This is a genomic window from Teichococcus globiformis (genome assembly GCF_042646265.1).
Taxonomy (GTDB): domain Bacteria; phylum Pseudomonadota; class Alphaproteobacteria; order Acetobacterales; family Acetobacteraceae; genus Pseudoroseomonas; species Pseudoroseomonas globiformis.
The window spans coordinates 57,672-114,092 of sequence record NZ_JBHRTN010000009.1; the positions used below are offsets into that span (position 1 = coordinate 57,672).

General features: G+C 64.6%; 50 protein-coding genes (2 of these 50 running past the window's edge). 21 read left to right on the top strand and 29 right to left on the bottom strand.

The annotated features are described in order from the left end of the window. Positions 1 to 341 carry the 3' portion of an alkylhydroperoxidase domain protein gene (locus ACFOD4_RS10300; RefSeq protein WP_379596161.1) on the top strand. The gene continues 253 nt to the left of window position 1, outside the view, so only the last 341 of its 594 coding nucleotides appear in the window; its start codon lies beyond the left edge, outside the window; the stop codon is at positions 339 to 341. A 646-nt stretch (positions 342 to 987) separates the two neighbouring features. Beyond that, entirely contained in the window at positions 988 to 2,142 is a 1,155-nt protein-coding gene (locus ACFOD4_RS10305) for a serine hydrolase domain-containing protein (RefSeq protein WP_379596163.1), read from the top strand. 7 nt (positions 2,143 to 2,149) lie between these two features. On the opposite strand, the gene ACFOD4_RS10310 is transcribed toward ACFOD4_RS10305, so the two are convergent. The 6 genes from ACFOD4_RS10310 to ACFOD4_RS10335 form a co-directional block, all read right to left on the bottom strand. Beyond that, complete coding sequence (locus tag ACFOD4_RS10310; RefSeq protein ID WP_379596164.1) at positions 2,150 to 2,755, bottom strand: MSMEG_1061 family FMN-dependent PPOX-type flavoprotein; 606 nt, start codon at positions 2,753 to 2,755, stop codon at positions 2,150 to 2,152. 38 nt (positions 2,756 to 2,793) lie between these two features. Next, on the bottom strand, positions 2,794 to 4,386 hold the full coding sequence (locus ACFOD4_RS10315) for an ABC transporter substrate-binding protein (protein ID WP_379596166.1): 1,593 nt from the start codon (positions 4,384 to 4,386) through the stop codon (positions 2,794 to 2,796). A gap of 26 nt (positions 4,387 to 4,412) precedes the next feature. Further along, entirely contained in the window at positions 4,413 to 6,125 is a 1,713-nt protein-coding gene (gene ggt / locus ACFOD4_RS10320; protein WP_379596167.1) for a gamma-glutamyltransferase, read from the bottom strand. Between the two features lie 171 nt (positions 6,126 to 6,296). Continuing rightward, complete coding sequence (locus tag ACFOD4_RS10325; RefSeq protein WP_379596169.1) at positions 6,297 to 8,486, bottom strand: N,N-dimethylformamidase beta subunit family domain-containing protein; 2,190 nt, start codon at positions 8,484 to 8,486, stop codon at positions 6,297 to 6,299. An 11-nt stretch (positions 8,487 to 8,497) separates the two neighbouring features. Then, positions 8,498 to 10,096 carry an ABC transporter substrate-binding protein gene (locus ACFOD4_RS10330; protein WP_379596171.1) on the bottom strand — a complete coding sequence of 533 codons (1,599 nt, stop codon included), beginning with the start codon at positions 10,094 to 10,096 and terminating at the stop codon, positions 8,498 to 8,500. A 109-nt stretch (positions 10,097 to 10,205) separates the two neighbouring features. Further along, entirely contained in the window at positions 10,206 to 11,600 is a 1,395-nt protein-coding gene (locus ACFOD4_RS10335; RefSeq protein WP_379596173.1) for an aminotransferase, read from the bottom strand. 129 nt (positions 11,601 to 11,729) lie between these two features. Between ACFOD4_RS10335 and ACFOD4_RS10340 the strand changes: the two genes are divergently transcribed. The 3 genes from ACFOD4_RS10340 to ACFOD4_RS10350 all read left to right on the top strand — a co-directional run bounded on the left by ACFOD4_RS10340 (position 11,730) and on the right by ACFOD4_RS10350 (position 14,264). Beyond that, positions 11,730 to 12,464, top strand: a complete 735-nt coding sequence (locus tag ACFOD4_RS10340; protein WP_379596175.1) for a FadR/GntR family transcriptional regulator — start codon at positions 11,730 to 11,732, stop codon at positions 12,462 to 12,464. A gap of 1,407 nt (positions 12,465 to 13,871) precedes the next feature. Then, positions 13,872 to 14,051: a hypothetical protein gene (locus ACFOD4_RS10345; protein ID WP_379596177.1), complete on the top strand. Its 180-nt coding sequence runs from the start codon at positions 13,872 to 13,874 to the stop codon at positions 14,049 to 14,051. Between the two features lie 6 nt (positions 14,052 to 14,057). Continuing rightward, on the top strand, positions 14,058 to 14,264 hold the full coding sequence (locus ACFOD4_RS10350; protein ID WP_379596179.1) for a hypothetical protein: 207 nt from the start codon (positions 14,058 to 14,060) through the stop codon (positions 14,262 to 14,264). A gap of 117 nt (positions 14,265 to 14,381) precedes the next feature. On the opposite strand, the gene ACFOD4_RS10355 is transcribed toward ACFOD4_RS10350, so the two are convergent. Genes ACFOD4_RS10355 through ACFOD4_RS10390 form a run of 8 tightly spaced genes read right to left on the bottom strand, consistent with a single transcriptional unit; the run spans position 14,382 to position 23,367 of the window. Next, positions 14,382 to 15,362, bottom strand: coding sequence for an NAD(P)-dependent oxidoreductase (locus tag ACFOD4_RS10355; RefSeq protein ID WP_379596180.1), 981 nt, complete (start codon positions 15,360 to 15,362; stop codon positions 14,382 to 14,384). A 29-nt stretch (positions 15,363 to 15,391) separates the two neighbouring features. Beyond that, complete coding sequence (locus ACFOD4_RS10360) at positions 15,392 to 16,273, bottom strand: ABC transporter permease (protein ID WP_379596182.1); 882 nt, start codon at positions 16,271 to 16,273, stop codon at positions 15,392 to 15,394. Next, entirely contained in the window at positions 16,273 to 17,226 is a 954-nt protein-coding gene (locus ACFOD4_RS10365) for an ABC transporter permease (RefSeq protein WP_379596183.1), read from the bottom strand. Before ACFOD4_RS10365 ends, ACFOD4_RS10360 begins: the two co-directional genes overlap by 1 nt. Then, positions 17,223 to 18,233 (bottom strand): ABC transporter ATP-binding protein, encoded by a 1,011-nt coding sequence (locus ACFOD4_RS10370; RefSeq protein WP_379596184.1) that lies wholly within the window; start codon positions 18,231 to 18,233, stop codon positions 17,223 to 17,225. The genes ACFOD4_RS10365 and ACFOD4_RS10370 overlap by 4 nt, the downstream gene beginning before the upstream one ends. After that, the gene (locus tag ACFOD4_RS10375) at positions 18,230 to 19,246 is read right to left on the bottom strand and encodes an ABC transporter ATP-binding protein (protein ID WP_379596185.1); all 1,017 of its coding nucleotides are present in this window, start codon (positions 19,244 to 19,246) and stop codon (positions 18,230 to 18,232) included. Before ACFOD4_RS10375 ends, ACFOD4_RS10370 begins: the two co-directional genes overlap by 4 nt. A gap of 15 nt (positions 19,247 to 19,261) precedes the next feature. After that, entirely contained in the window at positions 19,262 to 20,437 is a 1,176-nt protein-coding gene (locus ACFOD4_RS10380; protein ID WP_379596187.1) for a mandelate racemase/muconate lactonizing enzyme family protein, read from the bottom strand. Between the two features lie 5 nt (positions 20,438 to 20,442). Further along, positions 20,443 to 21,978 carry an ABC transporter substrate-binding protein gene (locus ACFOD4_RS10385; protein ID WP_379596189.1) on the bottom strand — a complete coding sequence of 512 codons (1,536 nt, stop codon included), beginning with the start codon at positions 21,976 to 21,978 and terminating at the stop codon, positions 20,443 to 20,445. A 27-nt stretch (positions 21,979 to 22,005) separates the two neighbouring features. Beyond that, positions 22,006 to 23,367 (bottom strand): ABC transporter substrate-binding protein, encoded by a 1,362-nt coding sequence (locus ACFOD4_RS10390; RefSeq protein ID WP_379596191.1) that lies wholly within the window; start codon positions 23,365 to 23,367, stop codon positions 22,006 to 22,008. Positions 23,368 to 23,743: 376 nt separating this feature from the next. Here ACFOD4_RS10390 and ACFOD4_RS10395 point away from each other — a divergent pair, with 376 nt between their 5' ends. Next, positions 23,744 to 24,442 carry a GntR family transcriptional regulator gene (locus ACFOD4_RS10395; RefSeq protein WP_379596192.1) on the top strand — a complete coding sequence of 233 codons (699 nt, stop codon included), beginning with the start codon at positions 23,744 to 23,746 and terminating at the stop codon, positions 24,440 to 24,442. A 484-nt stretch (positions 24,443 to 24,926) separates the two neighbouring features. Here ACFOD4_RS10395 and ACFOD4_RS10400 read toward each other — a convergent pair whose 3' ends face one another. Beyond that, on the bottom strand, positions 24,927 to 25,649 hold the full coding sequence (locus ACFOD4_RS10400; RefSeq protein ID WP_379596194.1) for a pyridoxamine 5'-phosphate oxidase family protein: 723 nt from the start codon (positions 25,647 to 25,649) through the stop codon (positions 24,927 to 24,929). 53 nt (positions 25,650 to 25,702) lie between these two features. Continuing rightward, the gene (locus ACFOD4_RS10405; protein WP_379596195.1) at positions 25,703 to 26,653 is read right to left on the bottom strand and encodes an MBL fold metallo-hydrolase; all 951 of its coding nucleotides are present in this window, start codon (positions 26,651 to 26,653) and stop codon (positions 25,703 to 25,705) included. Positions 26,654 to 26,794: 141 nt separating this feature from the next. Between ACFOD4_RS10405 and ACFOD4_RS10410 the strand changes: the two genes are divergently transcribed. Then, positions 26,795 to 27,694, top strand: a complete 900-nt coding sequence (locus ACFOD4_RS10410; protein ID WP_379596196.1) for a LysR family transcriptional regulator — start codon at positions 26,795 to 26,797, stop codon at positions 27,692 to 27,694. Between the two features lie 396 nt (positions 27,695 to 28,090). On the opposite strand, the gene ACFOD4_RS10415 is transcribed toward ACFOD4_RS10410, so the two are convergent. Continuing rightward, positions 28,091 to 28,495, bottom strand: a complete 405-nt coding sequence (locus ACFOD4_RS10415; protein ID WP_379596198.1) for a winged helix-turn-helix transcriptional regulator — start codon at positions 28,493 to 28,495, stop codon at positions 28,091 to 28,093. A gap of 99 nt (positions 28,496 to 28,594) precedes the next feature. On the opposite strand from ACFOD4_RS10415, the gene ACFOD4_RS10420 reads away from it, so the two are divergent. After that, positions 28,595 to 29,659, top strand: coding sequence for an SDR family oxidoreductase (locus ACFOD4_RS10420; RefSeq protein WP_379596199.1), 1,065 nt, complete (start codon positions 28,595 to 28,597; stop codon positions 29,657 to 29,659). A gap of 189 nt (positions 29,660 to 29,848) precedes the next feature. On the opposite strand, the gene ACFOD4_RS10425 is transcribed toward ACFOD4_RS10420, so the two are convergent. Then, positions 29,849 to 30,601: a GntR family transcriptional regulator gene (locus ACFOD4_RS10425; protein WP_379596201.1), complete on the bottom strand. Its 753-nt coding sequence runs from the start codon at positions 30,599 to 30,601 to the stop codon at positions 29,849 to 29,851. Between the two features lie 200 nt (positions 30,602 to 30,801). On the opposite strand from ACFOD4_RS10425, the gene ACFOD4_RS10430 reads away from it, so the two are divergent. The 5 genes from ACFOD4_RS10430 (at position 30,802) to ACFOD4_RS10450 (ending at position 35,376) form a co-directional block, all read left to right on the top strand. After that, a complete protein-coding gene (locus ACFOD4_RS10430) occupies positions 30,802 to 31,236 on the top strand; it encodes a type II 3-dehydroquinate dehydratase (protein WP_379596202.1) in 435 nt (144 codons plus the stop codon). Positions 31,237 to 31,310: 74 nt separating this feature from the next. Continuing rightward, positions 31,311 to 32,327, top strand: a complete 1,017-nt coding sequence (locus ACFOD4_RS10435) for a Bug family tripartite tricarboxylate transporter substrate binding protein (protein ID WP_379596203.1) — start codon at positions 31,311 to 31,313, stop codon at positions 32,325 to 32,327. Positions 32,328 to 32,352: 25 nt separating this feature from the next. After that, positions 32,353 to 33,051: a hypothetical protein gene (locus ACFOD4_RS10440; protein ID WP_379596204.1), complete on the top strand. Its 699-nt coding sequence runs from the start codon at positions 32,353 to 32,355 to the stop codon at positions 33,049 to 33,051. Between the two features lie 445 nt (positions 33,052 to 33,496). Further along, positions 33,497 to 34,372: an alpha/beta fold hydrolase gene (locus ACFOD4_RS10445; RefSeq protein ID WP_379596206.1), complete on the top strand. Its 876-nt coding sequence runs from the start codon at positions 33,497 to 33,499 to the stop codon at positions 34,370 to 34,372. Further along, entirely contained in the window at positions 34,372 to 35,376 is a 1,005-nt protein-coding gene (locus ACFOD4_RS10450) for a Bug family tripartite tricarboxylate transporter substrate binding protein (RefSeq protein ID WP_379596208.1), read from the top strand. Before ACFOD4_RS10445 ends, ACFOD4_RS10450 begins: the two co-directional genes overlap by 1 nt. 474 nt (positions 35,377 to 35,850) lie before the next feature. Here the strand turns inward: ACFOD4_RS10450 and ACFOD4_RS10455 are convergent, their stop codons facing one another. Continuing rightward, a complete protein-coding gene (locus ACFOD4_RS10455) occupies positions 35,851 to 36,867 on the bottom strand; it encodes a hydroxyacid dehydrogenase (RefSeq protein ID WP_379596209.1) in 1,017 nt (338 codons plus the stop codon). 257 nt (positions 36,868 to 37,124) lie between these two features. Continuing rightward, positions 37,125 to 37,808: an RraA family protein gene (locus ACFOD4_RS10460; protein ID WP_379596210.1), complete on the bottom strand. Its 684-nt coding sequence runs from the start codon at positions 37,806 to 37,808 to the stop codon at positions 37,125 to 37,127. Between the two features lie 275 nt (positions 37,809 to 38,083). Here ACFOD4_RS10460 and ACFOD4_RS10465 point away from each other — a divergent pair, with 275 nt between their 5' ends. Genes ACFOD4_RS10465 through ACFOD4_RS10475 form a run of 3 tightly spaced genes read left to right on the top strand, consistent with a single transcriptional unit; the run spans position 38,084 to position 40,634 of the window. Beyond that, on the top strand, positions 38,084 to 38,926 hold the full coding sequence (locus ACFOD4_RS10465; protein ID WP_379596212.1) for a Bug family tripartite tricarboxylate transporter substrate binding protein: 843 nt from the start codon (positions 38,084 to 38,086) through the stop codon (positions 38,924 to 38,926). Between the two features lie 10 nt (positions 38,927 to 38,936). Continuing rightward, positions 38,937 to 39,905 (top strand): SMP-30/gluconolactonase/LRE family protein, encoded by a 969-nt coding sequence (locus tag ACFOD4_RS10470; RefSeq protein WP_379596214.1) that lies wholly within the window; start codon positions 38,937 to 38,939, stop codon positions 39,903 to 39,905. A 9-nt stretch (positions 39,906 to 39,914) separates the two neighbouring features. Further along, positions 39,915 to 40,634, top strand: coding sequence for an IclR family transcriptional regulator (locus ACFOD4_RS10475; RefSeq protein WP_379596216.1), 720 nt, complete (start codon positions 39,915 to 39,917; stop codon positions 40,632 to 40,634). Between the two features lie 526 nt (positions 40,635 to 41,160). Here ACFOD4_RS10475 and ACFOD4_RS10480 read toward each other — a convergent pair. Further along, positions 41,161 to 44,301, bottom strand: coding sequence for an efflux RND transporter permease subunit (locus ACFOD4_RS10480; RefSeq protein ID WP_379596218.1), 3,141 nt, complete (start codon positions 44,299 to 44,301; stop codon positions 41,161 to 41,163). After that, positions 44,298 to 45,395 (bottom strand): efflux RND transporter periplasmic adaptor subunit, encoded by a 1,098-nt coding sequence (locus ACFOD4_RS10485; protein WP_379596220.1) that lies wholly within the window; start codon positions 45,393 to 45,395, stop codon positions 44,298 to 44,300. Before ACFOD4_RS10485 ends, ACFOD4_RS10480 begins: the two co-directional genes overlap by 4 nt. A gap of 110 nt (positions 45,396 to 45,505) precedes the next feature. On the opposite strand from ACFOD4_RS10485, the gene ACFOD4_RS10490 reads away from it, so the two are divergent. Both ACFOD4_RS10490 and ACFOD4_RS10495 read left to right on the top strand, forming a co-directional pair. Further along, entirely contained in the window at positions 45,506 to 46,051 is a 546-nt protein-coding gene (locus ACFOD4_RS10490) for a TetR/AcrR family transcriptional regulator (RefSeq protein ID WP_379596222.1), read from the top strand. Between the two features lie 129 nt (positions 46,052 to 46,180). After that, positions 46,181 to 46,381, top strand: a complete 201-nt coding sequence (locus ACFOD4_RS10495; RefSeq protein WP_379596224.1) for a DMT family transporter — start codon at positions 46,181 to 46,183, stop codon at positions 46,379 to 46,381. Between the two features lie 618 nt (positions 46,382 to 46,999). On the opposite strand, the gene ACFOD4_RS10500 is transcribed toward ACFOD4_RS10495, so the two are convergent. The 5 genes from ACFOD4_RS10500 to ACFOD4_RS10520 form a co-directional block, all read right to left on the bottom strand. Next, complete coding sequence (locus tag ACFOD4_RS10500) at positions 47,000 to 47,647, bottom strand: SDR family NAD(P)-dependent oxidoreductase (RefSeq protein WP_456316884.1); 648 nt, start codon at positions 47,645 to 47,647, stop codon at positions 47,000 to 47,002. An 83-nt stretch (positions 47,648 to 47,730) separates the two neighbouring features. Next, positions 47,731 to 48,723: an NADP-dependent oxidoreductase gene (locus ACFOD4_RS10505; RefSeq protein ID WP_379596227.1), complete on the bottom strand. Its 993-nt coding sequence runs from the start codon at positions 48,721 to 48,723 to the stop codon at positions 47,731 to 47,733. A 128-nt stretch (positions 48,724 to 48,851) separates the two neighbouring features. After that, on the bottom strand, positions 48,852 to 49,757 hold the full coding sequence (locus ACFOD4_RS10510) for a LysR family transcriptional regulator (RefSeq protein WP_379596229.1): 906 nt from the start codon (positions 49,755 to 49,757) through the stop codon (positions 48,852 to 48,854). 31 nt (positions 49,758 to 49,788) lie between these two features. Next, positions 49,789 to 49,932: a hypothetical protein gene (locus ACFOD4_RS10515; protein WP_379596231.1), complete on the bottom strand. Its 144-nt coding sequence runs from the start codon at positions 49,930 to 49,932 to the stop codon at positions 49,789 to 49,791. Between the two features lie 831 nt (positions 49,933 to 50,763). After that, entirely contained in the window at positions 50,764 to 51,033 is a 270-nt protein-coding gene (locus tag ACFOD4_RS10520; protein ID WP_456316885.1) for a DksA/TraR family C4-type zinc finger protein, read from the bottom strand. A 348-nt stretch (positions 51,034 to 51,381) separates the two neighbouring features. On the opposite strand from ACFOD4_RS10520, the gene ACFOD4_RS10525 reads away from it, so the two are divergent. Continuing rightward, positions 51,382 to 52,362, top strand: a complete 981-nt coding sequence (locus ACFOD4_RS10525) for an amino acid ABC transporter substrate-binding protein (RefSeq protein WP_379596233.1) — start codon at positions 51,382 to 51,384, stop codon at positions 52,360 to 52,362. Between the two features lie 515 nt (positions 52,363 to 52,877). On the opposite strand, the gene ACFOD4_RS10530 is transcribed toward ACFOD4_RS10525, so the two are convergent. Both ACFOD4_RS10530 and ACFOD4_RS10535 read right to left on the bottom strand, forming a co-directional pair. Beyond that, positions 52,878 to 53,042, bottom strand: a complete 165-nt coding sequence (locus ACFOD4_RS10530; RefSeq protein WP_379596235.1) for an alpha/beta hydrolase fold domain-containing protein — start codon at positions 53,040 to 53,042, stop codon at positions 52,878 to 52,880. A gap of 2 nt (positions 53,043 to 53,044) precedes the next feature. Further along, the gene (locus ACFOD4_RS10535; RefSeq protein WP_379596359.1) at positions 53,045 to 54,082 is read right to left on the bottom strand and encodes a LacI family DNA-binding transcriptional regulator; all 1,038 of its coding nucleotides are present in this window, start codon (positions 54,080 to 54,082) and stop codon (positions 53,045 to 53,047) included. A gap of 276 nt (positions 54,083 to 54,358) precedes the next feature. Here ACFOD4_RS10535 and ACFOD4_RS10540 point away from each other — a divergent pair, with 276 nt between their 5' ends. Next, positions 54,359 to 55,441, top strand: a complete 1,083-nt coding sequence (locus tag ACFOD4_RS10540) for a TauD/TfdA family dioxygenase (protein WP_379596237.1) — start codon at positions 54,359 to 54,361, stop codon at positions 55,439 to 55,441. An 82-nt stretch (positions 55,442 to 55,523) separates the two neighbouring features. Next, positions 55,524 to 56,421 carry the 5' portion of a Bug family tripartite tricarboxylate transporter substrate binding protein gene (locus tag ACFOD4_RS10545; RefSeq protein WP_379596238.1) on the top strand. Its footprint extends 92 nt past the window's final position, so the window shows 898 of its 990 coding nt (coding positions 1–898); its start codon is at positions 55,524 to 55,526; its stop codon lies off the right edge, out of view.

Consider the following 56,421-nt stretch of genomic DNA (forward strand, 5'->3'; position numbering starts at 1 on the left):
AGCTGGCGGCGGCCTCCGCCTCCCGCTTCAATGGCTGCATCTACTGCGCCTCAGTGCATGCCCGCTTCGCCGCCACCTATGCGAAGCGCGAGGCGGATGTGGACCGGCTGCTGGAAGAGGGCATCGGCGCCGATCTCGGAGAGCGCTGGAACGCCATTGTTGCAGCGAGCGTGGCACTGACGGAAACACCGCTGCGGTTCGGCCCTGAGCATGTGCTGCGATTGCGCGCAGCCGGGCTGGAGGATCGCGCCATCGCTGACATCATCCAGGCCGCGGCTTTCTTCAACTGGGCCAACCGCCTGATGCTGGCGCTTGGAAGCGCTGTTTCTGCCAGAGCCTGACGATCCATGCCACGCTGATCTCTGCAGCCGCCAGAAGCTCACCATCGAAGGCCGTCATCCGGGAAGATAGCACGCCTCAGGGGTGGTCCCGTGCCAAGCGAACGCAAAGGACCAAAGGCACGGTGGGCCCTCAGGCGCGGGGGCGGATTAAGCTTGAACAAGGCAAACTGCGCGAAGCTACCCAGATTGCAGTGCCAATCTTCGGCTGCAAGAGCCACATTGCGATCGAGCATGTCTTCGCTGCGCAGAAGCATAGCATGGCGCTGGTTGCGCGCACCTTCGCCATCGCGTGAACAGGAATGGAGATCGTCCTGTCCAAGCTGCTCGACAACTTCACCAGCCTTGCCTGATTCGGCGCTCAAACTTCGCTTACAGCGGCGCAAATTGCTCTGAGAGCAGCACCGGTTCCTCCGAGCAGATCATGCGGCCCGTCCACGATGCACACCGGAGACATTTTGGCCGGCCATCAACAGGCGGTGCATCGGCAACGCTTGCAGGACACCAAACCCGTGGCACGATGATCTGGCCAATGACAGGTGACTCAGCGCCTGGTCCGCAGCATCTGCAGCTAGGCTGCCAGTCATCAAGCGTGTCGGCCCACCAGGTGATTCCTGATCATATTGCACCTTCTAGCGGGAGATGAATTTTGAGCCTGACCCTCTCCAGTCTTGAAGCCCACTTTCCTGATGGCGGCGAGTTCCTGCTGTTGCCACCGACCGCGCAGGCAACTGCCTATGCGAACGTAGATCGAATGTTTGCCACGCGGATCATCCGGCGCGGCACGGCGGCATCGCCCTTGCCGCGTGGCCCGGCTATCGCCCCGCGTTATGTCTCAGATGGGCGGGAACGCGGAGTGTCGGACTATTTCGACCGCGCTTGCGTGGCCGGACTGCTGGTGATCAAGTCCGGTCAGGTAGTGCTAGAGCGATACGGACTTGGCCTGACCGAGGCGACGCGCTGGTCCTCCATGTCGATGGTGAAGTCGCTGACATCCACACTGGTGGGCGCCGCACTGCGTGATGGCGCGATCCACTGCCTGGATGACGCAGTGTCCAAGTACCTACCTGTTATGCGAGGCTCGGCCTATGACCGCGTTTCGGTGCGGCACCTGATCACCATGTCCTCCGGTGTTGCCTGGAGCGAGGATTACGTCGACCGCGCTTCACATGTGAACCGCTACAGCCGGTCGCTCGGCGCCAAGGTGCCCGGTGGCGTGCTTGCGCTGCTGCGCGAACTGTCGCCAGAACATGAGCCAGGCACAGTGTTCCGATACAACACCGGTGACACCTACCTGCTCGGTTGCCTGCTCTCGGCGGCCACCGGCGAAACCCTGGCGGATTACATGAGCCGCAAGATCTGGGTGCCCTGTGGCATGGAGCAGGACGCCTTCTACACGCTGGAGTCCGATGGCGGGCAGGAGATCGGCGGCAGCCGCGCCGGCATGGTGCTGCGCGATTTCGGGCGTTTCGGCCTGTTCATCCTGGAGGGTGGTGTTTGCCCGGCCGACGCGGTTCTTCCGGATGGCTGGGTGGAGGAAGCCGGGCGCCCGGCCTTCCGGTTCGCGCCCAACAGCAACTCCTACGGTGCGACCGGCTATGGCTACAGCTGGTGGCTCGATCCCGATGGCGCGATGGTGGCGGTCGGGTTCGCGGGCCAGTCGCTCTACATCAATCGGGCGGAGGACCTTGTGGTCGTCACCCTTTCCTGCCAGCCGCAGCCGCCCTACGCCGCCGCCTACGGCATTGACTTCCGGGCCGAGCGGCAGGCCTTCACGCGTTCGGTTCTGGCCGCAGCCCGCTGAGGCGGGCCTAGTACAGATTGTCCCGCATGGCCTGGTCGTAGCGCGCGTCGATACCCGCCGCCTTCTCCGGTTCCAGCCCGCTCATCCAGGCCACGGCCTGCCCGATGCTGGGCAGGGCGCGCTTGTCGAGGTGTGATTCCGGTTCCCAGAGCCGGGCGCGGTTCACCGCCTTGCCGCAGTGGAACAGCACCTCATCGATGTCGACCAGAATGGCGGATTTCGGATGGTGGCCGTTCTCCTCCATGGCCTGCAACAGTTCGGGCGCCGTGGATATCCGCCCGTGCCCGTTGATGCGGAGGAACACCTCGAGGCCCGGAAAAATGAACAGCATGCCCAGGCGGTCATCCTCCGCCAGGTTGCGCATGGATTCGATGCGGTTGTTGCCGCGCCAGTCCGCGAAGGCCACGGTCCGGTTGTCCAGGATCCGCACAAAGCCGGGCGGGCCGCCGCGCGGCGACGCGTCCAGCCCGCTCTGCCGTCCCGTGGCCAGCACAAAGAAAGTGGCGGCCTCCACATAGGCCGCGTGGAATGGTGTCAATTCCGGACGCACACCCTTGAGGATCCGTTCCTCCGGAGGCGCGTAGAGTTGGTCGAGATCCGCCTGCCGCGTCATGGTCGTCTCCCCTTGGATCCGGCGCGCCGGATGGGTGGCTAGGCCGTCCGCATGCCCCAGAAGACGAGGATGAGATCGGAAACAACATCCTTCAACGCCTCGGTATGGGCCATCATGACCGTGTAGGAGCCGAGCGGGATGGCAAACACCTCCTCATAGGCCAGGCGCTGCATCTGCTCGACCAGCTGCATCTGCCGGGCCTTGTCCGTTTCGGTCGCAAAGGCGTCACGCAGCCGCTCCATCTCCGCGCTCTCCGCCCAGCCGACATAGCCGCGCCGCCCGCGCCCATCGGCGTTGAGGTTGACAACGGGGCTGCCGAGATCGAGGTCGCTCCAGATGCCCCAGGCAATGCTCCAGCCGCCTTCGGCAATGGGGACAGGCCGGCTGCGCCGCGCCAGAAGGCTGTTCCAGTCCATGCTGTCCACCCGCACCTTCATGCCGATGCTTTTCAGCACCTGCTCGGTGACGGGCGCCAGGGCGCTGCCGCTCGGCAGGTCTGCCGGGTGCAGGATCACCACTTCCTCGCCGGCATAATTGCCCTCCTTCAGCAGGGCGCGGGCGCGGTCGAGATCCGGGCCCGCCGGCGCCCCGACTTCGGTGGCATAGGGCGAGGTGCAGGTGAAGAAGGCCTTGCACACCGTCTCGAGGCTGTCGTCACCCACCTGAGCGGCCAGGTAGTCAGGCTGGCTCACGGCATGCAGCACCGCCTGGCGGATGGGCTTGCGGTCGAAGGGCGGGTTGAGCCAGTTCAGGCGCATCAGCTGCGTGTTGCCGACGCCGCGCGGGGCGAGGCGGATGCCGCGCTGGCGACGCAGCAGCTGCACCATCTCCGGCGAGACGCCCTCCATGATCTGGATCTCACCCGTCTGCAACGCGCTGGTGGCGGTCTGCATGTCGGTGATCTCGAGCCATTCGATGCGGTCGAAATGCGCGACCTTGCCACCGGCCAGGCCGCTGGGCGGTTCCTGACGGGGCACGTAGTCGGCGAAGCGCTCATAGACCACCCGTGCGCCGGAGCGATGTTCGGCGGCGACGAACCGGAAGGGGCCGGAACCGATCACCTCGTTGATGCGCTCGGTGTCCGGGATCTGCACGAGGCGCGCCGGCAGGATGAAGGGCACCGGTCCGCCGGGCTTGGCCAGCGTCTCCAGCACCAGACCATAGGGTTGCTTGAGCGCGAGGCGGAAGCTGCGGGCGTCCACTTCCTCCAGCGAGGCCGTGGCGTTCATCAGCCGCGTGCCCATCAGGTCGCGCTTCCACCACCGCTGGAGCGAGGCGACACAATCCGCGGCGGTGACAGGGGCGCCGTCGTGGAAACGCAAGCCGTCGCGCAGGCGGAAGGTGTAGGTCAGCTTGTCATCGGAGATCTGCCAGTCCTGCACCATCTGCGGCCGCGGCTGCATCCGGGCATCCATGGCGAACAGCGTGTCGTACACCATGTAGCCATGGTTGCGGGTGATGTAGGCCGTGGTGGCGAAGGGATCGAGCACGCCGAGAGTGGCGTGCATCACCGCCTTCAGGGTTCGGCCGCCCGCCCCCTGCGCCGAAGCGGAAATGGCGGGAAGCGAGGCGCCGGCCATCCCGGCCAGGGCGGCATGCATGAGGCCGCGGCGGGTGCTGGGCAAGGTCATGGTGCGGGTCTCCGGAATGGGGGGGATCAGGTGGCACGCTGCCGGCGCGGGTCGGGCCAGAAGGAGGTTCCTTCCCGCGCCAGGCCGCCGCCCATGCCCATGGGAACACCATCGGCCCGCCAGCAGGCCGCGCCGGTCATCCGCCCATCAGCGAAGCCGATGGCGCCCATGCCGCCGGCCACATGGTCCACCGGCGTGACGACGTGGCCGCGTGCGGCGAGGGCGGCGCGCACCGCCTCGGGGAAGCCGCGCTCCACCTCGGCATCCTGGCCCTGGGTGAAGACGCGTGGCGCCTCCACCGCTTCCTGCAGGCTCATGCCGTGATCCACGATGTTCATGATGAACTGGAACACGGCGGAGGGGATGCGGTGCGCGCCCGGCAGCCCGACGGCGAAGAGCGGCTGGCCGTCACGGAAGCCGATGGTGGCCGAAATGCCGCTGGTGATGCGCTTGCCGGGTTGCAGCGACAGCGCGTGCCCCGGATGCGGATCGAACAGGTACATGTAGTTATTGGGGATGATGCCCGTGCCAGGAATCATGACCCGCGCGCCGAACAGGCTGTTGATGGTCTGGGTCGAGGTGACGATGTTGCCAGCCGCATCGGCGACCGTGACATGGGTGGTGTTGGCGGATTCGACGCCGCGAACCCCGGGGGCGAAACGCCCCGTCCGCGCCGGGTCAATCTCCAGGCGGCGCTCCTCCGCATAGGCCTTGGAGATCAACCGCTTCACCGGAACCTGTACAAAGGCCGGGTCGGCCGTGGCCGCGCGGCGGTCGGCGGCAGCAATCTTCAGCGCCTCTAGCACCAGGTGCAGGGTTTCCGGCGTGCCGAAGCCGCTGGCGCGGATGTCGAAGCCTTCCATGAGGTTGAGCATCTGCAGCACATGCACGCCGCCCGAGCATGGCGGCGGCGGGCCAAGCAGCTCCACGCCGCGATAGCTGCCGCGCACGGGTGCGCGCTCCACGGTGCGATAGGCCGCGAGGTCGCTGAGGCGCATCGTCGATCCCTGCTCGGCAAGCCAGCCCGCGATCTGATCGCCGAGCGCGCCGCCGTAGAGCCAGTCCGGGCCGTGAGCGGCCAGGCCCTGCAGCGTTGCGGCGTAGTCAGCCATGCGCAGCAGGGCTCCGGCGCGCACCGGCTCCCCGCCCGGCAGGAACAGCGCCGCCATGCCCTCGTCCATCGCCAGATCGATGGCGGCCTCGGCGGTGCAGGCAGCAAGGTAGGGGGTGGCGCGGAAGCCGCGCCCGGCATGGCGGATGGCCGGCTCCAGCACCGCCTCCAGCGGCATTGTGCCGAAGCGATCCAGCGCCTCGCACCAGCCCTTCAGCGTGCCGGGCACGGCGATGGCACCGACGCCACGTCGGTTCGCCCGGCCCTCGGTCTCCATGTAGTCGGGCCACTCGTCCGAGACGGGGGTGTACATGTCCGCGCGTGCAGCAGCCGGGGCCGTGGCCAGGCTGTCGATCACCACCTCCGGCCCGTCGGCCAGGCGAAGCACCGCGACGCCGCCGCCGAAGAGACCCACCATCATCGGCTCCACCACCGTCAGAGTGAAAAGCGCCGACACGGTGGCATCGACGGCGTTGCCGCCCATGGCCATGATCTCCATAGCCGCCGCGGAGGCGAGGGGATGATTGGTGACCGCCATGCCGCGCTCCGACGCAACTGTCGTCTTCTCCGTCGCGAACGGTGCAGCACTGCGGCAGCGCCAGTTCCACGCGGCGGCGGGTTCGGTCATGGCTATTTCCTCTTCTCCGTGCATCGACACTATTCAACTGTTCGACGCGGACCGTCCACCATGCGCATGAATAGTCCTGAAAAGCGCCACCCTCCATGGCCGCCATAATGAAGGATGAGAGCGGCGGGCCTGATTTCCAACGCGCCAGCTGGGCGCTCCCCTGGATTCATCTCAATCCTGTGGCGGCGGTGATGGAAACGGTGCTGGATCGGCAAAGCGCCGGACGATGTTGACGATCAACCGTGCCGCGACATTCGCGTACCCATCAATTGGTAAAGCGCCGATAAAGTTCATCGAGCCTACGGAAAACACAGCTCCACCTCGTGGGGTCTCGAAGAACGTCAGGTCTGATCGGATGATGTCTTCGCGCTTGCCTGGCCAGGTGTGATCGCGGCGTTCCTCGTTCACCGGCTGATAGGTTGGGTCTTCCAGCACCGCGCGGCCGATGATGATGGCGTGGTACGGGGTACCCAGCCGGATATCAGCACGGTCCAGTTCGTGTCCTGCTGCACCACCCCCCATCAAGCCGCGCTCGCCCAGCACACCTCCGGGAATCGCTTTCTCCGTGATGCCCTCCCGCATAAAGGCGGTTCGTGGATCCAGGATGCCGTCAAGGAACCGGTAAGGATACCCGATGTACTCGCCCTGAGTGCTGAACCCGATGCCGACAAGCTGCTGCGGTGGACGCCCAAGCCTGCGCCAAAGCCCCCCATAGCTGCCATCATGCGCATGGTAGCTCTCGCCTGGCATTGTTTCCCAGAGCCGGATCCCGCCTTCGGCACGACGAAGTTCGAAACTCCAAGGGCCGGTGCCGTGCGGCACAACCTTCCAGTAGAACCCGTTCCCGCCAAGATACATGAAGCGTCCACCCTGATCGAGGTAGGCCGCCAGCGCGTCCAGCGTTTCGGTGGTGTGGTACTCTGGGTGCTGCCCGGTGAGGACGACGTGATAGTTCCGAAGGAGGTCCACGCCCTCCGCATGAACATCATGGTCGGTGATGACCTCGAACTCGATGTCATGACGCGTCAGCAGGTCTGTGATGTAGCTATCGGCCGCGATCCAATACAGGCCGGAGCCGCCTTCGCTCGGATCCACCAGATGAATCTGGTTGACGCGCTTGTCGATGAGGGGCCGCCGCATGCTGGACATCACCACGCCGCTGCCATCGGAGTGGAAGTTGTACGGCGAGACGCCGTATTCCGGGTGGCCATCCGGCGCCTGAGGCAACGCGCCCCATTCCAGCGAACGCGGCGTGATCAGCGCCTGGCGACCTGCCTTCTGATACTGGCCGTACACGGTATAGCTGAAGGTGGGGGCCAGGAAAGCCACCCTGGCCTGGCTGCCAGGGACCTTTGCCCGCAGATGGAAAACAACATTGTCGCGATGCCGTGTGCCATCGCGATCCATCTCCAGGTGCAGCGCATACACGCCGCTCTTCCACTCGTCCGGTACCACGAAGCTGAGGGAGGGCTGCCAGCCCGCATCCCCCATGTCATCATCGTGGAAGTGGATGGCGCCGTACTGCGCTGGATCCTCCGTCCAGCGATGAACATCACCGCGCCAGTTTGACCCGGTCATGGCGCGCGTCGGAAGGTTGTGCAGAACGCCGTGTGCCGCAGTCGGTCCGGTATCCTCCACCCGATCTGTCTGCATAGCGCGGGCCAGATCCCAGGCGGCGACGATCCGGCCATCACCAGCAAGAATCCGAGGCGCCTCGACCTTGCCGTTGAAGTGCCACTGGGGCACCGAGCCTGATCCGTCAGCGGCGATGGAAACGCCTCCGGGCCCAGATGGCGCCCGGCCTTGGGTCGGCGTAGTTCGCTCAGCAGCCTCCGCTCGATCCAGCCGTGCCTTGTGGGGTTTCTGCCAAAGATGCAGGGTTCCATCGGAGGCGATACGGCAGCCGATATCGTGCCAAGCCCTCTCAGTCACCGGCATGTCGGTTCGCAGCACCGTGGTGCCGCCGCTATTCACTAGACGACACCAGGCCCCATGCGGGCCCACGCCGAGCATGATGGCGCCCATATCGCCGCTCCAGCACAGCACCGCCTGATCACCGGTGGCCAAGCGGGTCGGCCAGATCGTCGCTTCGAGCGTCACTTCGCCATCTGGCAAGCTCAGTGCCGGAACTTGCGCCCAGGAGCCGAGATGAATGCTTTGCTGCTGTCCCTCGTGCTCGCCCTCCAAAGCCCAGGAAACCGGGACTTCGCGGTAACCTGGACCTTCGGGATTCGGATCGCCGCACAGGATCTGCGCTATGCGGGCACGGTAGGAACCGCCACCCTGTACCGAGATCATGAAGCGGAGCGTTTCGCCAGGGCGAACGCTCCAGCGATCGACGTAGCCAGTGATGGGAAGCATGGTTCAAGGCCTCAGGCGCGGTGCAGGTTCCAGAACAGCGGCAGGCCTTTCAGCATGCCTTGCAAGCTCTTCCTGTAAGCAGTCGGCTGGTAGAACAGGCCGAGTGGAACGTAGGGTGCATCAATGAAGGCCTGGCGCTGAGCCTTGACGCCGATCTCACGCTGCGTCTCGACATCCGGCGCGGCGAACCAGGCACCGCGCAGCGCCTCCAACTCCTCACTGCGGGCCCAGCCAAAGGTCGCCTTGTCGCCGCTGCCCCGCAGGAAGTTGTGCGCCGAGGGGTTGAGCTGCGTGACACCGGCGGAATAGGTGCAGAAGCAGCTATAGCCTCCTTTGTCGATGGTGTTGCGATTGGCCATGCGCGTCAGCATGGTGCCCCAATCCATCACCTGGTAATCGACCCGTAGGCCGAGGCGCTGGAAGAGATCGGCGGTGACGTCGCTCATCGCCTTGATGGCGGGGAAGTCAGAAGGCGCCATCAGCAGCACCGGCTCACCCTTGTAGCCTGCTTCCTTCAAGGCTTGTTGCGATTGGGCAATGCTGCGGCTGCCATCCAGGGCAGCCATGCCTTCGTTGTTCGCCATCACCCCACCGGGCGCAAAGAAGCCGATGCCGTCCTTCCAGAGCGCGCGGTCCTCGCCGGCTACGGCCACCATATAGTCGCTCTGGCGAATAGCACCGAGGACAGCCCGCCGAATGGCCGGAGTGTTGAAGGGCGGATGAAGCTGATTGAAGCGCAGCACGCCGATGGCACCGTAAGGGTCGATGACCTCGACGATGAGGTTGCGGTCGCGCTTCAACACAGGCAGCAGATCGTAGATCGGCTGATCCCACCAGTCGATCTCGCCCTGCTGCAACGCGCCCGCCGCCGTGCTGGCATCCGGCATGACCTGCCATTCCACCCGATCGAAGCGCGCAATCTTGGGCCCGGCCAGCAGGCTGGTGTTGCCGGCCGGCCTTGGCACATAGCCGTCGAAGCGCTCATACACCAGACGCGAGCCGGAGACATGCTGGTCGGCGCGAAACCTGAATGGCCCGCTGCCCACGAGCTCCTTGACCGGCGGCACCGGATCGTTGGCTGAAGCTAGGCGCTCCGGCATGATGAAGGCAACGATGGCGCCGACCTTACCGAGCGCTTCCGGCAACATTGGGAAAGGCGCCTTCAGCCGCCAGAGCACGGTCCGGTCATCCGGCGCCGACAACTCGTCTACCGCCGCCATCAACGAACTACCAAAGGCGTCGCGATAGGCCCAGCGGCGCAGGCTGGCCACCACGTCGCGCCCACGCACCGGCTCGCCATCGTGGAAGCGCAGGCCCTCCCGCAAGCGCATGGTCACGCGCTTGCCGTCGTCCTCGACGCTGTGGTCTTCGACCATCTGCGGCTGGGTAACGCCCTGTTCGTCAATGCCGTAGAGCGTGTCGAAGACCAGGAAGCCGTGATTGCGGTTGACCAAGCCGGTTGTAATGGTCGGATCCAGGATGGCCGCGTCTGCTTGCGGAACAAAGCGGAGGGTTCCTCCCGCCGGCTGCGCCAGCGACAGGTGCGGTGCACCGAGCGCGGCACCGGCGCCAAGCGCCAGGCTGGTGCGAAGCAGATCACGGCGAAGCATGGCAGAACCTCCTGTTGCGGATGATCAGTGCTGGCTGTTCCACGAGTGGAGGCCCTGGCTGTGCATCTCGGTGCCGGCGGCCCCCTGGATGATTGCCTTCCCGGCGGCCCTATTCAGCGGCGAGCAAGTTTGCCTCGACTTCCTGCTCCACCGTACTCAAGGTTCTGCGGAACAGCTCGATGATCTCATCCACACCCGCTTCATCGATGATCAGCGGCGGGCAGATCGCGATCGTGTCGCCCATGGGACGGATGATCAGTCCATTGCGAAGAGCTTCTGCGTCGAAGCGCGCGCCAATCTTGAGGCCAATGTCGAAGGCGGCCCTGGTGGCAGGATTTGCGACCAACTCCACGCCAAACATCAGCCCTGCCCCACGCACCTGCCCCACGATCCTGGACTTCCCGGCGACCGCGTCGAGCCCGGACCGCAGCCGCGCGCCCATGGCGCGCACATGAGGCACCACATCCATTTCCTCGTAGATACGGATGGCTTCCAGCGCGACGGCGACACCAACCGGATGGCCAGAGTTGGTGAAGCCGTGGCCGAAGATCTCGCCGCCCTTGTTCATCTCGGCCAGAGCATCCTGGACGGGCTTACCCAGAACAACGGCGGAGATAGGGAAGTAGGAGGAGGAAATTCCCTTGGCCAGTGCCATCATGTCGGGTGTCATGCCCACGGTTTGGCTGCCCCACATGTTGCCAGTGCGCCCAAAGCCGCACACCACCTCATCGGCGAGCACCAGGATATTGTGCCGGCGCAGGACGGCCTCCACGGCTGCAAAATAGCCTTCCGGAGGCACGATGACGCCGCCGCCGGCGTTGATGGGCTCAGCGATGAAGGCGGCGATGGTGTCGGCGCCTTCCTGCCGGATCATGTCCTCCAGCGAGCCGGCGAGTCGGGCCACAAAGTCGTCCATCCCCTCGCGCGGCAAGGTGCCGCGGTAGGGGTCGGGACAGAGCGTGTGCAGAAAGCCGGGCAACGGCAGGCCGAACTCGCGGTGCATGCGCGGCATGCCACACATCGAGGCGGCCACAATGGTGGAGCCATGGAAGCCGCGGTCGCGCGAGATGATCTTTCGCTTGCCAGGCTTGCCGTGCACGGCGTGATAGATCCAGGCCAGCTTCACCATGGTTTCCGTCGCCTCGGACCCGGATGTGGCGAAATAGGCCTGAGCATTGGGGATCGGGGCGAGGCTGCAGAGTTTCTCTGCAAGGTCGATCGTCGCGGCCGGAGTCTTGTGGTTGAAGGTGTGGTAGAAGCCGAACCTGTCATAGGCTTCCGCTGCTGCCCGCTTTAGCCGTGCCTCCGAGAAGCCGAGCGAAGTACACCAGAGCCCGGCCATGGCCTCCACGTAGCGCTTACCCTGATTGTCGAAGACGTGGATGCCTTCGCCGCGGTCCATGATCAGCGGGCCACGCTCGGCATGGGCCTGAGAATTGGTCTGCGAATGCAGATGAAACAGGACGTCGCGAGCCTCGGCGGAGTTGGGAGCAGGCTGTGACATGGGGGCTCCGATGCTGCTGAAGCAGAATTGGCCTGACCAGTTTGGTCAAGCCACTGTCTCGCTGGCGCCGCGCATTGTCAAACCCTCAACGCGCTTGCCAAATGCCGAGGCGCGTTGTTGAAGCGGGGCATGTCGACCGCCAAGCCTACCTTCGAGTCGGCCACGCCTGCGCTGCGAAGCTTTGAGACCGTCGCTCGGCGGATTTCTGCCTTGATCCGGCAGGATCACCCCGTCGGACAGCGCCTGCCGGCCGAACGCGAACTGGCAAAGCGTTTTGGCGTCTCCCGTCCCACCATCCGCGAAGCCATCCTTTCACTACAGATGGCCGGCCTGGTGGAGGTGAGGAAGAACAGTGGGGCCTATGTCATCAGCCGGCAGGAAGTGCCGGAGATGAAGGCCCTTTCCGGCTATGGTCCTTTCGAGAATCTGCACGCACGACGCATGATCGAGCCGCAGATCGCCGCAATGGCGGCCCAAAATGCCACGGCGCAGCAACTCGCGGCCATGGCCCGCACATTGGCCGATATGCGCAGCCACCACGCTCGCGGAATGGAAGCCGACGCGGCCGATCTTCACTTCCATATCTTGCTGGCCGAAGCCACAGGAAATGGTGTGCTGGTGTCAATCGCCGACCAGCTCTGGCGAGGCCAGATCGAGAGCGGGATCTGGCAGGACATTCATCGCTACATGCCGATGGAATGTTATCGACCCACCTGGTTACGCGATCATGAAGCGATTTTCCGCGCGGTGGAGGAGCACAAGCCTCGTACCGCCTCGCTGGCGATGACCCGGCATCTCGGCAATATTCAGGCCGCCCTGATGAAGACCACCGGTGGAGCCGGAAAGCAGGACAAGAAGAGTTAGAGGCGCGGGGTGACAGTTGTCTGCCCGGCGGCATCAAAGACCAGTGACGGCTTTCAGATCGAAGGGTGAGCGCCTGAGAGACGTCCTGTCGCTCACCTGAGGCCTCGATCCGCATATGACCGTCTGGCAACGGCGTTGCAGTTCCTGCCCCCCCCAACGGGCCTTCATCCAGACCTCCCCTCCTCCGGCGTGGTCAGCAGCACTGGCATGGCCTTGGGGTGGATTGGCCTCACCACGCTACTCGCCGCGGTGTAAGGAAGCTGAAAAGCTGATGCTTGCCCTCTACCAGGCTTGCCTTCGTCCGCGCGGGCCGCTTCCGCGGGACCGGCTCCTTGCAAAGGGCGGCAGCGGCCGCTGCTCATGTAGCCTTTGTCCCCTTCGAAGACGAGCACGAGCAGCTGTATTTGGAGACCTTCGCCAACATCCTCGATCGCGACCGGACGGCGCAGAGCGACGCGGGGCTGTTCCGGTGCACGGCATGGTCGAATGGAAAGAAAATGAACGGCTGCGGGGGTTGAGTGCCGCGAACCGGCAGAGTGGGGTGCGGCGGCTCCGTCCGGCCAATGGATGGACCGGTATCTTCCCGTCCGGTAGAGCACCTGATGTGGACCGTTGGTGCGCCCCCCGCGAACAACGACCGAAACCTCCAGGAGCGTCATGCCAGCCGATGGCGAGTTGATCGCGCTGAACCGGAGAGTGCTGCTCCCCTCACAGCGCCAAAGGGAGCATCCGGAAAAAGGATCGGCACCGAGTGCGCCAGGCAGACCGGGCGAACGCGAGCATCCTCCTCCGTAACGCTGGCGAAGGCGCGTCGTATCGTGCTGCCGATACAGGCTCTATCTCCTGCATCGAGCCAAATCGGCATATAGAACCCCGACTGATGTTCGATGCTGCCTGAGATGACGAAGGTATAGTCCTTCCTTTATGGCCGGCCCAGCTTTCGCGCGGCAACACTTCATGGGTCCGACTGGCCGTGATTGGGGCACCATGGCCTTCCGGGTCGGCTCGTTGCGAGGCACCACGTCGTCGTAGCTGTTGAATCCGACCGGACGCCCTCCTCCCCGCGCAAGATGATGCGCTGCCCGATCGCAAAGCGCTGGCTGACCGGGCTCAGAAGTTCGTCGATCCTCAGTCCCAGCGCACGTACCACCCTCGCCAGCGTACCGAAGGAGGCACCACTTCCCGTTCCGGACCTTGGAGAGTGTGGCCACGGCGACACCGCCCTCCGCCGATAGCCAAGCAAGGGTCCATTGCTCGGCTTGGCGCCCGTCCGCCAGCTTGCGTCCGACCTCCGATTAGCCAGTTAGGACAGGTGCACTAGGTCGCCCCACTTCCTCAAGGGCCTGACGCAAGGTGCCTGGGCGGGATTCGCTGCCGGCTGAGGACATCGACAAGGAAAGCATTGTTGTGCTCATTGAAGCCTGTCGCGCCAAATGCAAAACGGGAGAAACATCATCAGTGATCAGCGCGAGAGGCAAGGTCGCCGCCGCCGCCATTTTTGAGTTCAAGGGCAACACCCTTCCGAGCCTCCTCCACCGGCAGGAGAATCTCGCGCGGATGGTGCTGGTTGCAGGCACCAGCGTCTGACTGCCGGTGGAAGGCCACGCTCTTGCCCTGACCACGGGCCTCCAAGTGCTGAAAGCTGCAGGTAGCGTTACCCATCTGATCCTGGTCGTGCATGGCGGGTGCGGCGATCAGGTCGATGTCGGCTTCTGCGGCGACACACGGGATCCTATTCTGTCCGACATTGCCAGGCTGATGCCGCTCAATGCGTCTTCCTCACCCGGCATGGTGCGGTGATCGCCAAGGGTGACAACGGGTGCCCGTGGAACGATCCACGCGCCAAGCATTCGCCGGCTAAGGTCACCGCATTGCGTGCTCAACTCGGATCTGCTTGCCAATCCAATCTACGCTAGCCTAACGCGTCCGTTGCTGGGCCAGTCCCTCATGACGACGCAAGTAGCTGTCCCAGATCTCCGGGTTCACCAAAGTCAGCGGTCTTTCACCGCGTAAGATGCGAAGAGTTTCTTCCACTGCCTCCACGCTCATTCGACGCCCACTCTCCTCGCTCCCGCCAGCAATGTGTGGCGTAAGGAACAATGCGGGATGTTGATGAAGCGGATGGTCCGCAGGTAACGGTTCCGGCTCGAAGACATCCAACGCAGCGGCACGCAGTCTGCCGTTATCGAGGGCGTCCAGCAGTGCGGCATCATCGATCAAGTCACCGCGTGCCGCATTAATGAGTATCGCACCTGGCTTGATCCCAGCCAGTCGACGCGCATCCACAATACGACGGGTTTGCGCGGTAGAAGGAGCGTGCAGGGTGATGACATCCGCTTCTGCAAAGAGGCGATCAAGTGCGACGGGCTGGATAATGCCAGAGGGGTCGAAAAAATCGGGGTCATGCCCAAGGACGCGCATGCCGAAGGCGGCTTGCATTGCAGCCGCCACGGCCCGCCCGATGCCGCCGCACCCCACCACGCCCAAGGTACGGCCGCGGAGTTCGAAGCCGGGAAACCTCGTACGGGACGACCAGCCTTCAGTGCGGAACGCCTGCGCTACCCTATGCAGGTCGCGCGCCAGGAGTCCGGCCACAGCTACGATATACTCAACCACCGCCTGCCTATTAGCTGCCGGCAGGTTCGCGACAGGGATGCCGGCCCGTGTTGCAGCCTCGACAGGAATGAAATCCAGTCCTACCCCATGCCGCACGCAGGCGCGCAGCTTCGGCGCGTGATCAAAGATGTCGTCCGGCAGCTTGGCTCGGACGATCAACGCGTCTGCGTCTCCCACCGACCGGCGCAGGTTCTCCGCGCTGGAATCTGCGGGAAGCACCAGCTCGCAGGATGTCTTGAGAAGCGCTTCGGCATCCGGGTGCAGAGCGCTGGTGGCCAGCACGCGAGGTCGCGAGGGGGAGGGTTGAGGCATCAGTCGCTCCGTCGGCGTGTAGGGTCAAGCGCGGCACGCAGGGATTCACCCAGGGCGTTGAAAGCCAGGGCGGTGAAAAGAATGGCGAGGCCGGGCGCATACATTTGCTCGGGCGAAATCTCCATGTAGCCGTAGGAGCGCGCCAGCATTTGCCCCCAGCTCGGCTGCGGCGGCTGCACGCCAAGGCCCAGGAAGCTGAGACTCGCCTCTGCTAGCAAAGCTGTCGCCAGCAACAAGGTCACCTGAACGATGAAGGGCTGGATGGCATTGGGCAGGATGTGCCGGAGTACGATACGGACTGGCGACATACCGAAGGTGCGCGCCGCGTCCACGTACAGATCATTCTTCACCACGATCGTCTGAACGCGGATTAATCGTGCCAAACCTGGCGAGAAAACAATGCCGACTGCGATCATGCTGTTAGTTAGCCCGATGCCGAGTGCACCGGTCACGGCAATTGCGAGAACGATCGAGGGGAAGGACAGCAAGGCGTCGATGATGCGACCAGTCAGCCCATCCACCCAGCCGCCAAGATAACCCGCCATGACCCCAACCGGCAGCCCGATCAGCGTGCCCACTCCCACGGCCAGGAAGCTTGCATAGAGCGTCATTGGTGCGCCGTGGATCAAGCGGCTGAAGACGTCACGCCCCAGATCGTCGGTTCCAAGCCAGTGAATCGCACTCGGCGGGGCAAGCATGTCCATGCTCTGCGTAACCGGCGAATGCGATGCCACCACATTCGCAAAAAGCGAGAGGGAGAACAGCACCAGCAGATAGGTCAGGCTGACCGCTGCACGAAGGTCGGAGCGCAGCCAGGAAAATAGGCGCCGGAGTGCGGATGGAGAGCCGCCGGAGCGCAGGCTTTGCACGGTGACGCCCATCACCGGTTCACCCTGGGGTCGAGCAGCGAATAGAGGAGATCGATCAGCAAGTTCAGTCCTATGACAATCAGCACCAGTACGAAGACCACGCCCTGAACCACGGGAAAGTCCTTGTTAGTGGCGGCGGCCACAACTAGCGATCCAGTGCCCGGGATGGCGAAGACAGCCTCGATCGCCACCGTGGCGCCAAGCGCCCGGTTGAACACCAATCCAACGACGGTCAGCAGCGTCAGCGCCACGTTCTTCAAGCCGTGCTGCCACAGGATACGACCTTGGGAGAGGCCCTTGGCATGCAGCGTGCGCACATACTGCGACGAAAGCACTTCGATCAGCGCGCTGCGTAGCTGTCGGGTGATCTCGGCTATGCCACCAGTAGCCAAGGCTAGAGCCGGCAAGGCCGCGTGCGAAAGCGCACGCATCGGATCCTCCGTCAGCGGCGCTGCACCAGTGGTCGGGAACCATCCCAGTCCGAGAGCGAAGAAGCCTACCAGGATCATGCCCAGCCAGAAGTTCGGCACAGCCACACCCAGCGACGCGACGGTGGTAACAATGCGGTCCGTTATTCCATCCACCCGGGTGGCGGCGAGAATGCCGAGTGGAACACCGATAAGCACTGCCAGCACCAGTGCAAGCACGGCAATGAGCAAGGTATTAGGAAGCCGCCGCAACACTTCGTCCAGCACTGGCTGAGCAGTAATCAAGGAAGTGGAAAGGTCACCCTGGACCGCATGACTAAGCCAGATCAGGTATTGTTCCCAGACTGGCCGGTCCAGGCCGAGCATCCGGCGGATATCGGCTATTCGCTCCGCGGTCGCGTATTCTCCGGCAATCACCGCTGCGGGATCACCCGGAACAAGTTGCAGAAGGCCGAAGATCGCGACCGTGGCGAGGACGACAACCGGAACCACCTGCAGCAGACGGGAGCCGATGGTAAGCGCCTGACGCCTGGTCATGAAAGCGCCTCGGCCATGCGGTGCTTCACCGGAGCCGCCGGCAACGTGCCGGCGAAGTGGCAGGCGGCCCATTGCCCCGGCCGCACCTCCTGCCAATCCGGCTCTTCTTCCGCGCAACGTTCCTGAGCAAATCGGCAGCGCGTTCGGAAGCGGCAGCCAGAGGGGGGCGAGATAGGGCTGGGCAGTTCCCCGGTTAGCACCACCCGCCGTTCCGTCCGCATGTGAGAGGGCAGCGCCACCGGCTCGGCGGAAAGGAGCGCCTCGGTATAGGGATGCAGCGGCTTCCCGAGCACGGCTTCTGTTTCGCCCATCTCCACCAGACGGCCCAGATACATCACCGCGACACGGTCACTGATGTGGCCGACGACGCCAAGATTGTGGGTGATGAAGATGTAGGTCAGGCCAAACTCACGCTGTAGATCAGCGAGAAGGTTCAGGATATCGGCCTGGATCGAAACGTCGAGTGCCGCGACGGCCTCGTCGCAGACAATGACAGCGGGGCGTAGTGTCAAGACACGTGCGATGCACACCCGCTGCTTCTGCCCACCCGACAGTTCATGCGGGTAGCGCGCGGCGAACTCCCCTCCGAGTCCGACCCTTTCCATAGCTTGTAGCGCAATCCTTTCGCGTTCAGCCCGCGGTAGGGTGCCGGCGACGTCCAGAGGCTCCCGGATTGAGCGCAGAATGGTCATGCGGGGATCGAGTGCCGCGTTTGGGTCCTGAAATACCACCTGATAGTCACGGCGATGCCTTCGCAGCTGGCGGGACGACAAGGTCTGCGGATCCAGGCCGCGATGCAAAACTTGGCCCGCGGACGGCGTCTCCAGGCAAACCAGGCTGCGTCCAAGCGTCGTCTTGCCGGAGCCTGACTCGCCGATGATGCCAAACGTTTCGCCGGGCCAGACTTCGAGGCTCACGCCATCCACCGCTTTCAGCACAGTCTTGCGGGACAGGCGAAAATGGATGCCCAGGTCCCGCGCGGCCACCAGAGGTTCGGGTTCTGTCATGCCGCGTCCTCCGTCGCCAACACGCCGGGCAGGACGATGTCCTCCGCACGGCAGCAGCGCACCTCTGCCTGCACGGCTACAGGCCGTAAAGGCTGCGGCGCCGAGCATCCAGCCCGCGCATGCGTGCAGCGCGGTTCAAACCGACAACCTGACGGCATCTGCCCGCGCACCGGCACACGGCCCGGTATGGCGGGCAAGCGCCCCTTGCGCTGCGCAAGGGCTGGCAGTGAACGTAGCAGCCCGGAGCTGTAAGGGTGGCGCGGACGCAGCAGGATGTCATCCACCCGACCCTGCTCGACCACCTCGCCAGCATACATCGTCACCAGTCGTGAGCAGGTCTGCGATACCAAGCCCAGATCGTGAGTGATGAACAGCATCGCCATGCCCATGCGAGCGCAAAGCTCGCCAAGCACATCGACGATCTGCGCCTGCACGGTGACATCGAGCGCGGTGGTTGGCTCGTCGGCGATCAGCAACTGCGGCTCGCAGATCAGGGCAATGGCGATCATTGCACGTTGCCGCATGCCGCCGGAGAGCTGGTGAGGATAAGCATCGTAGCGCAGCGTCGGCTCTGGGATGCCGACGCGGCCCAACGCCTCGATGGCGCGGTTGCGGGCCTCAGCCCAGCTGACATCCTGGTGCGCTCGCAAGGTTTCGCTGATCTGGTGGCCGATGGTGAAGACCGGGTCCAGTGCGCTCATTGGCTCCTGGAAGATCATGCTGATGCGGCGCCCACGCAGGCGGCGCTTGGCGGCTGACGGCATGGTTACGAGATCCTGCCCCTGCAGCATGATCTGACCATCCAGCCGGCTGCTGCCGGGCGGCAGAAGGCCCATCAGCGCCAGCCCGGTGACGGTCTTGCCGCAGCCGCTCTCGCCCACCAGCCCGACCATCTCGCCCGGCGCCATGGCGAACGACACGTCACGAGTGACCTGCACCTCTCCGCGCCCGGTGCGGAAGAAGGCGCTCAACCCACGCACCTCCAGCAGAGGCTGTGCGATACCCTGATCCACTTCGCGCTCCTGGCCTTATTGGTTGGGAGGCCTGCGGCGGACCGCGGCCTCATCGACGTCGGTGCCCCAGCCGGGACGGTCCGGCACCACAAACTCGCCATTCTCAATGACCGGCTGGTGAGTGACGAACTCGCCCTTCCAGGGCACATCATCGATGTCCATTTCCATGATGCGGAGATTAGGCGTCGCAGCGGCGAAATGGGCGCTGATGTGATCCGCCAAGTGACCGTAGAAATTGTGTGGCGCGACGTTCACCTCGTAGGCTTCCGCCATCGAGGCCACCTTCATGGATTCCAGAAAGCCGTTCCAGATGATATCGATGATGGCAACATCCATCGCATAAGCATCCAGGAAGGGCCGGTAGCTACGGCGGCTATAGAGTGACTCGCCGCTGGCAATGGGAAAGCCTGCTTCTCTTCTCAGGAGAGCCAAGGCGGCAGGATCATAGGTATCCAGCTCCAGCCAGGCGAGGCGGTGCGGTTCCACCGTCCGCACCAACTGCAGATAGCCCTCCGTGCGAAAGTGGAAGTTGGCGTCGAGCATGATCTCGACATCGGGCCCCGTGCCGGCGCGCAGCGCCTCCAATTGGCGGTCGAGATCGCGCATCACCTGTGGTTGGGGATTCAGCGCGGGGAAGCCTGGCATTGTGCCGAAGCCGGGGCGGAAATTGGCGAGTTTGCCATCCTCCATCATCATGATGTTGGTCTTGAGTGCGCGGAAGCCGCGGCGTCGCACCTCCTCGCCTAGCCGGTGCATGTCCTCATAGTCTCGGAGCGGCGCCACGCCGATCATGTCCGGAAAGCGAACACGATAGCTGCCACAATGCGACCAGTAGACCGGCAGCCGGCTTCGCACCGCACCACCAAACAATGCATGCACCGGGACGCCCAGCGCCTTGCCCTTGATGTCGAGCAGGGCGTTGCAGATGGCTCCCATGGCATGCTGATTGATGCCGGACCAGGCCGGAACAGCGTGGGTGTAGAGCACCGCCATGATCCATTCGATGCGGAGCGGATCCATGCCGATCAGCCGCTCCGAGAGGCCGCGGATGGTTGCCGTCAGACCAAGATTACCGACATCCTCGCTATATTCTGACCATCCGATGATGCCGTCGCTGGTGGTGATCTTCAGGAAGGATGTGGTGCGCCAGCCAGCAGCGGCGTGCAGGTCTTCGATCTTCGCGATTTTCATGCTGCTCAGTCCGCCAGATGGATTTCGTTGAACTTGGGCTTGCCCAGCAAGTTGGGAACGTAGCCCCGCACATTGGGCGTGAAGACCTCGATTCCCGGCACAAAGGCCAGCTCGGCTGAGAGCGCGTGTTCGAGCGCGGCGCGTTCCAGCTTGGCAAAAGCGCGTTTGCGCCCCTCCTGGCTGCTCTCTGACTGCGACTCCACCTGGGCCTGCATCATCTCGGGCGGCGGAGGCACCTTGCCTGCGTTGTTGAAGCCATTCTCACCGTAGACGAGCAGGAAAGGCTGGCTGGGATCCGGTCGTCCGGTCCAGAGCGCCAGCAGCATGTCGCCTTCCCCCTGCACCATAAAGCGCTGATACATGTCGGCGCTTGAGCCCACCGTCATGTGGGCGCGGATGCCGGATTGCCGCAGTTGCTCGATGATGATCTCGTGCCGCTGCTGCGAGGCTTGGTCGGAATACCCGAAGAACCGAAGGTCCACGCCGTCGGGAAACCCAGCTTCCGACAGCAATATCCGTGCACGCGCAGGGTCGTGCTTATAGAATTCGTTGAGCGATTCGTCATGCGCCCAGTAGCCGGGTGGCAGCATGGTCTGCGCCGGCACACCGAGGCCCAGCAATGCGGCCTTGTTGAAGCCGTCACGATCCAGCGCATAATTAATCGCCTGTCGCACCCGCACATCGTTGAGCGGTGCGCGACGATAATTGAACAGCAGGTGGTAGTCGGCGATCGTCGGTGTGCTGCTGACGCGCACACGGCTAGCCATCCTGTCCGCCACGACCTTCTGCTGGGGGTTGAGGCGGTAGGCGAAGTTGGTTTCGCCGGCAAGCACGGCACGCAATCCCGTGTTCAGGTCGGTGATGATGCGGAAGTGGATGCCGTCGAGATGGGGCAGGCCTTCATTCCAGTATGCCTCATTGCGGGTCAGCACGACAGCGTCGTTGTCGTTCCAGCGCTCGAAGCGGAACGGGCCAGTGCCGACTGGGTTACGGTCATGCTGCCGCCCTTTTTCGACGATCGCCTTGGGCGAGCACATCATGCCGGCCCGATCGGCCAGGATCAGGGGAAGAGCCGTATCTGGCCGGTTCAGCCGCAGCGCCACCCGCGACGGGTCCAGCACCTCGACCGATTGGAGAGATTGCAGGTCCCCCTTCACCGCGGAGCGCTCATCCGTTCGCGCCCGGTCAAGGTTCACCTTCACGGCGGCGGCATCCATCCGGGTGCCGTCATGGAACAGCACTCCGGACCGCAGGGTAAGCACCAGGGTCGTGGGATTGCTGAATTCCCATGATGTGGCCAGGCCGGGGCGGGGTGCCAGCGTTCTCGGCTCAAAATCTACGAGCGTGTCGAATATGGGGTAGAGGACCATGTGGTCCGAGCCCAGCCCGCCGGTAACGGGATCGAGGGTGGAAGGATTGAACGGAGCCGACACCTTCAGCACTCCCCCTCTCCGTGGCTGGGCCTGGACTACGCGGGGTGCCGCCAGGAACGGGGCGGCAGTCAGGGCGCCGATGGTGGCGAGGGCTTGGCGTCGCTGCATGCGATCCTCCGGGTCCGGGGGTGTGCGTCAGGCGGCAAGGAAGACGTCGTTGAACTTCGGCTTGCCCAGCAGGTTCGGCGTGTAGTTGCGGACATCGGGCGAGAAGACTTCGATGCCGGGAACAAAGGCGAGTTCGCAGGACAAAGCATGTTCGAGCGCCGCCCGCTCCAGCTTCGCAAAGGCACGTTTGCGGCCTTCCTGGCTGCTCTCCGACTGAGCCTCTGCCTGCGCAGCCACCATCTCGGCCGGCGGCGGCACCTTGCCTGCGTTGTTGAAACCATTTTCGCCGTAGACGAGCAGGAAGGGCAGCGCCGGGTCGGGGCGCCCGGTCCACAGCGTCATGATCATGTCGCCTTCCTGTTGGATCATGAAGCGCTGATACATGTCGGCGTTCGAGCCCGCGGTCAGGCGCGCTCTGATCCCAACAGGACGCAGCTGCTCAATGATGATCTCGTGCCGCTGCTGCGAAGCCTGATCGGAATTACCGAAGAACTGGACATCTACGCCATTCGGCAGCCCCGCTTCCCGCAGCAGCGCCCGCGCACGGTCCGGATCATGGGTGTAGAAGTCGTTCAGCGATTCATCATGGGCCCAGTATCCGGGCGGCAGCATGGTCTGCGCCGGAACGCCCAAGCCGAGCAGCGCCGCGCGGTTGAAGGCTGCGCGGTCCACCGCATAATTGATGGCCCGTCGGACCCGCACGTCGTTGAGGGGCGCGCGGCGGTAGTTGAACACCAGGTGGTAGTCCGCAATGGTGGGCGTACTGGTAACCACGACCTTCGCACCCATGCGATCCGCCACGACCTTCTGCTGAGGGTTTAGCCGGTAGGCGCCGTGATTCTCGCCCGCGATGACCGATCGCAATCCGGTGTTGAGGTCGGTGATGACACGAAAGACAATGCCGTCGAGGTGCGGCAGGTCAGGGTTCCAGTAATCCTCATTCCTGCTGAGTTCCACGACATCGTTGTCCGCCCAGCGCCTGAACTTGAATGGGCCGGTGCCAACCGGCTCGCGATCATAGGGCCTGCCACGGGCGAAAGCCTGCGGAGAGGACATCATGCCGGCGCGATCAGCCAGGATCAGTGGTAGCGCGGTGTCTGGCCGGTGGAGATGCAAGGCCACACGGTCAGGCGCCAACACCTCCACCGAAGCAAGGGATTGAACATCGCCCCTCACGGAGGACCGCTCATCGCTGCGGGCGCGGTCAAGATTAGCCTTCACGGCGGCGGCGTCCATGGGCGTGCCGTCATGGAACCGGACGCCGGCACGCAGCGTCATGACCAGCGTCTTGGCGTCCGGATACTCCCAGGCGGTCGCGAGGCCTGGCTTCGGCGCCAGGGTCCCCGGCTCGAAATCGATCAGCGTGTCGAAGATGGGATAAAGGATCATGTGATCCGACCCTGCGCCGCCCGTGATCGGATCGAGGCTGGACGGATTAAAGGGGGCAGCCAGCCGGAGCGTACCGCCTTTACGGGGCTGCGGCTGTGCCGCGGCGTCTTGCTGATTCCCCGCCAGCAGCAAGCCTCCCGCGCCTGCAAGCAGTTGCCGACGACTTGGAAAGATGGCCGGCATGGTCAGTAGACCGCACCTTCCTGGATCGCTGTCCATCTTCGTTTCCCCCGGCCGTTCAATGAGGCCTAGCGCACTGCCAGGTTCATCCCGGTCTGGCGCCCAATCTTGATATTTGATATCATATATGATAGCAAATCATCTGGCGCAATACGATGCGACTATGGCCTCCTCGTGCGGCTAAGGTCACGCCTCGATGGCCGATGAAGGGTTTTTGCTTATGGAGTCCGCGGTGTCCGGCGATGTTGCAAGCACGATGTCGGCGCGCATCGAGCGCGCGATCCGCAAAGACATCCTGAGTGGCGCAATCGCGCCAGGAGACCGCCTCCGGGTGGCCGAGCTGAGCACCCGCTACGGTGTCAGCCATATGCCAGTCCGTGATGCCCTCAGGCAGTTGGAGGGCGACCGCCTCGTCATCATCGAGTCCCATAAGGGTGCCGTGCTGCGTGGTGTGAACCGCAAATTCGTTGAGGACATGCACGATACGCGGCAGGCGATCGAGACGCTGCTGGTTCGCAATGCGACCGTCAAAGCTGCACTCAGCGACCTCGTCCGGCTGGAGCACTTGGCACGAGAATATGAACTGGCGGCGAAGCTGGAAGATCAGCCTGCGATGGTCGAGGCGAATCTGCGGTTACACCGCTTTATCGCTGTGCTGGGTGATAATCCCGAAGCAGCCAACATCCTGGATAGGGGTTGGGAACTGGTTATTGCGATCCGCAATCGCTTCGGCTTCGGTGAAAATCGTATCGCTGATATTGTTAGCCAACATCGGGCGCTTGTGTCTGCCATGAAGGCTCGGGACGTGCCCGGAGCTTTGGAGGCTGCCCGACTTCATTGTGAATCTGCGAAGAACGATCTTCTTTCTCGTATGGCAGAAGACAGCGCGGCGTAAGTCACCGCTCGCGATCGGTTGCGCTGGCCGATCAGGCTTTTCGTAAGTATATCGAGGAGGGTATCGCTTAGACAAGGTCGCGGCGCGGGCGATCCGCGCGTCGCGACACGTTGGACCATCCTCCGGGCGCGGCCGGCTTTCACCTGTGCGGGCATCGACTCGTTCCAGCATGGTGCCACGATCCCTGCACCGGGCCATCCTGACGATGGTGTCATTCGGAAGTAGCCTCCCCTCTGAGACCATTGTTCAAGATGGAGGATCCGCGTTGACCACCGATGCCGCACCGGGCTCGCCGAGCCCGATGACCCGGTGCATGGTGGCCATCATTCCCTGAGCAGGCGCGCCGGACACCATGGGATCGAGCCCTCCAACCTTCGGGCTCTCTCCGTTATCCCTATCGCGCCGAGGCCGTTCTGATCAGCGTCTGATCAGCGAAGCACGAGGCGATGGCCAATCTGCGCTCTGAATGGTCAAGTCCGCTCCCCTACGGAACAGAAGCGGCTCCCTCGGGTGATCGCTGACTGCAGGTCAACCCTGAAGGCCGATCTCCGAGAAGTCGGTCCTGTGACAAGTCACTCTCGCGGAGTTTATTCCTTAAGCGCTCGTTGTCCGCCCGCAGGGCAGCCAGCTCGTGGCGTACGGGCGAGAGTATCTCCTCCAGTTCAGCCTGGGTGAAGCGCGGCGTGATGTGCTGCGGGCAGTTCCAGTCGAAAGCTTCCACCGTGATCAGCACGGCCCGCTCCACCCGAGCTGGATAGCCTGACACCGCGAGGCGCTCCGCAAGGGCCGGATCGTCTTGGGCGCTGACGACATGCATCCTGCCGAAGAGCTTCAGGCGCCGCCGATGCGCGTAGTCCATCAGGAACAGCGAGACCCGCTCGTTGGCCTGGACGTTGCCGACCGTGAGGTACTGCCGGTTGCCCCGGAGATCGGCATAACCCAGTGTCCGGTCGTCAACGACCTTCAGGAACCCTGCCGGCCCGCCGCGAAACTGGACGTAGGGCCAGCCGGTCTCGGACACGCTGGCCAGATAGAAGCCGTCACGCTCAGCGATGAACTGCCGTTCCGCGCGACCAAGGCGCTCGTTAAGAGCCGTTTCATCGGGAAAGCCATCGCCCACGCCTGACCACTGGGCCGCGCCGCCGTACTGGCTGCGCGCCGCCCTGACCGATGGCGTCGAGGCGATCTCAAGGTACTTGTGGCGCATCTCGTCCTCCTTCGATGGTCCGGGCGCCGCGATGACAGGCACCCGGCACCATGTCACACCTGGAAGGCCCAGTCGGCCGGCTGCCAGCGGAGACTTCCCCGGTCGGACACGATGCGGCCCAGTCCCGGAAAGGGCATGTGGGTCGCGGCGATCAGGGCACCTTGCTCCGCGGCGCGCGGGAAGAACCTGGCCCGCATCGCCTGCGCCGCCGCGTGGTCCTGCTCGAGCAGGAAGTTCGCGTCGATCGCAGACGGATGCACCACCGGGAACAGCATGTCGGACACCATGATAAGGCTTTGCCCGGCATCCTCGATCCGCACCCCGATATGCCCGGGTGTGTGGCCGGTGAGGTCCACGACCGACACGCCGCGGCTGATCTGGCGCTGGCCGTCGATCGCCTGCAACCGCGGATAAAGGCGCACCACCTCCCGGGAAAGCCGGAAGCTGGGCTGGAGATAGTCCGGGGCGGCGCCCTGTTTGGCCGCGTCGGTCCAGTGGCCGACGTCGCGCCGGTCGATATAGAGTTCGGCGTTCGGGAAGTTGTTCCGGCCATCCGTCACCAGCCCGCCGATATGGTCCTGGTGCATGTGGGTGACGATGACCGCATCGATCTGGTCACGGCGGAGGCCGAGGGCGGCGAGTGCCTGCGGCAGCATCCCCGATTGGCCGAGCGTTCCGGCAGGGCCGGCATCGACCAGGATGCGGCGGTCGCCATCCTCGATCAGGTACTGGTTGAACAAGAAGCGGACCCCGCTGGGCCGCGCCATGAACTGGGCCTGCGCGGCTTGTTCGACCTGCTCGACGCTGCGGCCCGGGAAGAAGCTGTAGGGCATGTCCGCATAGCCATCCGGAAGGGCGGTAACCGTGAAGCGGCCAATCTTGACCTGTGCCAATGGCGGAGCAGAGCTGGCCACTGACGCCGCACTCGTGTTTGAAGTGAGGAACGACAAGGCGCCGGCGCCGAGGGCGCCGAGCGCGAGGGCGCGGCGGGACAGATCAATCATGGTGTCCTCCTTTCGAGCATGCCTGGGGCCGAAGCGGCTCTGCGGCAGGGGCCCTCTGTCTGATCGAAGAAGTATTCCTCTCGCTATTGAACTGGTATCCCGTGATTTCGGAAGCATACCTCCCGATTTCTGAGAGGCTGGATGGACCGGTTCGAAGCGATGCAGGTGCTCTTGGCGGTGGTTGAAGAGGGCACCCTCTCGGCTGCCTCGCGGCGCCTGCGAACGCCGCTCGCGACGGTCAGCCGAAAGGTGGCCGATCTGGAACGGCACCTCGGAACCCAGCTGCTGGTCCGCACCAGCCGCCGGGCAGAGCTAACGGATGCCGGGCGGGCTTACGCCGCCTCGGCCAGGCGCATCCTGGATCAGCTGCAGGAAGCGGAGCGAGATGCTGCTGGCGAGTACAAGACACCCCGCGGCGAATTGCACATGACAGCGCCGACCATGTTCGGCCAGCGGCACCTCCTGCCCGTCGCGCTGGGCTTCCTCGCAGAGCAGCCGGAGATCACGTTGCGGCTGGGGCTGATGGACCGACAGATCAGCCTGGTGGACGAGCATGTCGACCTTGCCCTGCGCATCGGACACCTCGAGGACAGCAGCCTCGTTGCCACGCGTGTGGGAACCGTGCAGCGGGTCATCTGCGCCTCGCCGGGCTATCTCGCGCGACGAGGCGTACCACGAATGCCCAAGGATCTGGCGCAGCATGACGGCATCAGCTTCCAGGGCTTCTCCGCATCTCCGGAATGGCGTTACCGCCGCGACAATGCCGCCCTGGCGGTCGAGCCATCCCCCAGGCTTGCGGTGAACACGACAGAGGCGGCGATCAGGGCGGCCGCGGCCGATTTCGGGATCATCCGCGTGCTGTCCTACCAGGTCGCAGACGAGCTCCGGAGCGGACAGCTTCAGGCGCTCCTGGTGGAGTTCACACCCGAACCGATGCCGGTAAACCTCGTTTATCCGGCCGCTGAACTCCTGCCGCTGAAGGTCCGCAGCTTCCTGGACTGGAGTGTGCCGCGCCTGCGGACTCGGATGGCCGAACTCTAGCAAACACATCGTTGATGGTCTGGACCACAAGGTTTGGGAGGTGGTGCGGTAACGAAACTAACGGTTTCAATGCCCCTCTTATCCAGCCGGTCGGGGTCTTCGGATGCCTCCTTTTGTCCGCAATCTGCAACACTCAGGGCCGCTGCTTTCCTCGGCAAGCATGAAGCATTTCCTTGCCTGACCTCCTGCCTTCAGCCTTTCTGATTCAGTAATCCGGGCGCCTCGGGCAACTTCGAGGAGATGTCGCGATGCTCCTCCAATCGATCCACTACACTGCGGTTTTGCCGACCAGGAGGCTTGATGAGAGCCTAAATGCCCGCAGCGGCCGGCACCGTGCATCAGCCGTCTGCCCGGCGCGGGATATTGCCACCGGACGGATCCTGAGCCATCGCCGTCCTATTGATGGCCTGCAGTCGCGGAAGACCGCCGCCGTCTCGATCGGGGCCGCTGCCCCAGTCGGTCCAGCGCATCGGCATGGGTTCGCCCCCAATTGTAGAGCATCTCGATCGGCTCGATGAACTCGCGGCCGAGCGCCGTTAGGCTGTACTCCACTCGCGGCGGCACGACGTCGAACACGCGCCGTGACAGCAGCCCGTCCCGCTCCATCTCGCGAAGCGTCTGGGTCAGCATCTTCTTGCTGATGCCGGGAATGCTGCGTTGCAGTTCCCCGGTGCGGCAGCAACCGGCATGCAAGGCGTGCAGCGCGTGCAACACCATGCTCGTCCACTTGCTGCTGAATAGCTCCAGCACCCGCCGTGGGGCGCAGTCTTCCTCGTGGATGGCAAGGTCCGGCTCTCGCATCTATGGGCACCTCAAGGTGACTATGTCCCTCAAAGGTGCCTTCTAGCCCCACCCGCCCGGGCTGCCTAACTCTCTCCTGAGACGGACAGGAGGCTCGGAATGGTGGGTTCAGCACTGATCGCAGGGGTAAGCGGCATCGTAGGTAACAACCTGGCCCGACACCTGATCGGCCATGGCTGGGAGGTAAGCGGCCTCGCCCGGCGCCCGCCGGGCGATATCGAGGGGCTGCGCCCCGTCGCGGCGGACCTGCTCGACCCTGCGGGGCTCCAGGCCGCGCTTGCCGAGCACCGCCCATCCCATGTCTTCATCACCACCTGGATGCGGCAGGCAACGGAGGCGGAGAACATTCGGGTGAATGCCGCCATGGTCCGCAACTTGTTGGGTGCGCTGCGGCCCGGCCGTAGCGTCCGGCATGTCGCGCTTGTTACCGGGCTGAAGCACTATCTCGGACCATTCGAGAGCTACGGAAAAGGCAGCCTGCCCGCGACGCCCTTCCGGGAGGAGCAGCCGCGTCTCGACATTGAGAACTTCTACTACGCCCAGGAGGATGAGGTCTTCGCGGCCGCCGCACAGGACGGCTTCGGCTGGAGCGTGCACCGGCCGCACACCATCATCGGCTATGCACTTGGCAATGCCATGAACATGGGGGTCACCCTGGCCACCTATGCCACGCTTTGCCGTGAGACTGGCCGCCCCTTCCTCTTCCCAGGCTCTGCCGCGCAGTGGAACGGGCTGACGGATATGACCGATGCACGGCTGCTGGCGCGCCACCTGGAATGGGCCGCGACCACCGAAGCCGCGCGGGACCAGGCCTTCAATGTGGTGAACGGTGATGTCTTCCGATGGAACTGGATGTGGAGCCGTATTGCTGACTGGTTCGGCCTGCCGTCCGCTCCCTTTCCTGGCGAGGGCATCCCCCTTGAGCAGCAATTGGCGGACGCGGTTCCGGTTTGGCGCCAAATCGCCGAACGGCACCGTCTCGCCGAGCCTGATCTGGGCTGCTTGGCTTCGGCCTGGCACACAGATGCCGACCTGGGCCGCCCGATCGAGGTTGTCACCGATATGAGCAAGAGCCGCAGGTTGGGGTTCCTTGACTATCAAGCGACGGATGCCGCTTTCTTCGACCTGTTCGACAGGCTGCGGCAGGCCCGGATCATTCCCTGATCCGTGTTGGCGCATCGGCGTGATCCCGGCTACCGCCAGCGGAAGCTAAACTCGATTGGCGATTGCCGCGAAGCGTCAGTCGGGCAAGCTGTCCTATAGGTGTCCCTGACCTTCACGATGAGCCAGAAGGCAGCGGAACTAATGCCGGGCGTCCTGTATCCAGCGGGCAGCCAGATCGCCGCAGTTCCTTCAGGCTGAACTTGCCGGCCGGCGGCGGCCCGCCCCATTGGCCGCAGGACGTGGCCCGGCGCTGGCCCTGATGGGGGAAGACGATCCCGCTGTGAAGGCATCCAGACCCCCTGTCTCCAGCACCTGGGCCACACAGCCGTCGATGTGGCGGCGCAGGAGCTCGCAAGCCGTAGGAGCGTCACGAGCCAGTGCGGCATCAAGCAGATTACGGTGCTCGTCGGCGGCCACCTCCCCTCGGAACACCACGGCAACCATCTGGTACCGTAGGTAGCGGTCATAGGCCGCGGTGTGCGCTTTCAGCAGGGTACTGGACCCGCAGGCGTCGATCAGGGCGTGATGGAACTCCCAATCGTAGCGCTTCCAGAGGGCAGCGTCGGCGGGCTTGCCTGCCAGCAGGTTTCGCTCCAGCGCGGCGAGCTTATGGTGCGCCGACACGACGCCGCCTTCCCAATCCAGACCGCCAGCCGCGAAGGATTGTTCCAGCGCGTGCGTTTCCAGTAACAAGCGCAGCGCGGCGACCTCCTGCAGTTCCGCAGCCGAGACGGCGGCCACCTCGAAGCCGCGCTGACCTTCCGCCATCACCAGATCCTCCGAAGCCAAGCGACTCAGCAATTCCCGCAAGGTGCTGATGCTGGCGCCATAAGTTTCGCGCATCCGGTCCAGGCCGAGCCGCTGCCCTGGTGCCAGACGGCCAAAGATGATGTCCGAACGGATACGGCGATAGGCGGCTTCGCCGACCGAACTGTCGTCCATGGTGTCTCCGGAGCAGGGGTCGCTTGCAGGTGCATAGCGTTCCATGTGCGAGAACCGCGGTCAAACATCATGTGAATGCGCGATCGTCAGATGATTTTGCGTATAGCCGTTGACTCGGCTTCGTTCCTAGGTCGAGATGAGGCCGGACAGAGGGGAACCGACATCGTGCATCCTTCGAGCCGAGCCGGGGCCAAGCCCCGGTGAGCCGCATTATCCACGTCCTGAACGGCCCTAATCTGAACCGCCTCGGGAAGCGCGAGCCGGAGATCTATGGACACACCACGCTGGCGGAGGTGGAGGCGCTTTGCCACGAGGTCGCGGGCGCTGACACCGTCTTCTTCCGACAAACCAACTGGGAAGGTCAGCTGGTGGACTGGATCCACGAGGCAACGGATGGCGATGCCGCGGGGATCGTCATCAACCCCGCCGGGCTGACCTTCACGTCCATCCCGGTACTCGACGCGCTGAAGATGTTCGGCCGCCCCATCATCGAGCTGCACATCTCGAACATTCACCGGCGGGAAGCGATCTACCATCGCTCGCTTGTGTCGACCGTGGCTACGGCCGTCATCGCCGGGCTGGGGTCCCGTGGCTACGCGACCGCCATCCGCTCCATGCAAGACCTTCTCGGCTGAGAATCTCTCCAAGACGGGTCCGCACTGCACTCCAGCCACATCAAGAACAACAAGCATCAATCGGGGAGAACGCGATGCAAGAGGATGCAAATGAGGCGGTGCTTCTGCACCGACGCACACTGCTGACAGGTCTGGCCGGGATCGGCACCCTGCCAATCATCGGCAGCGACGTCGCCCAAGCCCAGGGTCAGAGCTATCCGGACCGGGTAGTCACGGTCATCGTGCCGTTCGCGCCGGGTGGCTCGACCGACTTCGTGGCGCGCCTGCTCGCGCAGCATCTTTCAAACAGGCTGAGCGGCAATTTCGTTGTGGAGAATCGCGCAGGCGGCAGTGGGACGCTTGGCCATGGTGCGGTGGCTCGCGCACGCCCGGACGGCTACACCCTTGGCGTCTCGCCAACCGGTACCTTCGCCTTGGCACCATTCCTGTTCGACAAGCTGCCCTATGACAGCGACAAGGGCTTTGCTCCGATCAGTTTGCTGGCAGGCAACGCAATGTTCGTCTGCGTGCACTCATCCAGTGCCATCAAGACGTATGCCGACTTGATTGCGGCCGCCAAAGCGCAGCCGGGCAAGCTCACCTACGCGTCGGCCGGTGCGGGTACGATCGCGCATCTTGCGCCCGAGCTGATGCTGGACATGTCCGGCGCGGAGATGCTGCATGTTGCGTATCGCTCCGGAGGGCTCCAGGTGCAGGCGGTGATCGGGCAGGAGGCAAGCCTAGGATTCATCGATACCGTGACGGCCATTCCCCACATCCAGTCCGGCGTGTTGCGCGCGCTTGCCGTAACCAGTGTCGGACGCAGTCCGCAAATCCCGCAAGTGCCGACGCTCGCCGAATGTGGACTGGCGGGCTACCGCGCCACCAATGATTTCGGCTTCTTCGCACCCGCCGGCACACCGCCGGAGATTGTACGGCAGCTCTCCACCGCAGCCCGTGAGATCCTGATGATGCCCGAGGTGAAGGCACGCCTCGACGTTGCCTCCATCGACATCTACGCGGGTACGTCGGAGGCTTTCCCGCCCTACCAGGCGGAAGAGGCGCGGCGTTGGGGCGACTTGATCCGTCGCCGCAACATCAAGATGGAATAGGTGATCGGGACAGGAGGAACGCATCATGAGCGCGGCGATGCTTGCCATCTGGAGTGACGTGACACATGCGCAGGAAACAGATTATCTGCACTGGCTGACACGCGAGCACACGGCAGAGCGGGTAGGCATCCCCGGCTTCGAGGCGGTGCGCGTGTTCCGCGCGAACCTGCCAGAAGTCTGCCGCTATCTGATCCTCTACGACCTAGCGGCACCTTCGGTGCTCACCAGCCCAGACTACCTGGCCCGGTTAAACGCTCCAACGCCCTGGTCGCAACGTATCATGCCGATGCTGCGGAACTTTGCCCGTGGCGGAGGATTGGTGCGAACCGTCCGCGGCTCTGGCTGCGGCGCTCACCTGCTGCCACTCCGCCTCGGGAAAGCATTTGGCGACGCCGAACCTTTGCTGGAGAAGCTGGGGGCCGAGGACCGGGTCTGCGCCATCCGCCTGCTAGAAGTTGACCAGGAGGGCTCCGGGGTGCCGACCAACGAGAAGGCCCTGCGTGGCGGCGATGCGAGCTTCCCCGCTCTCCTTCTGATCGAGGCAACGGATGATGCCGCACTTCGTCACGTCATGTCACGACATCGGCGGTCTCTCGCCCGCCTCGGCGCCGACAATGAGAACCCTGCCCTCTACGCTTCGGCATTCTCGCTTCGGCAGGTGGAACTGCGGGCGGAAGAACCGCATGCTTCAATGTCGGACACCTGTCTCCCTCGCCTATCATGATGTGCTCAGGACGCAGCCCCAACTGCTTCGGCACCCCCTCTCCGCAGTTCGGGACGCAAGCGCCACGAGGCCATTCCTGACGCCATCGGCGAGTGTCATCCGCCGCATTTGACACGGCTTGGTTCAGGCGCTTCCTGCGTCGGCTCGGGCCTGGCCGCCTTCTAGAAGCGGTCTGGCGCCTACGGCCGAGCCTTGCCGGGTTCCATGGCCAGCGCCTCTCGGCAAGGGATCTGACTTGCGGTGTCGCGGCTTCACGGTCGACCTCTGGGCAGATGCCGCGCTGACATCCCCAGCCCGCACGAGGCTTGCCTATAACCTCATCCGCCTGAATCAGATCCGCAGGTTCTGCCAAGTGCCTTGAGCAGGCCCTTTGCGGGCAGACCCACTTCTGGCAGCTTCATGAGTACAGCGGCAGGATCCTTCCAAGGCCGGCGAGAGGAGCTTGATGTTGGTGGATCGCTTCCAGACGATGTCGCACCATCCGGACGGCAGCACGGCACCGGCGTTGCCGGAGACAGGGTTTGTCGAGCTGAACGCAGCCACGCTTGGCCTGGAGCATGGCCGGATTTCCTTCATGGAAGCAGGTGAAGGGCCTGAGACCGTGGTGCTTCTGCATGGGATCGGTGCCAATAGTACAGGATGGCGCTTTGTCCTGCCCGCACTGGCCAGCCGGGCGCGCGTGATCGCCTGGAACGCGCCAGGCTACTGGCTTTCCGCCGACTTCGCGGCCGACGCCCCCGTCGCGACGGACTACGCGCGGGTGCTCGTGGCGATGCTGGATAGGCTGGGCATCGCACGCACGCACCTTGTCGGTTCCTCCTTTGGATCGCTGGTGGCCATGGTGGCGGCGGCGGAGCATTCCGAGCGTGTGGGGCGACTGGCGCTGATCGGCACGTCCCGGGGACAGCGCTGGAAACCGCAGGCGGAGCGCGCCCGGATGCTGGCGATGCGACAGGCCAGCATGGCGGCGGGCGGCATGGCTCTGGCACGCGAGCGATGGCAGAACCTCGTCGCCTCCGGTACATCGGAGATCGTGGCGGAATGGGTGCGGAAAACATTGGCCGCGACCCACGCCAAGGGAATGCTGCACGCAGCCCGCGCGAGCGACACGGCGGACACGATCGACTTCGCCCCTCGGATCACATCGCCGAGCCTGATCCTGGTGGGCAGCGAGGACCGGGTCAATCCCCCCGAGGTCAGCCGCATTCTGGCCGGCGCTATCCCCGGCGCCACCATGGTCGTGCAAGAGGGCGTGGGACACTTGCCGGAACTGGAAGCGCCGGCGGCCACGCTGGCAGTGCTGGAAAGGCATCTGTTCTGATGCGGCGCGACCCCGAAACTGCAAAGGGCCCTGCCCTGGCGCTTACGCGACGCGCCACCCTGGCATTGCCGTTCCTGGCATCGCCCGCCCGCGCACAGACGGCTTGGCCTTTGAAGCCGGTAAGGATTGTGGTGCCCTATCCGCCAGGTGGTGGCCTGGACACCCTGGCAAGGGTGTTGGCGGAGAGGCTGACACCGCGTTGGGGGCAGACGGTCACTGTGGAGAACCGGCCGGGCGGAGCGACCATCCCCGGCACGGATGCTGTGGCGAAGGCGGTACCGGACGGGTCCGTGCTGCTGATGACCTCGGATGCCTCGATCACGGCCAATCCGCACCTTCACGCGCAGCTGCCCTTCGACCCCATGAAGGATTTGGTGGCGGTGTCCTACCTGCTGGATGTGCACCAGATGGTGCTGATCCATCCTTCGGTACCGGCACACGACATGGCAGGGCTGGCTGTGGCAGCGCGGGCGCGGCCAGGGGCGCTGAACTACGGCTCCTACGGCCCCGGCAGCCAGCCCCACCTCCTCTTCGAGGCGCTGAAGGCACGCGAGGGATTGGAGATCGCGCAGGTGGTGTATCGCGGCCTGACGCCGGCCGTGCTGGCGACGGTGACAGGCGAGGTGCAGGGCACCTTGGCCGGCGTGGCCTCGGCGCGCGAGTTCCTGACGACGGGCGCGCTGCGGGCACTCGCCGTCGGCCGTCATACGCGCCTGCCGCAACTTCCGGAGGTGCCAACCCTGGCCGAGGCAGGATACCCTGAGATCGACCCTCGCACATGGTTCGGGCTTTTCGCCCCGAAGGGCACACCCGAGGCGCTGCTGTCACGCATCCAGGGGGATGTGGCCGCGGCGTTGGAGGAACCGATGATCCGGGACCGGCACCTGATTCCGAATGGCTACACCGTTCAGGCAGCCACCCCAGAGCAGTCGGCACGGATGGTGGCGGCGGACTTCGCAGCGAAGGCGGAGCTTGTCCGCATCTCGGGTGCAAGGTTGGATTAAACGGTGCCTCCGGCACGGCCGGTCGTCCGGCAACCGCCAGTACCGGCGGTTCAGCGGAACCTGCCTCTACTCATCATGCAGGACTACCGCACCTCGTGAACTTCCGATCCTGCCTGGGCCTGACCTCTCTCCAAGACATTCACTCGAATGCTGCACCTATCCGGGTCACAAGCCTGAGCATGGTTGCGAGATCCAGTCTCACCGGTTCCTCGCATCCGGGAGGCAGGGCGTGCTCGGCACGCTTTGCTGATGCCTTGGCCTGATCCAGCCTGGAGCCTGCTCGGTCCTGGCGCCATGTTCGTCTCGGCTGAGTGTCGCCGCACCGTCAGCGCGTGAGGCCAGGACGTGTCGCATCGCCGGCCAGGCCTGTCCGTGAACCCGGCAGCCTGCAGGGCCGCCAAGAGGGCGGGCCCGGAGGCTTCCGGTGCTGATGCCTTGGGCATCCCCAGGATCATGGCCTGCTCCTTCTCCGTGTCAGGGAGTGGGCAGCCGGTGCGCCGACAGCCCGCCGGGCACCACGACCGCGCCTTCCAGCCTCGGCAGGCGGCCCGCCAGTACCGCGATGATGCTTTCCGCCGCTCCGCAGGCCATGCCGGTCGCGCCGCGCGGTGTGTTGGCGGCCAGATGCGGCGTCGGCACCACGCGGGGGTGAGTGCGGAAGCGGCTGTCCGCCTCCAACGGTTCCTTGGCGAAGACATCCACCCCCGCCCAGCTGACTTGGCCGGAATCCAGCGCGGTCAGCAGTGCCTCCTGGTCCACGATGCCGCCACGGGCCGTGTGCACCAGGATGGCGCCCCTGGGCAGCATGGCCAGCTCGGCCGCGCCGATGAGGCCGCGGGTTTCAGCCTCCAGAGGGCAGTGCAGCGACAGCACCTCGGCGCGTCGCAGCAGGTCTGGCAGCAACGCGAAGCGCTCGCCAGGACCGGGCAGGGTGTCGCCGCGCAGGTAGGGGTCATAGGCCAGGACGCGCATGCCGAAGGCGTCGGCGTAACGCGCCACCTTGGAACCGATGGCGCCATAGCCGACGAGGCCCAGCGTCATGCCGTGAATGTCGCGCGTCATGCGGGAGGTCTTCTCCCACAGGCCTTCCCGCATGCCGCTGACCACGGACGGCATATCCTTCAGCATGAACAGCATGAGCGCCATGGCGTGCTCAGCCACGGAGCGGGCATTCGCCCCGGCGGCCCGCGTTACGGTCAAGCCGCGCGTCTTGGCCGCGGGGATGTCGATGCCGTCAATGCCGGCCCCATGCCGTGCGACGAGGCGCAGTTCCGGGGCCGCGGCGTCCATGACGGTGCCGTTGATGATGCCCTGGCGGTGCAGAATCGCCACGGGGTGCAACATGCCGATGGCAGCGAGGAGTTCCTCTTCGCTCGGGTAGCCGGTCGTGCAATGCACGGCGTAACCAGCTTCCTCCAGCATAGCGACGGCTTCCGGAGCCAGTCTGGCTGCGGAAACAAGGACGTTGGGCCGTGTTGTGGCAATGGGCATGGGACGATCTTCCAGGGCAGTTGGAATGAGTGTTGCTGGTAAGCGGTTCAGTCATTCCGTGGGTGACGCCCCCAGAGCGTCTTCAGCGAGGTCTCCACCCCCAGCATCATGGGACGGAACCCCCCCCCCAGCGAGCGAGTGAAGAGGCAGCGCCTGGCGTTCCGCGGCAGGTGAAGCCGTCGCGGCATCAGTCCATTCCTTTGTTGTCTGGCCGGGCTTTGTCTTCCTGGACGCAGGCGTGACTTCGTGGCGGCTAGCTAATCGAGGCCTTCGCAGCCTAGACGCCGCAAAGAGGCGTCCACCCAGGAGGCGTCATGCGTCCCGGCCTCAATGTTAGCGGCTTGTTTCTCCTCCGCCGCATGCTTCGCGCTGGCCGCAGCATGAATCACTTCCACCTCATCGAAGGGTACGCAAAGCAGGCCATCGTCATCGCCGAGAACGAGGTCGCCCGGCGCGATCACCATGCCGTCGATGGCGACAGGAACGTTGATCTCGCCGGGGCCGTCCTTGTAGGGGCCGCGGTGCGTCACGCCCGCCGCGAAGACGGGGAAGTTCTGCGCACGAATGGCGGCACTGTCGCGGATCGCGCCATTGATGACGATGCCGCCGAGCTTGCGCTTCGACATCTGCGCAAGCATCAACTCTCCGATCAGCGCGTTTGTAAGGTCCCCGCCTGCATCGACCACGATCACGTCGCCGGGCTCGGCCAACGCGATGGCCTTGTGGATCATCAGGTTGTCGCCGGGACGGGTCTTCACGGTCAGCGCCGCGCCGCTCATCACGGTGCCGCCGGGCGCCTGCATCGGGCGCAAACGGGCGCCGCCCGCCGTCATGCGCGCCATGACATCGCTCACGTTTGCAACAGGCAGGGTGCGGAACTGCTCGACCACCCTGGGCTCCACCTGTCGGCTGCGCCGGAAAACACGAAAACCATTGGCCAAGGCCGTCTTCCTTCCGGAACGGGCGCTGTTGGTGCGCCGCTTTGATTGACAGCGCCGCATTCCCGATGTCAGAACACATCGAAAAATGCAACGCCGTTTCGAAATACATGGTTCAGGAGAGGAAAAGCAAGTGTCAGGCACTTACACCTATTCGCTTTCCCGCCGCGCCCTGCTGGGTACTGGCCGGGCTGACGCTGGCGCGCCCGGCCTTCGCGCAGGACAGCTACCCTTCGCGCGCAGTGCGAGTGGTTGTGCCCTAGGCGCCCGGCGTAGCGGTGGACACACTGGCGCGGCGTCTGTCACAGAAGTTGTCGGAGCAGATGGACCAGGCCTTTGTGGTCGAGAACAAATCGGGCGCCACCGGCACCATTGGCGCCGCCGAGGCGGCCCGCGCGACGGGGGACGGCTACACGCTGCTCGCCATGGACAACACCTACGCCATGCTGCCCTACCTTTTCAGCCGCCTGCCCTTCGACTACGGGGCTGCCTTCCGTCCCGTGACGGTCACGGCCTTCTCCCCAATCCTGCTGGCGGTGAGCGAGAGGTCGCCCTACCCCGACCTCGCTTCTCTGATCGCGGCGGCGAAGAAGGAGCCGGAGAAGCTGACCTACGGAACCGGCGGAACAGGCAGCACGCCGCATCTCGCGATGCTCGCATTCGAGCGTGCGGCGGGCGTAAAGCTCTACCATGTCCCCTTCTGGGGCGCGGGCGAGGCGGTAATCGGTGTCCTCTCAGGCAACGTGGACCTGGTGATGATCTCGCCCGGGTCGGCGCTGGGCAACATCCGCGGCGGCCAGTTGCGGCCACTGGCTATCAGCGGAGCGCACCGCGTCGCGGCGCTGCCTGACCTGCCGACCTTCGCCGAGGCAGGATTGCCGGACTACAGCGTCATCAACTGGTCCGGCCTGGCTGCGCCGAAAGTTACGCCAGACGCCGTCGTCCAGCGCCTGCACCAGGAAGCCACCCGCGCCCTGGCTGCGCCGGACATGAAAGCCTTCATCGCCGAGTTGGGCTCGGAACCGGGGGGGATCGCCCCCGCCGAGTTCAGCCGGCTGATCCAGGAGGAAACGGCGCGCTGGCGCAAGGTCGCCGCCGCGGGCGGCGTCGAGAAGCAGTGAGGAACGGCCCATGAGCTTCTTTGCCCCGCCCCCTCGTCTGGAGACCGAGGTCTTCACCCGCTTGCCCGATCGCTTCCGGCAGGCCCGGCGCACGGCCTGGAGCGATGCCAACCGCGCTGGACGTCCCGTTGACAGTTTCCTGGAAGGTCCGTCCTTCGACCGGCAGGGCAGGCTCTACGTCACCGACATCCCCTTCGGCCGGATCTTCCGCATCTCGCCGGAAGGAGAATGGGAGCAGGTCGCCCAATACGACGGCTGGCCGAACGGGCTGAAGATCCACCGGGACGGGCGGATCTTCATCACAGACTACAAGCACGGGATCATGCTGCTGGATCCAAGCAGCGGCAGAGTCACGCCGTTCCTCGACACCGTACGGTCCGAGAGCTTCAAGGGCGTCAACGATCTGGTTTTCGGCCCAAGGGGCGAGCTCTACTTCACGGACCAAGGCCAGACGGGCCTGCAGGACCCGTCCGGCCGCGTGTACCGCCTCGGCACGGACGACCGGCTGGACTGCCTGATTGACACGGTGCCAAGCCCCAACGGCATCGTGGTGGCGCCGGATGGATCCTTCCTGCTTGTCGCGGTGACGCGGGCCAACCAGATCTGGCGCCTGCCGCTGCACAGCGATGGCAGCGTGACCAAGGCCAGCATCTTCTGTCACCTTCATGGCGGACCGAGCGGCCCCGATGGCTTGGCATTGGACGCCGAAGGCTGCCTGCTGGTCGCCCATACGGGCTTTAGCACGGTCTGGCGCCTGTCGCCTCGGGCGGAACCCCTAGCGCGCATCGCATCCTGCGCCGGATGGTCCACCACCAACCTGGCCTTTGGTGGCGCAGGGGGGCTTACCCTCTTCGTCACGGAGTCCGAAACCGGGTCGATCCTGCGGATCGTCCTGCCGCACCAGGACAGCCTCTCTACTCCCATGCCGGGTAAGGGGCACCTCATCGGCCGACTTGCTGGCGGCCCGCCTGGGCCGTAACGGTGCTGCATGACCACCCTGACCCGTCCCAAGGCATCCCTGGAGGGCGTCGCCTCTGCGGGCCGTGCCCTGACCCTGCTTTCCGCCTTCCGCAAGGGCGACGACGCCGTGTCCCTTGCTGAGCTCACAGCCCGAACGGGTCTTGTGAAGACCACGATCATGCGTCTGGCCATCTCGATGGAGGAGCACGGCTACCTCATCCGCCTGCCCGACGGCTCGTACCGGCTTGGCGCCGAGCTGTTCAGGCTCGGCTCAGTGTATCAGCAATCCTTCCGGGTCGAGGCGCATGTCATGCCGGCGCTCGAGAAGCTGGTAGCGGCAACGGGTGAGAGCGCCTCTTTCTACGTCCGCAGCGGGCAGCAGCGCCTCTGCCTCTACCGCGTCGACTCTCCGCATCCGCTGCGCCTGCATGTCCGGCAGGGTGACATGCGGCCCATGGATGACTCTGCCATCGCCCAGGTCCTCCGATTTTTCGAGACCATTCCCTTGTCCGCCGCAGCGGCCGCAACCCAGCTTCCCCTCTACACGGGCGGAGCCAGCGATCCTCACATTGCAGGCATGGCAACCCCGGTCTTTGGTCCCGGCGAGAGCTTTGCGGGAGCGCTTTGCCTGACAGGTCCGGTAACCCGCTTCGATCGGAAAGCCGCACAGGATGCCGCCGATATTCTGCTGCGTGTGGCCGCCGACCTGACACGTTCGCTCGGCGGTAGGCCTCAAGGGCCTCGTTAGCCGATCCCGAAGAGGGCACCCCAACGTCTCCTCAACACCGACTTCGCGGTGACTGCCATTCGTCCATCTTCTGCTCCGACGCCCATGCTGCGATGTCAGAGGCGATGGCGAGCCGTGGAAGTCCTCTTCCGATGGTGTCTTCCTCACCGAACCGCAGCAGAGCGCGTGACCTGAAGCCCACCAGGCGCCAGCGATCCAGAACAGTTCGACCCGGCGTCGGGGCAGCCAGTGGGAGGCAGGGGGCGGCGAGGCCGCAGAGCACCCAGCGGATGCGATGCTTCGGCGACAGCGGGGCGGCTCCGAAATCGGCGTCGCGTGTCAGCATCTCACCGATCGCCGCGTCCAGTTCGGCCGAGTCAAACGCCCGCCACCAGTCGGTTTTTACAGGCGAACCCGGTGCGGAGCGCTGCGCGCTGCCGCCGCACCCGAAGGAGGAGGGCGCGGCCGGGCACTGGACGCCGGGTCCGACAGCCCGCGAGCAGCACGAGGGCCACGCCGGGGCTGAGGCTGCGACGATAGGTCGAAGTCAGATCACCTTCCCAGGCGCTGCCGAGGGACCTTGGTCGGCCATCTCGGCTTCCACCTCGGCATTGCCGGCGAACCACTTGTAGAAAAGCGGGATCAGGAACACGGCAAGAAAGGTCGCTGCCAGCATGCCGCCTACCACGGCGGTGCCGATGGAAACGCGGCTGCCCGATCCCGCGCCGGTGCTGACGGCCAGCGGAACGCAGCCCAGAATAAAGGCGAGCGAGGTCATAATGATGGGCCGGAAGCGCAGGCGAGCCGCCTCCAGCGCGGCCTCGAAGGGTGACTTCCCCGCCTGCCGTTGGAGCACCGCGAACTCCACGATCAGGATGGCATTCTTGGCCGCGAGGCCCACCAGGGTAATGAGTCCAACCTGGAAGTAGACGTCGTTGTTCAACCCGCGCAGCCAGACCGCCAGCAGCGCGCCGAACAGGCCGAAGGGCACGGCCAGCAGCACGGCGACCGGCAGGGTCCAGCGGCCGTACTGCGCCGCGAGGATCAGGAACACCATGATCACACCGAAGCCCAGCGCCAGCGCGGCGGCATGGCCCCCTGCCAGCTCCTGGTAGGCGGCGCCGCTCCAGGCGATATCGAACCCTTGCGGCAGGCTGGCGGCCGCCACTTCCTGCATGGCCCGCAGCGCTTGGCCGGAGGAGTAGCCGGGCGCGGCACCGCCGTTGATGGTCGCGGCCGGGTAGCCGTTGAAGCGCTCCGCCAGGTCGCTGCCGATCACCCGCGTTAGCAACAGCATGGTGCTGGCGGGCACCATCTCGCCGTTCGCGGCTCGCACGAAGACACGGCTGAGGTCATCCGGCTCGCGGCGATACTCCCCGTCGGACTGCAGGTTGACGCGATAGTTGCGGCCGAGCAGTGAGAAATCGTTGACGTAGAGGCTGCTGAAGGTGCTCTGCACCGTCTCGAACAGGGCGGTGAGCGTCACGCCCCGCGCTTTGGCGGCGTCGCGGTCAATATCGAGCCGGTAGCGCGGCACGTTCGCCTGGTAAGTGGTGCTGAGGCCGGCGAGTTCGGGCCGCTGGCCCGCCGCCGCCAGCAGACCCTGCACGGCGGCGGGCATGGTGTCGCCGCGTGCGCCGCCCGTGTTGATGATCTTCATCTCGAATCCACCCACGGTGCCCAGCCCCTCGATAGCGGGTGGGTTGATGGCGAAGGCGAAGGCGTTGCGGACCTCGGACAGCGCTCCGGTCAGTGTCCCCGCCAGCACGCGCGCGTCCTGATTCTGGCCAGGCCTCTCCGACCAGTCACTGAGCTCGATGAAGGCCGCGCCCGCGCTGCTGCTGGCTGCGTTCGAGAGAAGGTTGAAGCCGGAGAAGGACATGACCGAGCGGACGTTCGGGTCGGCGCGGAGGATGTTCACGATGTCCCGGTCGGCGGCTGCGGTGACCTCCAGCGCCGTGGCAGGAGGCATGTTCCAGACTACGAAGAGGTTGCCCTGGTCCTCCTCCGGGATCAGGCCGCCGGGAACGGTTCGGAAGAGCAACACTGTCAGTCCGCAAACCATGGCGAATGACAGCAGGCCCAGCATGCCTCGGCGCAGGAAGAAGCGGACGCCCGTCGTGTAGCGCCGCGTCAGCCAGCCGAAGCCGCGGTTGAACAGGCGGAAGGGCAGCATAGGCTGGCCATGGCCCGGCTTGAGCATCACCGCACAGAGCGCGGGCGTCAACGTCAGCGCCACGATGCCGGAAAGAATGACCGAGATCGAGATGGTGATGGCGAACTGCTTGTAAAGCTCGCCGGACAGCCCTCCGAGGAAGCCCACAGGAACGAAGACGGCGCAGAGCACCAGCACGATGGCGATGACCGGCGCCGTCACCTCCTGCATAGCCTTGATGGCGGCCTTCTTGGGCGGGAGGTGCTCATCGGCCATCAGCCGCTCGACATTCTCCACCACCACGATGGCGTCGTCGACCACGATGCCGATGGCCAGGATCATGCCGAACAGGGTCACCATGTTGATGGAGAAGCCCAGCGCGTACATGCCGGCGAAGGTGCCGAGAATGGAGACAGGGATGGCGATCAGCGGGATCAGGGTGGCCCGCCAGCTTTGCAGGAACAGGAAGACCACCACGACAACCAGAATAACGGCCTCGATGAAGGTGTGGATCACCTGCTCGATGGAGACCTGCACGAAGGTCGTGGTGTTGTAAGGCACCGTGTATTCCACGCCCTGCGGCATGGCGGCGGCCAGTTGGTCCATGCGCGCGTTCACCGCGGCCATAGTCTGCAGCGCGTTGGCGCCGGGCTGGAGGTAGATGCCGAAGGGCGCCGTGGCCTTGCCATCCAGGTTGCCTTGAAAATCGTACTGCTGGGCTCCGAGCTCAACCCGCGCCACGTCGCGTAGCCGCAGGGTGGAGCCGTCCTGACGCGCCTGGAGGATGATGTCGCCGAAGGCTTCCGCATTCGGCAAGCGGCCTTGCGCCGTCATGGCGTAGGTGTAGGCTCCGCCGGAGCCGGGCGCCTCGTTGAGCTTGCCCGCGGCGAATTGCTGGTTCTGCTCGCGAATGGCGGCCGCGACGTCGGAGGCCGCCAGCGAGAACTGCGCCAGCTTCTCCGGCTGCAGCCAGATCCGCATGGCGTACTCCTTCTGTCCGAACAGCGCGGCATTGCCCACGCCGGGGATTCGCTTGATTTCGTCGATGACGTTCCTGAGCGCGTAGTTGCTGAGGAAGATCTCGTCGAACCGCTCATCCGTCGCGCTCAGCGACACGACGGCCAAGAAAGCCGTGGACTGCTTGTTGACGGTGACCCCGACCCGCTGCACCTCGCTCGGCAAGGTGGCCAGCACGCCCTGCACGCGGTTGCTGACGTTGATGGTCGCCTGGTCCGGGTCGGTGCCGATCTGGAAGCTGGCGTTCAGCGTCATGCCGCCGTCGGTGTTGACGGATTGCATGTAGATCAACCCCTCGACGCCGTTGATCGCCCGCTCCAGCGGTGCGGCGACGGTTTGCGCCACGGTGTCGGCGTCGGCGCCAGAGTAAGTCGTCTGCACCACAACCTGCGGCGGTACGATTTGCGGGTACTGCGCCACGGGCAGCACGCGCATGGCGACCAGCCCGGCCAGTACGATGACGATGGAGAGCACCCCGGCCAGCACCGGGCGCTCGATGAAGAAGCGCGCGTTCACGGCCGGACCTCCGCGGCCTGCGTCGCCGACACCTCCACCGACGTACCCTCGGCGATCTTCACCACGCCCTCGGCAATGACGCGGTCACCGGGCCGCAGACCATCCTCGATGACCCAATCAGGTCCTGCTAGGCGGCCAGGCTTGATGGCACGTCGCTCTGCCTTGCTGTCGAGGCCGACCACATAAGCGAACGGCCCCTGGACGTCCTGCTGCACCGCTGCCTGCGGTACGCGGATGACGTCACGCACCTGTCCGGAGACGCGGATGCGGACGAACTGTCCAGGGATCAGGCGCCTGCCGGCATTGGCGAAGATGGCACGGCCACGCACGGTGCCGGTTGTCGGATCCATGGTCGCCTCGGTGAAGCTCACCTTGCCCCATGGCCCCTCGCCGGTGGTCTGGAGAACCTGCACCGGCAGGCCCTGCATGCCACTTGCGGAAAGCGTTGCAAGGTCTGGGCCGTTGAAGGCAAAGGTGACGTAGACTGGATCCATCTGCGTGATGCGTGTCATCAGCGCGTTCTCGCCGCCCACGCTGACCAGACTGCCTTCAGGCACCGCCTCCAGGCTGGTAACGCCAGACACCGGCGCGGTGACGGTGGTGTAGCCCAATTCCAGTCCCGCGCTGATCAGCCGTGCACGCGCGGCGGCCAGAACGGCCTCGGCCTGAGCCAGGGCGGAAACGGCGTTGTCGCGGTCCTTGCGGCTGCCTACGTCGGCACGCAACAGTTCTGCCGTGCGGCGCTGATCGCGGCGGGCGCGCTGCACTGCCGCCTCAGCCTCCTGCACCTGCGCCTGCACAAGGTCGGCCGCCGCCTGGTAGGTGGCCGGGTCGATGCGGAACAGCACGTCGCCTTCCTTGACCTCGGCGCCCTCGGTGTAGGCACGCTCCAGCAGAATGCCGCCTACCCGGGCGCGTACCTCGGTCTGGCGCACGGCGGTGACGCGGCCTCCATACTCGAAGGTGACCGGGGTCGGGAGCAGTCGCGCCTCGACGACGCCGACCTTGGTAGGAGGCGCGACTGCTTCAGGAGGCGCCGCCTCGCCACAGGCGGCAAGCAGCATGAGCAGGAACAACGAATGAGGGCGTCGCATGGAGTTCACCGGATTTGTGGCGGCTAAATCGTCAGAGCGCTTGCTACGTCAGCCTCTTGAGCCGTATAAATCCATATGGACGTATTTTATCTTGGTCAAGGAGGATCTCTATGGGTCGCCCACCGACAATCGACCGCAACAGGGTCATGGACCTCGCGGAACAGATCCTGCTGAAGGACGGGACGGGTGCCCTGACCATCGATGCCGTGGCCAAGGCGGCTGGAATCTCGAAGGGCGGCATCCAGTCGCGCTTCGGAACCAAGGACGACCTGATCAGAGCCATGCTGGAGCGCTGGACCGGAGAGTATGAGGCGCAGATGAGCTCTGCGACCGGCCCGGATCCGGGGCCGATGGCGGTTGTGCGAGGTCATGTCGAGATCACGATGGCCATGGACGCCGCCGAGCGCGCCCGAGCGGCGGGCTTCATGGCGGCGCTGATCGACGCCGCGGAACACCGGGCCGAGTGCAGGTCCTGGTACGCGGAGCTCTTCGGACGCCTTGATCCACGTTCCATCGAAGGACGCCGGGCCAGGGTGGCGCTGCTGGCCACCGAAGGCGCGTTCCTGCTGCGCACCTTCGGCTTGATGGAATTCGGCGATGACGAGTGGGCCAGTATCCAGGGCGAGTTGCGAGAGCTCCTCGACGGCACGATCTGAACAGGAGCGGAGGATGGGTTGGATCTACCTTGTGCTTGCTGGCCTCCTCGAGATCGGCTGGGCGGTCGGCCTGAAGATGGTGCAGGCACCCGCGACACGCTGGCTTGGCATCGCGGTTGCCCTTGCCTTATGGGCACTAGCGGCTTCCTGCTCTGGTTGGCGCAGCGTCAGATCCCTATGGGCACTGCCTATGCAGTCTGGACTGGCATCGGAGCGGCCGGAGCCTTCCTGGTCGGGATCATGATCTATGGCGACCTTGTTTCCGTGGGGCGCATCGCGGGCGTCGTGCTGATCATCGGAGGCGTGATCACGCTGAAGCTTGCCAGTTGAAGGGTGCGGTCATCAGTCGATGGCTGCCGTCGCTTCCCCGCACCCCCCCCTCCGAGAGCGGACTCGTCGCGTTCGGCCAGAATTTTGGCGGCTGGAGGTCGACTCCCCTGCCCCACCTTCTCGAAGTCAGTTGAGAGGAAACTTTGGTTGGATGGGCGGCGCCAATGCAAAGGCCTGCTCGATCTTACGACTCACACACAGCCCCTCTCATCCAGCTCCGAAGAAGGGCCTCCACACCCTTCCCGAAGCCATCCAGTGCAGGGCCGCGTTGCCCACACGAAGTCTCGATTGCCGGCGCAGCGCCCATCTTCTTCCAGCGAATGTGGGCAGATGCACGACAACATTGGCGCCCCTGGATCGACAATGTCGAACAAGCGGAAGATGCGTCCGGACCTGGCAAGTACGCCTTTCAAGGCGTGACCGAGGCGCTTAGCCGCAACCGTGATCATTCTCCGCTGCAGGCGGAGCCTCTCTCAAGCCTCGATGAATGAAGAGGCCGAGTACCATGGCAAGGCCGCAGGGGCGCAACGTCCCGATCAAGGCTCGCGCGATCTGGCTCTACGGCCAGAGCAGCTTCCTGCCTGTTCCTCCCGGTGCTTCGTTTCCCCCCTCAGGCGTTCAGGCCACTGTCCACTGTGACAACTGTCCCGGCGATCTGCCTCGCGGCAGGTGTCGCCAGGAAGGCCACAGACGCCGCCACGTCTTCGGCTTGCCATAGCGGGCACGCGGGGTCATGTCGCGCAGTGCCTTGGCGAGGGCCCCATCCGCCGGGTTCATCTCCGTGTCGGTCGCGCCCGGCTGTACCAGGTTAACGGTGATGTTCCGTAGGCCCAGCTCGCGTGCGAGGCCGCGCGTCAACGCGATCCGCGCAGACTTGGCGGCCGCATACACCGTGACGCCTGTGGAAACCGTGCGGTCGGCCAGGGAGGAGCCGATGAAGACCATGCGTCCTCCCGGAGCAAGGTGCGGGATGGCCGCCCGCGCCAGCAGCACTGCGGCGCGTAGATGGACGTTCAGGAGGGCGTCGATGTCGACCACCTCCATCTCCGCGACCATGCCGAAGCGGGCAATGCCGGCATTGTTGACGAGAATGTCAAGACCCTGACTTGTTCGACCGGCTCGTCGACCAGGCGGCCGAGGGCCGCCGGTTCGGCGCTTTCGGCCGGGATAGCGAGGCCCTGGGCTCCCATCCCCGCAATGGCACGGACTGTCTCGGCGGCTAGCTGATGACAACGTCCGCGCCTTTCTCCGCCAGTGCCAAGTCAATCGCGGCCCCGATGCCGTGCGAGCCGCCGGTCACTAGGGAGCGCTTTCCACGAAGCTCATTCATGGTCGTTCCCCTTCTCAGCTCAGCCGACACGTGCGATCAGCTTGCCGTGGTTGCGACCGTCGAACAGCCGCAGAAAGGCGGCCGGGATGTTCTCGAGCCCGTCCACGAAGTCCTCGCTGTACTTGATCCCGCCCTCTGACACCCAGGGACCGACCTCAGCCAGGAATTCCGTGTAGCTCGCGAGGTGGTCCGGCAGGGCAAAGCCCCTCATCTCGATGAACCGGTAAAGGACGAGCTTCAGCAGCTCCGGCAGCCGGTTCGGTCCGGGGGACACCCCAGGATGGGCGTATTGCGCGATCGTGCCATTGATGACGATCTGCGCCCGGATATTGAAGTGGGGCATCAACGCCTCGAACATGGAGCCGCCGACATTCTCGAACAGCATGTCCAGGCCCTGAGGCAGTGCGCGGGCGAGCTGCCGCTGAAAACCGGGGGCCTTGTAGTCGACAGCTTCGTCAAGGCCGAGCTCGTCCCGCAGGTAGCGCACCTTCTCTGATCCACCGGCGATGCCGACCACGCGGTAGCCCCGCAGCTTGGCGATCTGTGCGGCCACCGAACCCACAGAGCCCGCCGCGGCAGTGACGACGAAGGTGCCCCCGGGTTTCGGAGTCATGAACTTGGTCACGCCGAGCCAGGCTGTCAGGCCGGTGTGGCCGAGAACACCGAGCGCAGTCGACAGCGGCGCTGCCCCGGCATCAACCTTCATCAGGTCGGAGCCGTCGGTGACCCCATATTGTTGCCAGCCCGACCAGCTGACGACGTGGTCACCGATGGCAAAATTCCCATTGCGGCTCTGCTCGACGATGGCAACCGTTGGGCCGGACATGGGCTGCCCCAGGTCGATGGGCGGCAGCTCGCTCGACGCATTGCCCATCAGGCTGCGTTGATATGGATCCATCGAGATCAGCAGGTTGCGGACCAGGACCTCCCCGTCACGGAGCGAAGGCACTGCCTGCTTGATGATCCTGAAGTCACTTAGCTTGGCGTCACCAGTTGGCCGCGCCGCAATCACGATCTGCCGGTTGAAAGCATTCACGATCTGCATCTCCTTCGTCTTGCAGGAGCAATCTGGCCTCCCGCGGAACGCCGACGTAGGAAGGCTGCCCGACTAGTATCTATTCCTGGGAGGAATGCACCGGCTCAGTCGAGGCAGAGGCTAGGCTCCGAGGCGCAGATCTCTGCCAGCAATTCAGCGACCACGCGCAGACGGCCAGGAACTCTGCGGCCGCCAGCATAGACAACGTGGATCGGAGACGGTGGTGGAGCGAAGTCGTTGAGGATGCTGACCACCGTCCCGGCACGCAGGTCAGCGGCAAACAGTGCAGTCGGGCCACGCCCGATGCCGACCCCGGCTAGCACGGCGGCACGCTGGTCCCCAGCATCGTTCGACCTGATGTTGCCGGACGGCTCTAGCGAGAACTGACCGCCAGGCCCCAGGAAAAGCCATTCGGCCGTGCCACCGTGAAGAAGCGGAGTGACGAGGTTGTGGCTCCAGAGCGCGGCCGGATCGCTCGGTGTTCCATGCCGGGCCAGGTAGTCGGGCGTCGCCACGGTGCTGATGCGCAGGCTTCCGATCCGGCGGGCGATGAGTGAGGAGTCGCCAAGGGTCCCAACCCTGAACGCAAGGTCGAACCCCTCCTTGATAAGATCCACGCGGCGTTCGCCGACTGACAGTTCAACCGTCACGTTGGGAAACCGAGCGAAGAAGGCCGGAAGCTGCGGGACGATGTACATGCCGCCCAAGGCTGGTGGCACCGCCACCCGGACCAAACCAGCCGGGTTGGAACTGCCACGCGCGACGCGGTTCTCGGCCTCCTCCAGGTCACCGAGCAGGCGAACCGCCGAATCGTAGAAATCCTGGCCTGCCGCCGTTGGATGCAGGCCACGTGACGTCCGGTTCAGCAACGGCGTGCCCAACCGGGCCTCCAGCGCTGCGACCTGCTTGCTGACAGCAGGCTGCCCGATCCCCCATTCATGTGCCGCCCGGGTGAAGCTGCCACGATCCACGACGCGGATGAACAACTGCAAGGACGCAAACCGATCCATCAAGACTATTCCCCAGAAGAATGGAGAGTTTTTACACCTTGGCCAGAGCAGCAAGCGCCACTTTCTGCGACAGGATCGACGGCAAGGCGATGCTGCCGAGGGCGCGGCGGTGTCGAGGTTGGCCGAACTGCACCACAACGCTGCCAAAGTTCTGGCTCTTCAGCTGCGCGATCAAGGCGACCGGAGCGTTCCCAAGCCGCCCACGAACCGCGCACGGCGACGCAGCTGGTCCTTGGCGATCTGAAGTTCGGCCTCCTGCAAGGAGTTCGGCAGCTGTTCGTCAGCGACTCGGTCTGGATGAAGCCGTAGGTTCAGGCTCTCTGCCATGACCTGGGCCATGGTACCGGGCAGACGATCGATGCCCCCGGCAACGACCGGAACGGTCCTGGTGTTGCGAGGTTCAGGCCGCAGAGCCGCACGCAGTCATAGGTATTCAGCGGTGGCAACGCCGTGTCTCAGATGGGCCAACCCACCCGTGCGAAGTGGTCGATGTCGATGACACTGGCCTTGGCAAGCTGCTCCGTGAAGTCCGGTGCCTTGTGGTCGACGACCGTGTCGAAACCCGGCCCATCTTCGCATCGGAGCGTTGGGGCGCCCGTGGTGATATCGACTGCGCGGTCACCACGGATGCGCGCGAAATGCTAGCGACAGAGCCAGCGGCGCCACTCGCTGCGGCGACTGCCGCCGTCTCCCCTCGCTTCGGCTGACGGATGTCGCGCCGACGGGTCTAGGCTTTGAAGCTCGCCATGACTAGCGCGGCGGATGGCGGCGCTAGCCGGAGAACGCCAGGCCGGGCGCCCTCTCGCCCGTTGGGGCGGCCGGACTGCTGTATGGCATAGGCTTCGCTGAAGGCGCCGCTCGAGCTCCTCCGCCGGACAACAGCCTGCTCTGGAAGCGGCGTCCCCGTGCCATCCAAGATGACCCGTGAGACCGTTGCGAGGTCCTTCCAAGCATGTAGTCCGGGCCCGTTGGCAATCGTCCATTCGTCACCAGGCATCAGGTGAACCTACTTGAGTTGGCTGTCCTTGCTGCCCCTGCGGTTGAACCCGATGTTGACCGGCCGGCGATCCCAAGCAGACTGACAGGCAACGCAGGTTCTAACTCCTGGAAGCGCGCTGCGGCGCGCTGGCGGGATCTCCTCGCCGCACTCATGGCAGTGCGTGGTTCCTTCCCCCGTGGGAAGGTGAGCACGCGCTCTCAAGACGCCGTCCGCGACGGTGTCGTCGATCTGGTCCTGCACTGCGCTGTCTGGGGCCCATCCACTCGCCATTGTCATCACCCGGCTTGATTGCGGTCGAGGTCAATGGAAGTGGGCGCCAGGAGGGGGCCTTTCAATGAACTGCACGACGAAGCGCCAGCCTCGTCAGACCTCCTGCGAAGGCGAACTTTCGATTCTGGAACAGCGATAGGCTTGACAAAAGCGCCTCAGCTCTCCCCTCCCCCAGCGGCATCCAGAGAGTGGTCGTGTGGCTGATAACCAGCCTTGGAATGTCACCGATGATTAGGAGGATTATGTCTTTACCGAACCTGAGCGGCACAAGCATGCTCTGGCGATTAGATTAGGTAGGTGCTCATGCCCCAGATCAAACTTGGCATTGCCGCAACAATTCTTGGCTTGCTTTCCTTGGCCGCCAGCATCCCCGCTTGGGCCGGAGCGACCCTCGACACAGTCCGCAATCGGGGAATGCTCATCTGTGGCGTCAATACCGGCGTGGCAGGCTTCTCCCAGCCTGACAGCCAGGGTATCTGGCGCGGACTCGACGCCGATATCTGCCGTGCTATCGCCGCGGTGGTGGTAGGCGACGCCGCCAAGGTTCGATTCGTCCCGCTTTCTGGGCAGCAGCGCTTCCCCGCGTTGCAGTCGGGCGAGATTGACGTCCTGGTACGCCAGACCACCGCCACCATGGGCCGCGACACCAGCATCGGCCTGCGCAGTGTGGGCATCAACTTCTATGACGGCCAGGGTTTCATGGTGCGCAAGGACGCTGGCATCTCCCGCGCCGCCGAACTCGACGGCGCAACGGTTTGCGTCCAGCAAGGCAGCACCACAGAGGGCAATCTCGCCGACTGGTATAGGGCAGTGAACGTCCGCATCACGCCGGTGCTGTTCGAGCGCATCGACCAAGTGGCCACAGCCTTCAGCTCAGGCCGTTGCGACGCCCTGACAACCGACGCGTCGCAGATCGCGGCGGTGCGCGCCACCTTCCCTAATCCCGGTGACTTCGTCGTCCTGCCTGACCGCATCAGCAAGGAGCCCCTCGGGCCCATGGTCCGCCGCGACGACCAGGAGTGGTTCGATGCAATCCGATGGACTCTGAACGCGCTCATCGAGGCGGAGGAGCTAAGCATCACCGCGGCAAACGCGGAGGCCCGGCGAGCCACCGACAGTGCGCCTTCCGTTCGTCGCCTGTTGGGCGTAGATCCTGTGCTGAGCCAGCCCTTGAAGCTCTCACCGAACTGGGCCTACGACGCCATCAGGGCGGTGGGCAACTATGGCGAGGTGTTCGAGCGCAATGTGGGCAAGGACACACCGCTCGGGATGGAACGCGGACCGAACGCACTCTGGACAGCCGGCGGCCTGATGTACGCGTGGCCCCTTCGATGAGCGGCGCCCGGGCCGTGCCGTCGCCCCATCAGCGACAGCCCGGCCCGGCTCGTCACCGCGTTTGGACTTGGCCTCTTCTGAGCCAGGGAAGTGCAGGCGGGGCTAAATAGGTTGTTCTTTCCAATAATTCTTGATGTCTCCGCTTCACCCGGCAGCCTTTCAACGGGAGGTGACGTTCATGCCCGGCACCACCGAAACCCAGCGCGCGTTCTCCTCCTTGAAAAATCTCGCCACGTTTTCCGGCGAACCGGACATGGGCATGAGGTTTATGGCGGCGAGGCGCTCCCGCATCTGAGGCCGGCGAGCACCCGGTTGATCGCTCGGTTCATCTTTACGACGCCGGAGTGCCTCTGGGCGCCAGCACGGCGTGCCACGGCTCCAGGTTGTTCACCTGAGGAAGCCTGCCTCCTTCACGGTCGGCACATCAAGCGAGGTGGAGATGCGCTGGTCAGACAATATGGCCAGCCCACCTGAGGCCGCCGTTACGAATATGCCGGCCCACCACAGAAAGCGTATCAGCCAGAGAGGGCCAAGTTGCCGCCCGCGCTGTCTCCGGCGATAGCCGGCCGTGCGGAACCAATTTCGAGCGCATCAGCCGGTTCAGCCACCCAGCACAGCGCCGCGGAGGCATCTTCGGTCGGCGCAGGATAAGGCTTCTCCGGAGCGCGGCGGTAATGCACGCTCAGCAGCGTGGCCGGGCAGAACTGCGGATTACCAGTTCCCCCGGAATCAGCAGCGTTTCGGCCTGCGTGGACGATCCCGAGATCCGATCAAGCAAGTCCAGGCTCCAGGTCACCATCTGCCGCAGAGGCTGACGCACCGTTGTCAGGCCGTAACTGGCTCGTGCACCCTCTCGGATGCCGTCGAAGCCCACGACCGATATATCCTGTGGTACACGCAGGGCACACTGGCGAAGTGCATCGATAACACCAATCGCCATGATGTCGCTGATGGCCATCACCGCCTCGGGTCGCTCCCGCACGGGCAGGTTGGCAATGTCCAGCCCTGCCTGCCAACCACCGCCATAGCTGGTCACGGGCATCTCGTCCTCCCCCCGGATGAAGCGATGCGACACGTTGAAGCCGTGTTCGGCGAGGTGACTGGTGAAACCCTGCTCTCGTTCCCGCGCGGTGGAGGCAGCGACCGGTCCCATGACGATGCCGAAGCTACGGTGCCCACCCCGACAAAGGAGATCGGCGAGGACTCGACCGCCAGCGGCATTGTCGCACGCGACGGCCGCGGTGCGCAGCATGGGCAGGCGATTGATCATAACGGCGGGAACACCATGCTCCTCGCAAAGAGCTGCGACTTGGGAGGCGGGCTCGGCCGAGGATACGATGCAGCCATCGAGCCGGTACTGCAGGATCGCCTCCAGGGTCGGACGTTCCATCGGCCCGAAACCTGCATGCAGGATCAAAATGCGAGTACCGCGTTCGCCCGACTGTCGCACGACCTCCTGCAGAAGCTCGCCGTAAAAAGGATTGTCGGTGGAGCCGAGGACCAACCCGACCAAGCCGCTGCGTCCGCTTTGCAGAGATCGCGCCAGAATGTCGACGGTATAGCCCAGCACCTGTGCCGCATCATGCACTCGGCGGCGGGTGGCAGCGCTGATCCGAGTGTCGCCGTTGAGGGCACGGGACACCGTCGCGGTGGAAACGCCGGCTCGTGCCGAGATATCAGCGATTGTTACACGGGAGCGTTGCGCCAAAGCTTTGACCACCGGCAAAGATGTGCCTTCCCCTGTTACAAGCGAGAGATACGGCCAGTCCTGGCGCCTGTCCACCGAAGTTTCAAGTTTAATTAATCGATTGCATGGCTCTGTCGATCCTCGCCATGCTTCGGGCTGTGTTCCATCGCTTCGCAACCCTTCAAAACTGCGCCTGATGCTATCTTACTAACATGCAGACGATTGCACGATTCCGGTAGACGAGAGTTTGCCATCGCCATACTGTTTTTCCGTTCATGCGGAACCAACCGTGCGGCGAGGAGGACAAGAATGATCAGCAAGGTGACATCCAAGGCAGACTGGCGCGCCGCGGATCTGCAAGCTTCGGACCGGTGGATGCGGCCGCTCGATCAGCGCGAAATCGCAGACCTCATGCGCGGCTTCGAGGCGGTAAAAACCTCCGGCAAGGCGATGCTGGAGATCACCAAGGCCGATATGCCGCTTGGCACCTTTGAAGGCGTGCTCGCAGAAATCGAGAACGAGCTGGAGAATGGCACTGGCTTCAAAGTGATCCGCGGTCTGCCGGTGCAGCAGATGACCGTAGAGGATAACCGGCTATTATTCTGGTCGATCGGAACGCATCTCGGCGTGGCACGACCGCAGGGCAAAGCAAGCCAGATCATGTCCGACGTCCGAGACGCCGGTGGCACCTACCGTGGCACGAGCGGCCGTGGCTACAACACCAATGCCGAGCTGGACTACCATACCGACGGCAGCGACGTGGTCGGGCTCCTGTGCCGCAACACGGCGAAGTCCGGTGGGCTTAGCCGGCTGGCCAGTTCCGTTGCCATCCACAACGCGCTGCTGGAAACACGCCCGGATCTCGTGAAGCTGCTCTACGGCAACCTGCCACACAGCCGACAGAACGAGGAAGCGCCGGACGAGCCGCCGACCTACATGGCGCCCGTCTACAGCATGCGGGACGGGCATTTCGCCAGCCGCTACATCCGCAACCACATCCGCTCTACCCAACTCCTGAACGACCAGCCCAAGCTGTCTCCCGAACAGCATGAGGCGCTGGATGCATTGCAGAGCATGGCGAGCAGCGCCGAGTTCAGTTTCGACATGTGGCTGGAGCCTGGCGACATGCAATTCGTTAACAACCACGTCCTCTACCATTCCCGCACGCATTACGAAGACTTCGAGGAAGATGATCAGAAGCGCCATCTCTTTCGCCTATGGCTCTCCGTACCGAATAGCCGACCACTCTGCGAGGATCTCCGCCACATCTACAAGAGTGTGGACCGGGGCACCGTCCGCGGCGGCATCAAGGGACGCGGCGTGACACCAGAGCTGCTAGCCTATCAGGCACGGGCGGCGGAATCCCTCGGGATGAACAACATCCCCTACTGACAGCGTGGCGGGCCCACCTGCCGGGTCCGCCTTGATCGAGAGCCCCATCGCCAAGAATGGGGCCGACAGGGAGAGACAAGAAATGGACGGCACACGTAGGAGCGTGCTGGGCGGCGGAATGGCCGCGCTGGCGAGCGCCACGATTCATCGTGGCGCATCGGCAGCATCACCGAATGCCGGCGCATGGCCCGCACGGCCCATCACCATTATCGTGCCCTACTCGCCAGGCGGCGGGACCGATATCTTTACCCGTGCCATTGCCGAGGGCATGCGCAAGACGCTCGGCCAACCCATCGTGGTGGAGAACCGTGCCGGCGCCAACGGCGTCATCGGCGCCGAGACGGTCGCGCGCGCCGCGCCGGACGGTTACACCCTCGCCGTCTGCACGGGAGCGCATGTCATCAACCGCTACTCGATGCGCAGCGTTCCCTTCCACCCGGTGCAGGACTTTACTCCGATCTCGCTGCTCTCCGGTTTCCCTCTCGTCATCGCCATCAACGACAAGCTCCCCTACCGCGATATCGCCGGACTGATTGAGGCAGCGAAGGCGAAGCCCGGAACAATCAGCTTCGGTACAACGGAAACGGCGACCAGCTATGTTGGCAACTCCCTAGCACGGCGTGCCGGGATCTCCATGGTCGAGGTGCCGTACCGTGGCAGCGGGCCGCAACTCAACGACCTACTGGCGGGACATATCGCTCTGGCTGTCAGCAGCACCGTTGCCATTCTGCCTTTCAACGGTAATGGGGCACGCATCCTCGCTGTTACCTCACGCGAACGCTCACCCCTGCTGCCGGACGTGCCAACGCTGGACGAGGCCGGGGTAAAGGATTACGAGTTCACCGGCTCCTACGGCATGTACGCGCCGAAAGGCACATCGCCCGAGATCGCCGGCAAGCTCTACGCCGCTGTTCAGGATGCGCTGAAAGATGCCGAGACACGGAGGCGGCTCACCGATCTCGGTGCCGACATGCGCACGC

What these genes read in the sequence shown, in the direction of transcription:
- ACFOD4_RS10310 (WP_379596164.1), bottom strand. Translation starts at nt 2,755, where the DNA reads ATGACGCGGCAGGCGGATCTCGACCAACTCTACGCGCCTCCGGAGGAA.
- ACFOD4_RS10315 (WP_379596166.1), bottom strand. Translation starts at nt 4,386, where the DNA reads ATGACCTTGCCCAGCACCCGCCGCGGCCTCATGCATGCCGCCCTGGCC.
- ggt (WP_379596167.1), bottom strand. Translation starts at nt 6,125, where the DNA reads ATGACCGAACCCGCCGCCGCGTGGAACTGGCGCTGCCGCAGTGCTGCA.
- ACFOD4_RS10325 (WP_379596169.1), bottom strand. Translation starts at nt 8,486, where the DNA reads ATGCTTCCCATCACTGGCTACGTCGATCGCTGGAGCGTTCGCCCTGGC.
- ACFOD4_RS10330 (WP_379596171.1), bottom strand. Translation starts at nt 10,096, where the DNA reads ATGCTTCGCCGTGATCTGCTTCGCACCAGCCTGGCGCTTGGCGCCGGT.
- ACFOD4_RS10335 (WP_379596173.1), bottom strand. Translation starts at nt 11,600, where the DNA reads ATGTCACAGCCTGCTCCCAACTCCGCCGAGGCTCGCGACGTCCTGTTT.
- ACFOD4_RS10340 (WP_379596175.1), top strand. Translation starts at nt 11,730, where the DNA reads ATGTCGACCGCCAAGCCTACCTTCGAGTCGGCCACGCCTGCGCTGCGA.
- ACFOD4_RS10360 (WP_379596182.1), bottom strand. Translation starts at nt 16,273, where the DNA reads ATGGGCGTCACCGTGCAAAGCCTGCGCTCCGGCGGCTCTCCATCCGCA.
- ACFOD4_RS10365 (WP_379596183.1), bottom strand. Translation starts at nt 17,226, where the DNA reads ATGACCAGGCGTCAGGCGCTTACCATCGGCTCCCGTCTGCTGCAGGTG.
- ACFOD4_RS10370 (WP_379596184.1), bottom strand. Translation starts at nt 18,233, where the DNA reads ATGACAGAACCCGAACCTCTGGTGGCCGCGCGGGACCTGGGCATCCAT.
- ACFOD4_RS10380 (WP_379596187.1), bottom strand. Translation starts at nt 20,437, where the DNA reads ATGAAAATCGCGAAGATCGAAGACCTGCACGCCGCTGCTGGCTGGCGC.
- ACFOD4_RS10385 (WP_379596189.1), bottom strand. Translation starts at nt 21,978, where the DNA reads ATGCAGCGACGCCAAGCCCTCGCCACCATCGGCGCCCTGACTGCCGCC.
- ACFOD4_RS10390 (WP_379596191.1), bottom strand. Translation starts at nt 23,367, where the DNA reads ATGATCCTTTATCCCATCTTCGACACGCTGATCGATTTCGAGCCGGGG.
- ACFOD4_RS10395 (WP_379596192.1), top strand. Translation starts at nt 23,744, where the DNA reads ATGGCCGATGAAGGGTTTTTGCTTATGGAGTCCGCGGTGTCCGGCGAT.
- ACFOD4_RS10400 (WP_379596194.1), bottom strand. Translation starts at nt 25,649, where the DNA reads ATGCGCCACAAGTACCTTGAGATCGCCTCGACGCCATCGGTCAGGGCG.
- ACFOD4_RS10405 (WP_379596195.1), bottom strand. Translation starts at nt 26,653, where the DNA reads ATGATTGATCTGTCCCGCCGCGCCCTCGCGCTCGGCGCCCTCGGCGCC.
- ACFOD4_RS10410 (WP_379596196.1), top strand. Translation starts at nt 26,795, where the DNA reads ATGGACCGGTTCGAAGCGATGCAGGTGCTCTTGGCGGTGGTTGAAGAG.
- ACFOD4_RS10415 (WP_379596198.1), bottom strand. Translation starts at nt 28,495, where the DNA reads ATGCGAGAGCCGGACCTTGCCATCCACGAGGAAGACTGCGCCCCACGG.
- ACFOD4_RS10420 (WP_379596199.1), top strand. Translation starts at nt 28,595, where the DNA reads ATGGTGGGTTCAGCACTGATCGCAGGGGTAAGCGGCATCGTAGGTAAC.
- ACFOD4_RS10425 (WP_379596201.1), bottom strand. Translation starts at nt 30,601, where the DNA reads ATGGACGACAGTTCGGTCGGCGAAGCCGCCTATCGCCGTATCCGTTCG.
- ACFOD4_RS10435 (WP_379596203.1), top strand. Translation starts at nt 31,311, where the DNA reads ATGCAAGAGGATGCAAATGAGGCGGTGCTTCTGCACCGACGCACACTG.
- ACFOD4_RS10440 (WP_379596204.1), top strand. Translation starts at nt 32,353, where the DNA reads ATGAGCGCGGCGATGCTTGCCATCTGGAGTGACGTGACACATGCGCAG.
- ACFOD4_RS10445 (WP_379596206.1), top strand. Translation starts at nt 33,497, where the DNA reads ATGTTGGTGGATCGCTTCCAGACGATGTCGCACCATCCGGACGGCAGC.
- ACFOD4_RS10450 (WP_379596208.1), top strand. Translation starts at nt 34,372, where the DNA reads ATGCGGCGCGACCCCGAAACTGCAAAGGGCCCTGCCCTGGCGCTTACG.
- ACFOD4_RS10455 (WP_379596209.1), bottom strand. Translation starts at nt 36,867, where the DNA reads ATGCCCATTGCCACAACACGGCCCAACGTCCTTGTTTCCGCAGCCAGA.
- ACFOD4_RS10470 (WP_379596214.1), top strand. Translation starts at nt 38,937, where the DNA reads ATGAGCTTCTTTGCCCCGCCCCCTCGTCTGGAGACCGAGGTCTTCACC.
- ACFOD4_RS10475 (WP_379596216.1), top strand. Translation starts at nt 39,915, where the DNA reads ATGACCACCCTGACCCGTCCCAAGGCATCCCTGGAGGGCGTCGCCTCT.
- ACFOD4_RS10485 (WP_379596220.1), bottom strand. Translation starts at nt 45,395, where the DNA reads ATGCGACGCCCTCATTCGTTGTTCCTGCTCATGCTGCTTGCCGCCTGT.
- ACFOD4_RS10490 (WP_379596222.1), top strand. Translation starts at nt 45,506, where the DNA reads ATGGGTCGCCCACCGACAATCGACCGCAACAGGGTCATGGACCTCGCG.
- ACFOD4_RS10495 (WP_379596224.1), top strand. Translation starts at nt 46,181, where the DNA reads ATGGGCACTAGCGGCTTCCTGCTCTGGTTGGCGCAGCGTCAGATCCCT.
- ACFOD4_RS10510 (WP_379596229.1), bottom strand. Translation starts at nt 49,757, where the DNA reads ATGGATCGGTTTGCGTCCTTGCAGTTGTTCATCCGCGTCGTGGATCGT.
- ACFOD4_RS10520 (WP_456316885.1), bottom strand. Translation starts at nt 51,033, where the DNA reads ATGACAATGGCGAGTGGATGGGCCCCAGACAGCGCAGTGCAGGACCAG.
- ACFOD4_RS10540 (WP_379596237.1), top strand. Translation starts at nt 54,359, where the DNA reads ATGATCAGCAAGGTGACATCCAAGGCAGACTGGCGCGCCGCGGATCTG.